Annotated in this window: 53 protein-coding genes and 2 pseudogenes (2 of these 55 running past the window's edge); 31 read left to right on the top strand and 24 right to left on the bottom strand. The window is 72.9% G+C overall.

The window, feature by feature from the left end:
- Window positions 1-756, bottom strand: partial view of a glycoside hydrolase family 26 protein gene (locus ACZ60W_RS01115; RefSeq protein ID WP_469753223.1) — the 5' end (the start) only. 912 nt of this gene lie to the left of the window's left edge; only the first 756 of its 1,668 coding nucleotides appear in the window; the start codon lies at window positions 754-756; its stop codon lies beyond the left edge, outside the window.
- Window positions 757-1,049: 293 nt separating this feature from the next.
- Here ACZ60W_RS01115 and ACZ60W_RS01110 point away from each other — a divergent pair, with 293 nt between their 5' ends.
- From ACZ60W_RS01110 to ACZ60W_RS01090, 5 genes are all read left to right on the top strand, one after another.
- The gene (locus tag ACZ60W_RS01110) at window positions 1,050-2,333 is read left to right on the top strand and encodes an extracellular solute-binding protein (protein WP_469753222.1); all 1,284 of its coding nucleotides are present in this window, start codon (window positions 1,050-1,052) and stop codon (window positions 2,331-2,333) included.
- Window positions 2,334-2,459: 126 nt separating this feature from the next.
- Window positions 2,460-3,407, top strand: a complete 948-nt coding sequence (locus ACZ60W_RS01105) for a carbohydrate ABC transporter permease (RefSeq protein WP_469753221.1) — start codon at window positions 2,460-2,462, stop codon at window positions 3,405-3,407.
- 203 nt (window positions 3,408-3,610) lie between these two features.
- The gene (locus ACZ60W_RS01100) at window positions 3,611-4,540 is read left to right on the top strand and encodes a carbohydrate ABC transporter permease (RefSeq protein WP_469753220.1); all 930 of its coding nucleotides are present in this window, start codon (window positions 3,611-3,613) and stop codon (window positions 4,538-4,540) included.
- A gap of 21 nt (window positions 4,541-4,561) precedes the next feature.
- Entirely contained in the window at window positions 4,562-6,346 is a 1,785-nt protein-coding gene (locus ACZ60W_RS01095; protein WP_469753219.1) for a glycoside hydrolase family 43 protein, read from the top strand.
- Between the two features lie 98 nt (window positions 6,347-6,444).
- Window positions 6,445-7,482, top strand: a complete 1,038-nt coding sequence (locus ACZ60W_RS01090) for a LacI family DNA-binding transcriptional regulator (protein ID WP_469753218.1) — start codon at window positions 6,445-6,447, stop codon at window positions 7,480-7,482.
- A gap of 76 nt (window positions 7,483-7,558) precedes the next feature.
- Here ACZ60W_RS01090 and ACZ60W_RS01085 read toward each other — a convergent pair whose 3' ends face one another.
- Window positions 7,559-8,221 (bottom strand): hypothetical protein, encoded by a 663-nt coding sequence (locus ACZ60W_RS01085; protein ID WP_469753217.1) that lies wholly within the window; start codon window positions 8,219-8,221, stop codon window positions 7,559-7,561.
- Window positions 8,222-8,430: 209 nt separating this feature from the next.
- On the opposite strand from ACZ60W_RS01085, the gene lexA reads away from it, so the two are divergent.
- Window positions 8,431-9,117: a transcriptional repressor LexA gene (gene lexA, locus ACZ60W_RS01080; protein WP_469753216.1), complete on the top strand. Its 687-nt coding sequence runs from the start codon at window positions 8,431-8,433 to the stop codon at window positions 9,115-9,117.
- 66 nt (window positions 9,118-9,183) lie between these two features.
- Here lexA and ACZ60W_RS01075 read toward each other — a convergent pair whose 3' ends face one another.
- Window positions 9,184-10,569, bottom strand: coding sequence for a TerD family protein (locus ACZ60W_RS01075; RefSeq protein WP_469753215.1), 1,386 nt, complete (start codon window positions 10,567-10,569; stop codon window positions 9,184-9,186).
- Window positions 10,570-10,965: 396 nt separating this feature from the next.
- Between ACZ60W_RS01075 and ACZ60W_RS01070 the strand changes: the two genes are divergently transcribed.
- The 3 genes from ACZ60W_RS01070 to ACZ60W_RS01060 are packed head-to-tail and all read left to right on the top strand — an operon-like array spanning window position 10,966 to window position 14,975.
- Window positions 10,966-11,088, top strand: a complete 123-nt coding sequence (locus ACZ60W_RS01070) for a hypothetical protein (protein ID WP_469753214.1) — start codon at window positions 10,966-10,968, stop codon at window positions 11,086-11,088.
- Window positions 11,085-11,840 carry a hypothetical protein gene (locus tag ACZ60W_RS01065; RefSeq protein WP_469753213.1) on the top strand — a complete coding sequence of 252 codons (756 nt, stop codon included), beginning with the start codon at window positions 11,085-11,087 and terminating at the stop codon, window positions 11,838-11,840. Before ACZ60W_RS01070 ends, ACZ60W_RS01065 begins: the two co-directional genes overlap by 4 nt.
- A gap of 42 nt (window positions 11,841-11,882) precedes the next feature.
- Window positions 11,883-14,975 carry a glycoside hydrolase family 3 protein gene (locus ACZ60W_RS01060; RefSeq protein WP_469753212.1) on the top strand — a complete coding sequence of 1,031 codons (3,093 nt, stop codon included), beginning with the start codon at window positions 11,883-11,885 and terminating at the stop codon, window positions 14,973-14,975.
- Between the two features lie 171 nt (window positions 14,976-15,146).
- On the opposite strand, the gene ACZ60W_RS01055 is transcribed toward ACZ60W_RS01060, so the two are convergent.
- Window positions 15,147-15,695 (bottom strand): hypothetical protein, encoded by a 549-nt coding sequence (locus ACZ60W_RS01055; RefSeq protein ID WP_469753211.1) that lies wholly within the window; start codon window positions 15,693-15,695, stop codon window positions 15,147-15,149.
- 234 nt (window positions 15,696-15,929) lie between these two features.
- On the opposite strand from ACZ60W_RS01055, the gene ACZ60W_RS01050 reads away from it, so the two are divergent.
- A complete protein-coding gene (locus ACZ60W_RS01050) occupies window positions 15,930-16,064 on the top strand; it encodes a hypothetical protein (RefSeq protein WP_469753210.1) in 135 nt (44 codons plus the stop codon).
- Window positions 16,065-16,225: 161 nt separating this feature from the next.
- On the opposite strand, the gene ACZ60W_RS01045 is transcribed toward ACZ60W_RS01050, so the two are convergent.
- Together ACZ60W_RS01045 and ACZ60W_RS01040 are read right to left on the bottom strand one after the other, a co-directional pair.
- Window positions 16,226-17,791 (bottom strand): phosphatidylinositol-specific phospholipase C domain-containing protein, encoded by a 1,566-nt coding sequence (locus tag ACZ60W_RS01045; protein WP_469753209.1) that lies wholly within the window; start codon window positions 17,789-17,791, stop codon window positions 16,226-16,228.
- A gap of 124 nt (window positions 17,792-17,915) precedes the next feature.
- On the bottom strand, window positions 17,916-18,983 hold the full coding sequence (locus ACZ60W_RS01040) for a TrmB family transcriptional regulator (protein ID WP_469753208.1): 1,068 nt from the start codon (window positions 18,981-18,983) through the stop codon (window positions 17,916-17,918).
- A gap of 260 nt (window positions 18,984-19,243) precedes the next feature.
- Here ACZ60W_RS01040 and ACZ60W_RS01035 point away from each other — a divergent pair, with 260 nt between their 5' ends.
- Window positions 19,244-22,927, top strand: a complete 3,684-nt coding sequence (locus ACZ60W_RS01035; protein WP_469753207.1) for a S8 family serine peptidase — start codon at window positions 19,244-19,246, stop codon at window positions 22,925-22,927.
- A gap of 565 nt (window positions 22,928-23,492) precedes the next feature.
- Window positions 23,493-23,732 (top strand): chaplin, encoded by a 240-nt coding sequence (locus ACZ60W_RS01030; protein WP_469753206.1) that lies wholly within the window; start codon window positions 23,493-23,495, stop codon window positions 23,730-23,732.
- A 211-nt stretch (window positions 23,733-23,943) separates the two neighbouring features.
- Here the strand turns inward: ACZ60W_RS01030 and ACZ60W_RS01025 are convergent, their stop codons facing one another.
- Both ACZ60W_RS01025 and ACZ60W_RS01020 read right to left on the bottom strand, forming a co-directional pair.
- A complete protein-coding gene (locus tag ACZ60W_RS01025; protein WP_469753205.1) occupies window positions 23,944-25,110 on the bottom strand; it encodes a Rieske 2Fe-2S domain-containing protein in 1,167 nt (388 codons plus the stop codon).
- A 174-nt stretch (window positions 25,111-25,284) separates the two neighbouring features.
- Window positions 25,285-26,172: a LysR family transcriptional regulator gene (locus ACZ60W_RS01020; RefSeq protein ID WP_469753204.1), complete on the bottom strand. Its 888-nt coding sequence runs from the start codon at window positions 26,170-26,172 to the stop codon at window positions 25,285-25,287.
- Window positions 26,173-26,310: 138 nt separating this feature from the next.
- Between ACZ60W_RS01020 and ACZ60W_RS01015 the strand changes: the two genes are divergently transcribed.
- Window positions 26,311-27,303, top strand: a complete 993-nt coding sequence (locus ACZ60W_RS01015) for an aldo/keto reductase (protein WP_469753203.1) — start codon at window positions 26,311-26,313, stop codon at window positions 27,301-27,303.
- 208 nt (window positions 27,304-27,511) lie between these two features.
- Here the strand turns inward: ACZ60W_RS01015 and ACZ60W_RS01010 are convergent, their stop codons facing one another.
- The 3 genes from ACZ60W_RS01010 to ACZ60W_RS01000 form a co-directional block, all read right to left on the bottom strand.
- Window positions 27,512-28,429, bottom strand: a complete 918-nt coding sequence (locus tag ACZ60W_RS01010; protein ID WP_469753202.1) for a hypothetical protein — start codon at window positions 28,427-28,429, stop codon at window positions 27,512-27,514.
- Between the two features lie 148 nt (window positions 28,430-28,577).
- Window positions 28,578-28,958 carry an FKBP-type peptidyl-prolyl cis-trans isomerase gene (locus ACZ60W_RS01005; RefSeq protein WP_469753201.1) on the bottom strand — a complete coding sequence of 127 codons (381 nt, stop codon included), beginning with the start codon at window positions 28,956-28,958 and terminating at the stop codon, window positions 28,578-28,580.
- Window positions 28,959-29,098: 140 nt separating this feature from the next.
- Window positions 29,099-29,353 (bottom strand): hypothetical protein, encoded by a 255-nt coding sequence (locus tag ACZ60W_RS01000; protein WP_469753200.1) that lies wholly within the window; start codon window positions 29,351-29,353, stop codon window positions 29,099-29,101.
- A gap of 378 nt (window positions 29,354-29,731) precedes the next feature.
- Between ACZ60W_RS01000 and ACZ60W_RS00995 the strand changes: the two genes are divergently transcribed.
- From ACZ60W_RS00995 to ACZ60W_RS00980, 4 genes are all read left to right on the top strand, one after another.
- Complete coding sequence (locus ACZ60W_RS00995; protein ID WP_469753199.1) at window positions 29,732-30,046, top strand: hypothetical protein; 315 nt, start codon at window positions 29,732-29,734, stop codon at window positions 30,044-30,046.
- 196 nt (window positions 30,047-30,242) lie between these two features.
- Window positions 30,243-31,181 (top strand): aldo/keto reductase, encoded by a 939-nt coding sequence (locus ACZ60W_RS00990; protein ID WP_469753198.1) that lies wholly within the window; start codon window positions 30,243-30,245, stop codon window positions 31,179-31,181.
- A 19-nt stretch (window positions 31,182-31,200) separates the two neighbouring features.
- Complete coding sequence (locus ACZ60W_RS00985) at window positions 31,201-31,548, top strand: MerR family transcriptional regulator (RefSeq protein ID WP_469753197.1); 348 nt, start codon at window positions 31,201-31,203, stop codon at window positions 31,546-31,548.
- Window positions 31,549-31,684: 136 nt separating this feature from the next.
- Window positions 31,685-32,080: a VOC family protein gene (locus ACZ60W_RS00980; protein ID WP_469753196.1), complete on the top strand. Its 396-nt coding sequence runs from the start codon at window positions 31,685-31,687 to the stop codon at window positions 32,078-32,080.
- A gap of 94 nt (window positions 32,081-32,174) precedes the next feature.
- On the opposite strand, the gene ACZ60W_RS00975 is transcribed toward ACZ60W_RS00980, so the two are convergent.
- From ACZ60W_RS00975 to ACZ60W_RS00965, 3 genes are all read right to left on the bottom strand, one after another.
- Window positions 32,175-32,783, bottom strand: a complete 609-nt coding sequence (locus ACZ60W_RS00975) for a TetR/AcrR family transcriptional regulator (RefSeq protein ID WP_469753195.1) — start codon at window positions 32,781-32,783, stop codon at window positions 32,175-32,177.
- Window positions 32,784-33,101: 318 nt separating this feature from the next.
- A complete protein-coding gene (locus tag ACZ60W_RS00970; protein ID WP_469753194.1) occupies window positions 33,102-33,332 on the bottom strand; it encodes a hypothetical protein in 231 nt (76 codons plus the stop codon).
- 58 nt (window positions 33,333-33,390) lie between these two features.
- Window positions 33,391-34,650: an NADH:flavin oxidoreductase/NADH oxidase family protein gene (locus ACZ60W_RS00965; RefSeq protein ID WP_469753193.1), complete on the bottom strand. Its 1,260-nt coding sequence runs from the start codon at window positions 34,648-34,650 to the stop codon at window positions 33,391-33,393.
- Between the two features lie 228 nt (window positions 34,651-34,878).
- On the opposite strand from ACZ60W_RS00965, the gene ACZ60W_RS00960 reads away from it, so the two are divergent.
- On the top strand, window positions 34,879-35,316 hold the full coding sequence (locus ACZ60W_RS00960; protein ID WP_469753264.1) for an ankyrin repeat domain-containing protein: 438 nt from the start codon (window positions 34,879-34,881) through the stop codon (window positions 35,314-35,316).
- Here the strand turns inward: ACZ60W_RS00960 and ACZ60W_RS00955 are convergent.
- A pseudogene (locus ACZ60W_RS00955) lies at window positions 35,241-35,587 on the bottom strand (transposase); the annotation flags it as partial. The gene ACZ60W_RS00960 and the pseudogene ACZ60W_RS00955 sit on opposite strands and share 76 nt — an antisense overlap.
- Before the next feature lie 191 nt (window positions 35,588-35,778).
- Window positions 35,779-36,753 carry an alpha/beta hydrolase gene (locus ACZ60W_RS00950; RefSeq protein ID WP_469753192.1) on the bottom strand — a complete coding sequence of 325 codons (975 nt, stop codon included), beginning with the start codon at window positions 36,751-36,753 and terminating at the stop codon, window positions 35,779-35,781.
- 287 nt (window positions 36,754-37,040) lie between these two features.
- Between ACZ60W_RS00950 and ACZ60W_RS00945 the strand changes: the two genes are divergently transcribed.
- From ACZ60W_RS00945 to ACZ60W_RS00935, 3 genes are all read left to right on the top strand, one after another.
- Window positions 37,041-37,754, top strand: coding sequence for a type 1 glutamine amidotransferase domain-containing protein (locus tag ACZ60W_RS00945; RefSeq protein ID WP_469753191.1), 714 nt, complete (start codon window positions 37,041-37,043; stop codon window positions 37,752-37,754).
- Window positions 37,755-38,297: 543 nt separating this feature from the next.
- Window positions 38,298-38,462, top strand: a complete 165-nt coding sequence (locus tag ACZ60W_RS00940) for a hypothetical protein (RefSeq protein WP_469753190.1) — start codon at window positions 38,298-38,300, stop codon at window positions 38,460-38,462.
- 303 nt (window positions 38,463-38,765) lie between these two features.
- Complete coding sequence (locus ACZ60W_RS00935; RefSeq protein WP_469753189.1) at window positions 38,766-39,218, top strand: DUF5709 domain-containing protein; 453 nt, start codon at window positions 38,766-38,768, stop codon at window positions 39,216-39,218.
- A gap of 503 nt (window positions 39,219-39,721) precedes the next feature.
- Here ACZ60W_RS00935 and ACZ60W_RS00930 read toward each other — a convergent pair.
- Entirely contained in the window at window positions 39,722-40,909 is a 1,188-nt protein-coding gene (locus ACZ60W_RS00930; protein WP_469753188.1) for a PucR family transcriptional regulator, read from the bottom strand.
- A gap of 146 nt (window positions 40,910-41,055) precedes the next feature.
- Here ACZ60W_RS00930 and ACZ60W_RS00925 point away from each other — a divergent pair, with 146 nt between their 5' ends.
- On the top strand, window positions 41,056-42,543 hold the full coding sequence (locus ACZ60W_RS00925) for a long-chain-fatty-acid--CoA ligase (RefSeq protein WP_469753187.1): 1,488 nt from the start codon (window positions 41,056-41,058) through the stop codon (window positions 42,541-42,543).
- Window positions 42,544-43,039: 496 nt separating this feature from the next.
- Here the strand turns inward: ACZ60W_RS00925 and ACZ60W_RS00920 are convergent, their stop codons facing one another.
- Entirely contained in the window at window positions 43,040-43,483 is a 444-nt protein-coding gene (locus tag ACZ60W_RS00920) for a nuclear transport factor 2 family protein (protein WP_469753186.1), read from the bottom strand.
- 234 nt (window positions 43,484-43,717) lie between these two features.
- Between ACZ60W_RS00920 and ACZ60W_RS00915 the strand changes: the two genes are divergently transcribed.
- Together ACZ60W_RS00915 and ACZ60W_RS00910 are read left to right on the top strand one after the other, a co-directional pair.
- Window positions 43,718-44,608 (top strand): helix-turn-helix domain-containing protein, encoded by an 891-nt coding sequence (locus tag ACZ60W_RS00915; protein ID WP_469753185.1) that lies wholly within the window; start codon window positions 43,718-43,720, stop codon window positions 44,606-44,608.
- A 160-nt stretch (window positions 44,609-44,768) separates the two neighbouring features.
- Window positions 44,769-45,209: a hypothetical protein gene (locus ACZ60W_RS00910; RefSeq protein ID WP_469753184.1), complete on the top strand. Its 441-nt coding sequence runs from the start codon at window positions 44,769-44,771 to the stop codon at window positions 45,207-45,209.
- A gap of 57 nt (window positions 45,210-45,266) precedes the next feature.
- On the opposite strand, the gene ACZ60W_RS00905 is transcribed toward ACZ60W_RS00910, so the two are convergent.
- On the bottom strand, window positions 45,267-45,752 hold the full coding sequence (locus ACZ60W_RS00905) for a DUF427 domain-containing protein (protein WP_469753183.1): 486 nt from the start codon (window positions 45,750-45,752) through the stop codon (window positions 45,267-45,269).
- A gap of 192 nt (window positions 45,753-45,944) precedes the next feature.
- Here ACZ60W_RS00905 and ACZ60W_RS00900 point away from each other — a divergent pair, with 192 nt between their 5' ends.
- Complete coding sequence (locus ACZ60W_RS00900) at window positions 45,945-46,124, top strand: DUF6480 family protein (RefSeq protein WP_469753182.1); 180 nt, start codon at window positions 45,945-45,947, stop codon at window positions 46,122-46,124.
- Between the two features lie 174 nt (window positions 46,125-46,298).
- Here the strand turns inward: ACZ60W_RS00900 and ACZ60W_RS00895 are convergent, their stop codons facing one another.
- Window positions 46,299-46,955 (bottom strand): L-threonylcarbamoyladenylate synthase, encoded by a 657-nt coding sequence (locus ACZ60W_RS00895; protein WP_469753181.1) that lies wholly within the window; start codon window positions 46,953-46,955, stop codon window positions 46,299-46,301.
- On the bottom strand, window positions 46,952-47,569 hold the full coding sequence (locus tag ACZ60W_RS00890) for a carbonic anhydrase (protein WP_469753180.1): 618 nt from the start codon (window positions 47,567-47,569) through the stop codon (window positions 46,952-46,954). Before ACZ60W_RS00890 ends, ACZ60W_RS00895 begins: the two co-directional genes overlap by 4 nt.
- A 198-nt stretch (window positions 47,570-47,767) precedes the next feature.
- Between ACZ60W_RS00890 and ACZ60W_RS00885 the strand changes: the two genes are divergently transcribed.
- From ACZ60W_RS00885 to ACZ60W_RS00875, 3 genes are read left to right on the top strand one after another with little or no spacing between them, the layout of a single operon-like run.
- Complete coding sequence (locus ACZ60W_RS00885) at window positions 47,768-48,361, top strand: TetR/AcrR family transcriptional regulator (protein ID WP_469753179.1); 594 nt, start codon at window positions 47,768-47,770, stop codon at window positions 48,359-48,361.
- A complete protein-coding gene (locus ACZ60W_RS00880) occupies window positions 48,358-50,211 on the top strand; it encodes an alpha/beta fold hydrolase (protein ID WP_469753178.1) in 1,854 nt (617 codons plus the stop codon). The genes ACZ60W_RS00885 and ACZ60W_RS00880 overlap by 4 nt, the downstream gene beginning before the upstream one ends.
- Window positions 50,201-50,497, top strand: a complete 297-nt coding sequence (locus ACZ60W_RS00875; protein WP_469753177.1) for a hypothetical protein — start codon at window positions 50,201-50,203, stop codon at window positions 50,495-50,497. Before ACZ60W_RS00880 ends, ACZ60W_RS00875 begins: the two co-directional genes overlap by 11 nt.
- Before the next feature lie 103 nt (window positions 50,498-50,600).
- Here the strand turns inward: ACZ60W_RS00875 and ACZ60W_RS00870 are convergent, their stop codons facing one another.
- Entirely contained in the window at window positions 50,601-51,233 is a 633-nt protein-coding gene (locus tag ACZ60W_RS00870; RefSeq protein WP_469753176.1) for an SMI1/KNR4 family protein, read from the bottom strand.
- A gap of 254 nt (window positions 51,234-51,487) precedes the next feature.
- Here ACZ60W_RS00870 and ACZ60W_RS00865 point away from each other — a divergent pair, with 254 nt between their 5' ends.
- Window positions 51,488-51,832 carry an SCO0607 family lipoprotein gene (locus tag ACZ60W_RS00865; RefSeq protein ID WP_469753175.1) on the top strand — a complete coding sequence of 115 codons (345 nt, stop codon included), beginning with the start codon at window positions 51,488-51,490 and terminating at the stop codon, window positions 51,830-51,832.
- A gap of 109 nt (window positions 51,833-51,941) precedes the next feature.
- Here ACZ60W_RS00865 and ACZ60W_RS00860 read toward each other — a convergent pair whose 3' ends face one another.
- Window positions 51,942-52,205: a UBP-type zinc finger domain-containing protein gene (locus ACZ60W_RS00860; RefSeq protein WP_469753174.1), complete on the bottom strand. Its 264-nt coding sequence runs from the start codon at window positions 52,203-52,205 to the stop codon at window positions 51,942-51,944.
- Window positions 52,206-52,546: 341 nt separating this feature from the next.
- Between ACZ60W_RS00860 and bla the strand changes: the two genes are divergently transcribed.
- Window positions 52,547-53,464, top strand: coding sequence for a class A beta-lactamase (gene bla / locus ACZ60W_RS00855; RefSeq protein ID WP_469753173.1), 918 nt, complete (start codon window positions 52,547-52,549; stop codon window positions 53,462-53,464).
- Between the two features lie 328 nt (window positions 53,465-53,792).
- On the top strand, window positions 53,793-54,113 hold the full coding sequence (locus tag ACZ60W_RS00850) for a hypothetical protein (protein WP_469753172.1): 321 nt from the start codon (window positions 53,793-53,795) through the stop codon (window positions 54,111-54,113).
- A 269-nt stretch (window positions 54,114-54,382) separates the two neighbouring features.
- On the opposite strand, the pseudogene ACZ60W_RS00845 reads toward ACZ60W_RS00850, so the two are convergent.
- Window positions 54,383-54,509: pseudogene (locus ACZ60W_RS00845) on the bottom strand (acyl-CoA thioesterase) (its annotated part continues 206 nt past the right edge of the window); the annotation flags it as partial.

Below are 54,509 nucleotides of genomic sequence, written 5' to 3'. Positions count from 1 at the left end.
CTCGGGGTGGTCCGGGTGGGTGTTCACCGGCCAGGCGGCGCTCTGCCAGACGGTGGCGACGCGGGTGGCGCCGAGGGCGTCGATGCGGCCCTTGATGTAGCGGAAGGCCTCCTTGTAGAAGTCGGCGCTGTAGCAGTTCCAGGGACCGTCGAACTCGTAGCCGATGCGCAGCAGGACGTCCCGGTCGTACGCCTTGAAGCGGTTGATCATCTCGTCGACCTTGGCGCGGTACTGGGTGATCAGGCTCGGGTTGCCGGCGGTGACGTCGGCGTCCGGGCGGCCGATGATCGCGCGCAGGGGCTGGTTGGAGCATCCGGAGGTGGTGTCGGAGAGGTAGAGGCCGACGGCGAGCGACGAGGTGGGGTAGTCGGCGAGGGTGCGGGCGAAGTCCACGGTGCCGGCGCCCCAGTCGACCGCTCCGTTCATGCCGGCGAGCGGTGCGGGTGAGCCGCCGAGGACGAGGTTGGTGTAGAGCGTCACCGCTCCGGGCGCGGGGGCGCCGAGGGAGGCGTTGCCGAGGACGTCCCGGCGGTAGTCGCCCAGGGTGTCGCTGTCCTGGCCCAGGACGAGGCTGACCTTGCCCGCCTGCGGGAGTCCGGGCGGCGTCGCCGCCGTGGTGGCGGCGTCGGCGGCGGAGGGCAGTGCGGTGAAGGCCAGCAGGGCGGTGAAGGCGGCGGCGCCTGCGGCGAGGGCGCGTCGCAGGGGCCGGGTGCGAGGGGTGTCCGTGGGGTTGTGTGGGGGTGCGGGGCGGGGCATGCGGAAGCCTCCGGCGTCGGGGGAAGGGGAGCTCCGGCGGCAGGAGAGCCGACGGCGGTCGCATGGTGCGGTCCCTGCGGAAGCCGGTCAACGGGCTGCGCGATTTTCGTATGCAGGAGCAGGTCAGGGCCTTGGCGTTACGAAAAGTTTCGCCGCGATGCAGCAGCTCAGATGCAGGCTTGATTGATCATCAAGATCTTGTGCCGGTAGTTTTCGCGAAAACCTTGACAGGGTTTTCGGTCGTCCCCGACCTTGGTGGCACTCACCCGTCGACCTCTCCCCGGAGGATCACCATGGGCCGTACCCGTGCCCGCAGAACCCTCGGCGCGCTCGCCGCCGCCGCGTCGCTCGTCGCCCTCTCCGCCTGTGGCGGCCAGGGCGGCGCCGAGGCGGACGGCAAGATCACCCTGACCGTCGCGACCTTCAGCGACTTCGGCTACAAGCCGCTGATCGAGGAGTACCGGAGCACCCACCCGAACGTGGTGATCAAGGAGCGGATCTCCCAGTTCGACCAGCACCACAACCAGCTGTCGACTCAGATGGCCTCCGGCAGCGGAGCCGCGGACGTCGTGGCGATCGAGGAGGGCTACCTCCCCAAGTTCCGTGCGGTGAAGGACAAGTTCGTCAACCTCGCCGACCACGGCGCCAACGACCGCCGCGCCGAGTACCTCGACTGGAAGTGGCAGCAGGCCACCCTGGGCACCTCCGACTTCGTGATGGGCTACGGCACCGATGTCGGCAGCCTCGCGGTCTGCTACCGCAAGGACCTCTTCGCCAAGGCCGGGCTGCCCACCGACCGTGCGGCGGTCTCCGCCCTGTGGCCGACCTGGGACGCGTACTTCGCCACCGGGGAGAAGTTCCGCGCCAAGGTCAAGGACAAGGCGTGGTTCGACAGTTCGGGCAACATCTTCACCGCGATGATGAACCAGACCGAGTTCGGGTTCTTCGACGGCAAGGACCAGTACATCGGGGACTCCAACCCGAAGGTGAAGGAGTTCTTCACCGCCACGGCCCAGGCCACCGCCGCCGGCCAGTCCGCCAATCTCCAGCCCTTCAGCCAGCAGTGGAACACCGGCATCAAGTTGGGCCGCATGGCGACGATGACCTGCCCCGCCTGGATGACCGGACTCATCAAGACCGCCGCCGGTGACTCCGCCGCCGGTACCTGGGACATCGCCGCCGTCCCGGGCGGCGGCGGCAACTGGGGCGGCTCCTTCCTCACCGTGCCCAAGCAGGGCAAGCACGTGAAGGAGGCCGCCGAACTGGCCGACTTCCTCACCTCCGCCGCCTCCCAGAAAAAGATCTTCACCGGCCCCGTCGGCGCGCTCCCGTCCCTCGTGACCGTCCTGGACGACGCCGACGTCACGGGGGCCCGTCAGGAGTGGTTCGGCGGAGCGCCCACCGGGACGATCTTCGCCTCCTCGGCGAAGTCGCTGAAGCCCAACTACCGGGGCACCAAGGACCAGCAGGCCCGCATTCCGTTCGGCAACGCCCTCCAGCTCGTCGAGCAGGGCAAGGCCGACCCGGCCGCCGCGTGGGACAAGGCGCTCGCCGAAGCCGCCAAGAACCTGCGCTGACCCGCTCGCCGTCCGGTCCGCCGCCCTCCCGGGGCCTCCTCGCCGAGGCCCCGCCCGGCGGACCGGCCCGCGCTCCGGCACCGACCCCACCTCACCGGCTCCCGCCCCTGACCTCCGGAGAACCCCATGGTGGTCCAGACCCGCCCGCTCCCGACCGGCCGCCCCGGCCCGCCGCGCCCGCGCCGACCGCGCCTCGGGCGGAGCCCGCTCCCGTACCTCTTCGTCGCTCCCTTCTTCCTCCTCTTCGCCGTCTTCGGCGCGTACCCCCTGCTCCAGACCTTCTGGGTGTCCCTGCACGACTGGGACCGCCTGTCGGGGCAGGGCTCGTACGTGGGGCTGGAGAACTTCCGGAGGCTCCTCGGCGACACCGACTTCCTGACGGCGCTGTTCAACACCCTCAGCATCTTCGTGCTCTCCACCGTCCCGCAGCTCGTCGCCGCCCTCGGCGTCGCCTGGCTGCTCGACCGGCACCTGCGGGCCCGGACGGTCTGGCGCGCCCTCGTACTCGTGCCCCAGTACGTCTCCGTCGTCGCCGTCGCGCTCGTCTTCTCCCAGCTCTTCGGCCGGGACTACGGCGTGGTGAACTGGGTCCTCGAAGGTCTCGGCCTCATCGACGCGCCCATCGACTGGACCGCCGACACCTGGAGCTCGCACCTGGCCATCAGCTTCATGGTGATGTGGAGGTGGACCGGCTACAACGCCCTCATCTACCTCGCCGCCATGCAGGCCGTCCCCCGGGAGCTGTACGAGTCCGCCGCCATCGACGGCGCCTCCCGGTTCCTGACCTTCCGCAAGGTCACGCTGCCGGCGATCCGGCCGACCCTGCTGTTCACCGTCGTCATCTCGACGATCGGCGGACTCCAGCTCTTCGCCGAGCCCTTCCTCTTCGACCAGCAGGGCAACGCGGAGGGAGGCGCGGAGCACCAGTTCCAGACGCTCACCCTGATGCTCTACAAGTACGGCTTCATCAACAACGACGCCGGTTACGCCTCCGCCGTCTCCTGGGTGCTCTTCCTGGTCATCGCCGCCGTCGCGGCCGTGAACTTCCTGCTCGCCCGCCGCACGCGCCGCTGACCGTCCCCGGCGCCCACGGCAGGCGCCGCTGACCGCACCGGCATCCCGCCCCACGCACCGCTGACCACGTCCGGCGTCCACGGCACGCCCCCGCCGACCGCCCCCGCCGTCGACCTCACCGCCCGCCCGCACCACCCGCGCCCCGGCCCCCACGGCGCCCGCCGGCGGCCCCCGCACCCCCTACACCACTCCGGAGGAATCCCATGGCCGTCACCGCGCCGCCCACCCGGCCCCGATCGCGCCCGCGCCCGTTCCGCGCCGCGGCCGGCCGGGGCGGCGGCCCGTTCCGGACGGTGCCGCGGCGCACGCGGCGGCTCGACTCCGCCGGCCCCGTGGCCTACCTGCTGCTCGCCGCCGTCACCGCGGCGTCCGTCTTCCCGCTCTACTGGAGCTTCGTCGTCGCCTCCCACGACGACAACTCCGTCCTGGCCGGCACCACACCCCCTCTCGTCCCGGGGGGCCACCTGATCGAGAACATCCAGCGCGTCTTCGAACTGTCGGCGTTCTGGCAGGCGTTGGGAAACTCCTTCCTCGTCGCCGGCACCACCGCCGTCTCGAACGTGCTGCTGTCCTCGCTCGCCGGCTTCGCCTTCGCCAAGCTCCGCTTCCGGGGCCGGGACCTCCTGCTGGGCTGCGTCGTGGTCACCCTGATGATCCCGACCCAGCTGGGCGTGATCCCGCTCTACATCCTCGTCACCGACCTGGGCATGTACGGAAGGCTCTCGGCGCTCATCGTGCCCGCGCTGGTCTCCGCGGTCGGCGTCTTCTGGATGCGCCAGGCCATCGAGGAGAACATCCCCGACGAACTGGTCGAGGCCGCCCGCATGGACGGTGCCGGACTGCTGCGCACCTACTGGCACGTCGTCGTCCCCGGCGTCCGCACGACCGCGACCGTACTCGGCCTCTTCACCTTCATGTTCGCCTGGAACGACTACTTCTGGCCGCTGATCGCGCTCCCGCCGGAGAACGGCACCGTGCAGATCGCGCTCAACCAGCTCGCCGCCGGCTACTACACCGACTACACCCTGATGCTCGCCGGTGTCGTCGTCTCGGCCCTCCCCGTCCTCGTCGCCTTCACCGTCCTGGCCCGCCGGATCGTCTCCGGCGTGATGGCCGGCGCCGTCAAGGGCTGACCTCCCGAAAGCAGGCCCACCATGACCTCAGGCCCTCTCCTCGACGACGACTCCGTCCGCGACAGCCCGCTGACCGGGGCTCCGGCCCCGGCCCCGGCCGGCCCGGTCCTCGTGAACCCCGTCCTGCCCGGCTTCCACCCCGATCCCTCGATCCTGCGCGTCGGGGACGACTACTACATCGCCACCTCCACCTTCGAGTGGCTCCCCGGCGTCGCCGTCCACCACTCCCGCGACCTCGTGCACTGGACGCCGATGGGCGGACTGCTCCAGGAGGCGCGGCTGCTGGACCTGACCGGCCGGCCGGACTCCGGCGGTGTGTGGGCGCCCTGCCTGTCGTACACCGACGGGCTGTTCCACCTCGTCTACAGCGATGTCACCAGTCTCGCCGGCGCCTACAAGGACGTGCGCAACCTGGTCACCACGGCCCCGAGCCTCCAGGGCCCCTGGTCCGACCCGGTGTCCTTCCCCTCGCACGGGTTCGACCCCTCCCTCTTCCACGACGACGGGCCGGACGGCGACGGCCGCAGCTGGGCCCTGTGGATGGAGTGGGACCACCGGCCGGGGCGGCACCCCTTCGCGGGCATCCTGCTCCAGGAGTGGGACCGGACCCGCGGCGCGGTCACCGGACCCGTCCACCGCGTCTTCACCGGAACCGAGCTCGCCCACACCGAAGGCCCCCACCTCTACCGCAAGGACGGCTTCCACTACCTCGTGACCGCCGAGGGCGGCACCTCCTGGGACCACGCGGTCACCGTCGCGCGCTCCCGCACGCTCACCGGACCGTACGAGGCCGATCCCGCCGGTCCCCTCCTCACCTCCCGCGACCACCCGGAGGCACCCCTGCAGAAGGCGGGGCACGGCAGCCTCGTCGAGACCCCGGCGGGGGAGTGGTACCTCGCCCACCTGGCCGCCCGTCCCCTGACGCCGCGAGGCGCCTGCGTCCTCGGGCGCGAGACCGCGCTCCAGCGCGTGGTCTGGACGGCCGACGGCTGGCCGAGACTCGCGGGCGAACCGCCGGTCCCGGGCGGCGAGAACCTGCCCCGTACGGTGGTTCCGGCACCGGCACTCGGCCGTGGCCTCCCTTCCCCTTCCGCCTCGGGCGGGTCGGCGGCCGTCGTCTCCCCGGACCCCACCCGGCTCGTCCCCCCGTGGTCGACGCTCCGCCGCCACCCGGACCCCGGTTGGCTCGCCCCGCTGCCCGACGGAGTGCGGCTGTACGGCGGCCAGTCGCTCGGCTCCACGCACGGGCAGAGCCTCGTCGCCCGCCGCCAGCAGGCCGCCGACTTCGACTTCTCCGTCCGCCTGGACGCCCGCCCCGAGTCCCCCCTGACGATGGCGGGACTGGTCCACTGCTACAACACGACGCTCTGGCATTACGCCCACCTGACCTGGGACGACGAGCTCGGCCGGGTCCTCAGACTCGGCGTGTGCGCCCACGGCCGGTACACCGAACCCGTCGAGCCCCTGCCCGTCGGAGACGGGGCGGCGGAGCTGCGCCTCACCGTCCGCGGCACGGAGGGCCGGTTCGCCTGGCGGCGGCCGGGGCGTGCGGACGCATTCCCGGAGAGCGGAGACGACGGCGCCGGCCCGTGGAGCCCGGTGGGCGACGCGCTGGACGTGTCGCTCCTCTCGGACGAGAGCGCGACCCGGGGCGACCCGGCCACCGGCCACTACACGGCGTGGGGTTTCACGGGCGCGTTCGTCGGCATGTGCGTCCAGGACCTCACCGGGGGGCTGATGCCGGCCGACTTCACCCGGCCCGTCTACCGCGAGCGGCCGGGCGGCCGTCCCGCGGGGGGCCCGTGAGCGCGGCGCGGACCACGCGGAGCGGGTGCGGTACCGACCGTTACCCTTCGGAAGGACAGCCGGTGGGCACCCCCACCCCCACGAGCGGAAGGCAGGGCATGACGGACGAGCGGACGGACGGCCCCGGCGGCAGGGTCACCCTGCACATGGTCGCGTCGCGGGCAGGGGTCTCCGTCTCCACCGTCTCCAAGGTCTTCAACGGCCGGTCGGACGTCTCGGCGGACACCAAGGAGCGCGTCGAGGAGGTGGCGGACGCGCTGGGCTACCAGCGCCGCCCGGCCCGCCGCCGGGGCAGCGTCGTCGACCTGGTGCTCAACGAGCTCGACAGTCTCTGGTCGGTCGAGATCGTCCGGGGCGTGGACGAGGTGCTGCACGCCGCCGGCGCGAGCATGGTGCTCTCGGCCGTGCACGGCCGCAGCGCCGACACGCGCGAGTGGATCGAGCAGCTCGCGGCCCGCCGCAGCAGCGGCGCGATCCTCGTCGTCTCCGACCTGACCCCGCAGCAGCGGCGCCGGCTCGCGGCGATGGACGTGCCCTTCGTCCTGCTCGACCCGGTCGGCCAGGCGGACGCCCTGGTGCCCACCGTGGGCGCCACCAACTGGGCCGGTGCCGTCTCCGCGACCGAGCACCTCATCGAGCTCGGCCACACCCGCATCGCCCATCTGGCCGGGCCCCGGCAGCTGTTGTGCAGCCGGGCACGCGCCGACGGCTACCGGGCCACCATGGAGCAGGCCGAACTCGCCGTCCCCGAGGGCTTCGTCCGGTACGGCGACTTCAACGACGTCTCGGGCCGCCGGGAGACCGCCCGGCTGCTGGACTCCCTGGAGGCCGCGGGCGAGGCGCCGCCCACCGCGATCTTCGCGGCCAGCGACCTCCAGGCGCTCGGCGCGTTCGAGGAGCTCCGGAGCCGGGGGCGGCGCATCCCCGAGGACATCAGCATCGTCGGCTTCGACGACCTCCCCGTGGCCCGCTGGACCCATCCACCGCTCACCACCGTCCGCCAGCCCCTCTTCGACATGGCCGCGATGGCGGCCCACACCCTCCTACGGATCGTCGACGGGGAGCACGTGGAGAACCTGCGGGTCGAACTCGCCACCCGTCTGATGGTCAGGGGGAGTGCGGCGCCGCCGCTCTGAGCCGCTTCCTCCGGAGGGGAGCCGTGCAGGTCGACGTGTTCCGGCGAGGGGTGGGCCGGCGGATGCGGGAGCCGCGTCAGCCGGCGGCGGGCTCGCCGACGAGGCCGGACCGTGCCAGGGCGCGGGCCGCGGCGGCGACGTCCGGCCCGTCGCCGTCCGGATCGCGCAGCCGGGCCAGGAGCGCGTCCACGTCGCCGAGCCGTCCGGCCTCCGCCTCGGCGAGGACGGCGTCGGCGTCCGGCCCGCCGTCCAGCGGTGCGAGGCGCTCGGCCAGGAGCCCCAGCGCCTCCGCGCGGTCGGCCAGTTCGCCCATCCCGCAGTCCAGGCCGTCGTCGGCCAGGTCGTCGGGGTAGGGGGCGCGCGCCCAGGCACCGTCCTCGTACCAGTAGACGCAGCCCAGCTCGTTGCCGGACAGCCGGTCGCGGAGTTCGTCCCACGGCAGCCACGCGGGACCGCCGGCGAGCATGTCGACCGGCGGCTCGTGCCACTTGGCCTCGCTGGACTCGTCCTCGCCGTACAGCACGTAACGGCCGTCGCCCAGGGCCGACATCACCCACCATGTGCAGCCGGCGTCGTCCCAGTGCAGCCCCTCGTCGTCGATCCACCGGCCGGTGCGGTGGGCGCTCGGCCGGCTCTCCGCGGCCGTCGTCGCTCCGAGCGCGGCGACCAGGGCCCAGCGGGCCCACAGTGTCTCGGCGGGCGGAAGGTCCTCCGGGCGTCCCGGACGGTTGATCGTCATGACGCCACCGTACGGGTCCGGGCGCGTCGCGCGGGTGTCGGGTCTGCCGACGAGGGCGGGTCCTCCTCCGCATCCCTCACCCCTCGCCCACCTCGCACATGTGACCGTTTCGTGGCGATTTGGAACCGGATATCGAAACAGTGTTCCCTTTGTGCGGCTTGGCGGGTTAGTGTCCCCTCAGGCAAGATCCCGCAGAGGGGGAGCACCACATGCATGCCGCCGCATCCGCAGGCCGGCCCGGACGGCCGCCCGGCGTCCGCGTCGACGCCGACGGCCTCACGCCCCGGCAGGTCGCGATCATCAGGTTCATCGAGCGCGAGGTGAGCCGGCAGGGCTACCCGCCGTCGATGCGGGAGATCGGTGCGGCGGTCGACCTCAGCAGCACGTCGTCCGTCGCGCACCAGCTGATGACGCTGGAGCGCAAGGAGGTGCTGTACCGCGACCCGCACCGCCCCCGTGCCTACCGCGTCCGCCCCCGCTGGGCGGAGGAGTTCTCCGAGGCCCCGACGCCGGCCGGACCCGCCCCGGCCGAGGTGCCCCTGGTCGGACGCATCGCCGCCGGTGCCCCGATCCTGGCCGAGGAGTCCGTGGAGGACGTCCTGTCGCTGCCGCGCCAGGTGGTCGGCGAAGGCCGGCTGTTCGCGCTGAAGGTCGTCGGGGACAGCATGATCGACGCGGCCATCTGCGACGGGGACATCGTCACCGTGCGGCAGGCCGATTCGGCCGACCACGGTGACATCGTCGCCGCCATGCTGGACGGCGAGGCGACGGTCAAGCGCCTGCGCCGCGAGAACGGCCGCGTCTGGCTCATGCCGCACAACTCCGCGTACGAGCCGATCCCCGGCGACGACGCCGTCATCCTCGGCAAGGTCGTCGCCGTCCTGCGCACGCTGTAGGGCGGAGGGGGCGGTACCGGCGGCCCTAGGGGAGGTGCCCGGAGGGTGACGGGCCCCGCGGCCTCGTCAGCGGGGTGCCGGCGGGGCGAGGGTGAACTCCCACTGGTGCCGCCCCTTGTCGATGGAGAGGATCAGCGGACCCTCCGGGATCCGGACCTTCTCCTTGACGCGACGGCCGTTCCAGGCGTGGACGAGCTGCTCGGAGGGGCGCCGCAGTTCGTCGGGGGACTCACCCTGGTACTGGTTCAGCTGGAACCAGCCGTTGTGGCGGTCCGACGCCTTGACCTTCAGTTCGGCGGCGGGCCCCGTGTGGACGAAGATCTCGCGACCGCTGCCCTCGACCGTGCCGGGCCCGATCGGGCGGGCCGCCGTCAGGGGCAGGACGGTGAGCTCCCACTTCCCGGACTGGCGCACCTTCAGTTTCAGCGGGCCGCCCTTGCGGGGCGGGACGAGGAGCGCGCGTCCGTAGAAGTCGGGCAGGTCCTGGCAGAAGACGTCCTCGGACCGGCCGGGTATCTCGACCTGCAGGAAGTGGTACTGGTCCACCCGGGCCTCCAGGATCACGGGCCCGGAGTCCTGTGGGAACGGCAGATCCACCGTGATCGTCTTCTCGCCCTTGCCGCTGAAGGCGAGCGGCTCGAAGGAGAAAAGGCCGGCAGTCCAGGACGGCGATGCGGCGGGCGCGGCGGAGCCGGGCGTTGCCGCAACAAGTGAAGGCGGCGCGACGGTCGCCGGTCCGTAGGGGAGCGGGGCCGAAGGGGCCGCGGCGACCGGCGAGGGCATCAGGGGGATGGGACTCCCCTCAGGCGCGTGCCCCGCCTTGGTGATGCCCGTGAGCGCCACCGGTCCGGAAGCCGGCGTCGTCGGGACGGGCCCCGGCGGGCCCACCGGCGCCGCGGTGTCCGGCACCGCTTCGCGCTCCGATACCACGACGCCGAAGTCGGTCGCCAGCCCTGCCAGTCCCGTGTCGTAGCCCTGGCCCACCGCACGGAACCTCCAGGCCCCGTCACGGCGGTAGAACTCGCCGAGGACGAACGCCGTCTCGGTGGACGCGTCGGTGACGTCGTAGTGGGACACGATCGCGCCGTCGACGGATGCCACCTGGGCGTACAGGCCGGGGACCTGCCCGAACGTGCCCTCGTCGCAGGAGCCCGCGATCAGCACGCGCTGGATGTCCGTCTCGATCCGTACGAGGTCCACTTCCAGCCATTCGGCGACCCGGCCGCCGCCCTCGCCGGTGCCGGCGTGACGGACGGCGCCGGAGGGATGGGCGGGCTGCCCGTGGAAGACGATGTCGGCGTCCCCGCGCACCGCGCCGGTCGCGTCGAGCAGCAGGGCCGAAGCCTCCACGACCGGCACTCCGGGCGCCCGGTCCCGGCCCACGGCGACACGGAAGAGGGCGGTCGGGACAGGGGCGTTGGCGCCCTTGGCGATGTGCGTCATGGGGTCCATGGTCGCAGTGGACAGGGTGTGAAGAAAAGATCTTCGCGAGGGATGGAGGGGCTCCTGCCCCGCCGAGCCGTGGTCTCGCGCCTCCTCGGCGTGGCTCGGCGGCCCTCGCCCGGTGAGGTGCGAGCGGCGGGGTGCGCTGCCGGAACCAGTCCGTCCGCGTCTTGAACCCGGAGGTGATATTCAGGAGTTGAGCGCAGAAGGGGTTGACGGGGCTCTGTTGTCTTCATAACTTCACACCTTGATGCAAGCCTTGCCGCCTCGTGGCGCGGGCGGTCCGGGCTCCCCGGTCCGCTGTGCCGGCGTGGCGGTCCACAGCGAAGGGGCTGTCAGGTGCATTACAGGCGTGGGTGGTTCGCGCGGCGCGGTGTGAGGCGAGAGCGACGGCCGGCCGCGCCCGTGACCCGTGCGCTCCTCACGAGCGGTCCGGCCAGGAACGGCGGCGCCGTCGCCCGGGCCGCGGTCGAGCAGGTCGACGCCTGGCCGAGCACCGCCCTTCCGGCGCCTGAGGCCGTCGCGTGACGTGGAGGCTCGCCCCGCGGGCGCCCCTCACCACCTGGCCGGCCGGAGGCGACGCGGTCGGCACCGTCTCCGTCGACGAGGTGCCCGCCTACCGGCGGTCCGACCGGGCGTCGCGGGTGATGAACGGCCCGTGCAGCGCACCCGGCCGGATGAAAGCCCGCGGCCGGATGGACCAGACGGGCCGGGTGAAGGCGGAGTACCACCTGCCGTACGCCGCACACCTGGTGAAGTACGTCCGGACCTACCAGGCGGCGGGGGTGAAGGTGGACCACCTCTTCGCCCGCCGGTGCGAGGCCCACGCGGTAGTCGTCGCCGACGCCGTCGCCGACGCCAACCCGGTCCGGCTCCCCACGTGCGACGGCGCCCGGTGCTCGACGGGCGGAGACCCCGATACGCACGACGTCGTGAACACGTCCGCGCGCTCGTGCCCGGACCTGACGGGCAGCAGCGCCTCGGACGCGCGCCTGGACGTCATATGCAGCGCCGCCTCGGACACCCGTCTTGACGTCATCGGCAGCGCCGCGTCTGACACGCGCCCGGGCGTCATGGGCAGCACCGTCGCGACGGGACGCCCGGGCGCCGCCGACAGCACTGCCGCCAAGCGGTGCCTGGACACCACTGACACCAGCGGTACCCCCGGCACCATCGGCACCGGCGGTACTACCGGCACCGCCGCCCGCCTGTCCGCCCGGACCCGAGCCTTGACCCGCGCGGGCGCCGCCGACCAGAAGCGGACCGACCCCCTGTCCTGACCCAGCCACCACCTCCGCGTCATCCCCGTCAGAGGAGCCCGCATGCCGCACCCGTACCGCCGAAGAAGGGCGAGCGCAGCCGCGCTGGCCGCCACCGCCGTCCTCGCCGGACTGCTCGCCGGGGCCGTGCCCAGCGCCGCCGCGCCCGGTGCGGAAGGAGACCCGGCGCCCCGGGCCGTCGACCGTTTCGAGGGGGAGGTCCCCTTCACCGGCCCTCCCGCCGAGGGCCTCTTCACCTGGGGCAGCGACGCCGACGACCACCCCGCCCTCACCCTCGCCGAGCGTGCCGACGCCCCGGAGGGATCGAAGGTCCTCGAAGGCACCTACGACATCAGCGGCTGGGGCGGATTCACCCACGACTTCGCCTTCGACGAGCCGGCCCAGGACTGGACCGCCCACAAGGGCATCCGCTTCTGGTGGTACGGCCAGAACACCGCGCCGCTGCCGCCCGGCTCCGGGAAGCGCATCAACTTCGAGCTCAAGGACGGCGGGGCGAACGGCGAGGCGTCCGAACTCTGGACGACCTCCTTCACCGACGACTGGGAGGGCTGGCACCTCGTCGAGATCCCCTTCTCCGAGTTCCAGTACCGCGCCGACTACCAGCCGGTCGGAGGCATCGACCAGATCCTCGGCCTCGACCGCATGTGGGGGTACGCGCTCACCCTGCCGACCGGTGCGCCCGGCCGCTTCGCCCTCGACGGCGTCGAGCTGTACGGCAAGGCCGAGCCCGCGCTGAACACCCGAGTCGTCACCGGCGCCGTGGTCCACCCCGTCGCCGAGGGAGGCACCGCCCGGATCGACATCTCCGTGGCGACCACCGGCTCCACGCCGACCGGCGAGCCCGTCACCGTCACGTACGCGAGCGACGACAGCGGCCCCGCCGAACCCGGCAAGGACTACACGCCGATCTCCGGGACCGTGGAGTTCCCCGCCGGGACGCCGTCCGGGACCACCCGCTCGATCACCCTGACGACCTTGAGGGACAAGGCCGCCGAAGAGGCCGAGACGATCCCCGTCAAGCTGGCCGTCGAGGGTGCCAAGGCGCCCGCCGAGACGCCGGCCGTCGTCGTCAACGCGCACGGACTGCCCTACCTCGACAAGCGCCTGCCGGTGAAGAAGCGCGTCGCGGACCTCCTCTCCCGGATGACGCTCCAGGAGAAGGCCGGCCAGATGACGCAGGCCGAACGCAACGCACTCCGCTCGCCCGGCGACATCGCCGGCTACGCGCTGGGCTCCCTGCTCTCCGGCGGCGGTTCGGTGCCGGCGCCCAACACGCCCGAGGCGTGGGCCCGCATGGTCGACGCGTACCAGCTGCGCGCCCAGGCCACCCGGCTCCAGATCCCCCTCATCTACGGCGTGGACGCCGTCCACGGCCACAACAACGTCGTCGGCTCGACGATCATGCCGCACAACATCGGCATCGGCGCCGGACGCGACCCGGGCCTCGCCGCCCGCACCGGAGCCGTCACCGCCAAGGAGGTCCGGGCCACCGGTGTCCCCTGGGACTTCGCCCCCTGCCTCTGCGTGACCCGCGACGAACGCTGGGGCCGCTCGTACGAGGCCTACGGCGAGGACCCGGCGCTCGTCACCGCGATGGAGACCGTGATCGAGGGGATGCAGGGCCCGCGCGACGGCCGTGACCTCGACCGCAACGACAAGGTGCTCGCCAGCGCCAAGCACTTCGTCGGCGATGGCGGCACCGCCTTCGGCTCCTCGACGACCGGCTCGTACACGATCGACCAGGGCATCACCCGCGTCACCCGCGAGGAACTGGAGGCCGTCCACCTCGCGCCGTTCGCCGACGCCGTGAAGCACGGCGTGGGCACGGTCATGCCCTCGTACTCCTCCCTCGACATCCTCGGCGACGCCCAGGGTCCCGTGAAGATGCACGCGAACGCCGAGATGATCAACGGCGTACTGAAGGACCGCATGGGCTTCGAGGGCTTCGTCATCAGCGACTGGCAGGCCATCGACCAGATCCCCGGCGACTACCCCAGCGACGTCCGCACCTCCGTCAACGCCGGCCTCGACATGATCATGGTGCCGACGAACTACCAGGACTTCACCCGCACCCTGATCGCCGAGACCGAAGCCGGCCGCATCCCCACCGCCCGCGTCGACGACGCCGTCGCCCGCATCCTCACCCAGAAGTTCCGCCTCGGCCTCTTCGAGAAGCCCTACGCGGACACCACCCACCTCGCCTCCGTCGGCTCGCCCGAGCACCGCGCCGTGGCACGCCAGGCCGCGGCCGCCTCCCAGGTCCTGCTGAAGAACGACGGGGGGGTCCTGCCCCTCAAGCCCACCCAGAACGTCTACGTCGCCGGCTCCAACGCCGACGACCTCGGCAACCAGGCCGGCGGTTGGACCGTCACCTGGCAGGGCGCCTCCGGCCGCACCACCACCGGCACCACCATCCTGGAGGCCATGCGGAAGTCCGCCGCGGCCGGCACCACCCTCACCTACTCCCAGGACGCCACCGCACCCACCACGGGACACGACGTCGGCGTCGTCGTGGTCGGCGAGAAGCCGTACGCCGAGGGCATCGGCGACGTCGGCAACGGCCACGACCTCGAACTGACAGCCGCCGACAAGGCCGCCGTCGACCGCGTCTGCGCCGCGATGCCCTGCGCCGTCCTCGTCGTCTCCGGCCGCCCGCAGCTCCTCGGCGACCGCCTCCCCGCCATCGACGCCCTCGTCGCGTCCTGGCTCCCCGGCACCGAGGGCGACGGCGTCGCCGACGTCCTCTACGGCCGCCGCCCCTTCACCGGCCAGCTCCCCGTGACCTGGCCGAAGTCCGAGTCCCAGCTGCCCCTCAACGTGGGCGACACCCGCTACGACCCCCAGTTCCCCTACGGCTGGGGCCTCACGACCCTCCAGCCCACACCCCAGGGAGGCGAACCCGCCCTCCGCGCCCTCGGCCTCGCCGCCCGCGCCCTCCAGACCGCCGGACTCGGCAAGTCCACCGCGGCCCGTCAGCTCGTCACCCGCGCCCGTCTGATCGTCCAGCAGCGCATCGGCCGGCACCTCACCGAACCCGTCTCCAAGCCCTTCGCCGAGGCCGACCACCTCCTCCTCAGCGGCGACCCGACGGGCGCCGTCACCCAGCTCACCGCCGCCTACCGCGCCGCGAGCTGACCGACCCCACCGTCCCGCCGCCCCCGACGGCGGCGGGACACCTCAACCGCCGAGGGCGGAGGGCACGTTCGCCCTCCGCCCTCGGCGGCTCTGTCGGGTTCCCGAACCCTTCAGGCGCCGGTGGCCGTCCGGACCGCAGCTCGCGACTCCCGGGGTGAACGCCCTCGCCGGCTACCCGTCCCGCCGGCGCCATTCCGGCGCAGGAACGGCCATGTCCGGCAGCGCGCAGATCGCCTCGGACACGTGCGCTATCACCGCTTCGCTCACCTCGGCGTCCCCGAACGCCTCCCTCAGCGCATCGAGGCGCGAACGGAGCCGGACCGGTTCGATGGCGAGACGCTGCCGCGGCGCATCGAGCACCGCCCTGTGCGGAGCGGCCGTCCGTGCGGCTCCGGTGGGCTGGGCTTGCGGCGCGGCGGCCGGGGCGGCTGCCCACGAGCGCGCTTCGGCCTCGGCGAGGTACCAGAGGTTGTCGAAGTGGACCGCCACGAAGTCGACCTGCTCCGGCGTCACGTTGCGCACCTGATCGGCCAGGTGGACGACGATCGCGTCGACCGCGCCGGGCATCGGCAGACGCAGGCTGGAGAACGCGTTGTAGATCGTCGTCTTCGAGACCCCTGGCACGCGCTTCTTCTGGAGATCCGACGCCATCCGCGACAAGGACGGCGCCTTGGCGACCAGGTGGAGTTCGTGGAGGGCGTCGTTCAGGGCTCTGTGCATCCTGTGAGGAATGTCGGGCCTGCTCAGACGTCCGGCACGTCCCACTGTCCGCCTCCGTTCGCGGCCGTTCAACGGCGTTCAACGATGTTCTCACGCAGGCGCGGCCCGCTTCATCGTCTGGCGAGATTCCACCGGTCTCGACCCTCGGCGGATTCCTTCCTCCATGGCGGGCTCGGCACCGCGGAGGGTAGTCGGCGGAAACCCGCACCACCCCCGATTCGTGAGGAGCACTCCATGCGCGACGAGCCCATGCGGACCCTGCGACGCCTGACCCGAACCGCCCTGTTCAACGCCGTACGCGGAGCGTCGTACGCCTGCGGAGCGGCGGTGGTCGCGGCCGTCGGCTGGTGGGGAGACAAACTCTTCTAGCGGTGGCCGACAGGCGGAGAGGTGGAGTGCCGCCGCCTATGGCGTTCACTCCACCCCTACGGGGCTGTCGCCGACGCCGGCCCGGTCGCGAAGGGCGCGGCCGGCAGACCGAACAGGCCGCCCCCCTGTGAGGGGGACGGCCTGTCAGGCGCCGGGCCGTCCTACTTCGGGCAGGTCTCCTGGGTGACCTTGCCGCCCGCGGTGGTGGCGGTGGCGGGGTCCATGGAGAGGCAGAGGCCGGTCCAGTTGTTGATGAAGGTGTAGGCGGGGCGGGAGCCGCTGCCGGTGGCGAGCTTGGTGGGGATGATGTTCCACATCTGGCTGCCGGAGAACCAGCGGGTCTCGCAGTCCCACCAGAAGAGCTGGGTGCCGGAGCCGGGCGGGGTGCCGTTGTTGTAGGGGACGGTGAGGCACTTGCCGTTGTTGGCCTTGATCCAGTAGTGGCCCTTGCCGTCGTAGGACGGCTTCTCGGCGCCCCACTGGTGGCTGCTGGGCGGAGTGGACTGGCACTCGCGCTGGGTGACGAGGCCGCCGGTCTTGGAGCTGTCGAACTCGGGGCCGCGGACCATGCAGCGGCCGTAGAGGCTGTTGACGTACGTCTTGTCGTCGTTGACCAGCCAGATCATGCGGTTGCCGCCCTTGACGGCGTTGTCGTCGTTGTGGTCGATGATCGCGTTGACGAGGCCCCAGCCGGGGAAGTCCGTCATGATGATGCCGACGCGGCCCGCGCTGTTGTTCAGGTGCTTCATCAGGTAGTAGTTGACGCCCAGGACCGTCTCGACGGTGCCGTCCTCCCAGGTCACCTTGTACCCGCCGGCGAAGTCGTCCGGCTTGAGGCCGAACGGGGCCTTGGACGACGAGGAGTACGTCACGTAGAACGCGTCGGCGCTGCCGGTGATCGCCTTGTTGACGTTGCCCTTGACGGAGCCCCACTTCTCCGGGATGGTCTCCGCGCCCCAGTGGTCGTCCAGGTGGCCGTTGAAGCCCACGATCCCGTAGCCGTCATCCGCTTCGACGTTGTCGAAGCTGCCCAGGACGAGCTTGCCGCGGACCTCCCCGAGCTTGGGGACGGCCGCCCTGCCGTTCCCGGACGCGGCGGGCGCGTAGAACAGGCCGGAGTACTCGGCACGGTCCCGGTACCCGGCGAAGATCTGCCGGACGCGGGACGCGGTCACCGACGTCGGGTCGTTGGCGCAGTCGGCGATCCCACCGCCCTCGTACGGGCACTCGGCCCGCAGGCGCATCACCACCGTCTCCTGGGTGTGGGTGCCCAGGAAGGTCTGCACCTTCTTCAGGACGTCGTCGAAGTTGGCCTTCTGGTAGAACGCGCTGTGATGCACCGCGAAGTACTTGTTCTCGGTCACGCGGACCCGGATGTCGATGGCCCGGATGCCCCGGTCAAGCTGCGCCGTCAGGGTGTTCGCGCTGTCGCCGTAGTCCTCCTGCGTCTGCACGTCCCGGCCGCCGTGGACGGCGAGGGTGTCGTGCGTGCCGGGGATGGACATGTTCGAGAGCTTGGTGTCGCTCGCGATGCCCCACATCCACTCGGCCCGGTCCGCCTGGCCGATGTTCCGGTAGGCATCCGCGTTGGTCGATCCGGCAGCCCCGGCAGCCGTCGGCGTCAGCAGTGCGGCGCCGAGCGCGACACAGGCCGTCAGCAGACGGGCCAGGGGGCGGGACCGACGGCGCGGTCCGGCGCCGGAGGCGTGGGGGGTGGGGCGGGGCATGGAACTCCTGTCCGAGTGCGAGCGCGTACGCACCCCAGCCTGAACGCCTCCGCTATCGCTTCGCTGACGTTTCGCTTGCGTCCTCAAACGGTGGACGTAAGCGGCGGGTTGGACGCGGCGACGCTCAGGTCAGCCACCCTCGCTGCGCCGCCTGCCACACGAGCTGAGTCCTGGTCAGGGCGCCGGCGCGCTGCATCAGGACCTGGATGCGGCGCTGCACCGTGCGCTGGCTGACCCACAGTTGGGAGGCGATGGCCTTGTCGGCGACGCCGGCGACGATGAGCGAGAGCAGGTAGCGCTCGTCGTCGGCGAGGTGGACGGCGGGCCGTGGGCCGCCGTCGACGTCGGCGAGTTCGCCGGAGTCCGTGACGTGCAGCGGGGTCGCCGCCACCCACTGGCTCTCGAACAGGGCGACGAGCGCGTCGAGCAGGCTGCTGCTGTGCACCACGGCGGCGGTGGGCTCGCCGACGCGCTCGGCCGGACCCGCGGTCCCCTCGGCGTCGAAGCGCATCCCGCCGCTCTCGTAGACGAGGGGGCAGATGGCCATGGAGCTGTCCGCGATCACCAGGCGGACGGGGAGGGTTCCGACGGCGCGGGCCTGCTCGCCCGCGCGGATGCTGCGGGCAACGTTGTCGACCATGCCGGGACCTTCGAGGAGCTCGCGCTCGTAGATGGTCTTGTACCGCACGCCCCGGGCGAGCAGCTCCCACTCCTCGTCGTTCTCCGCCGCGGCCAGGGCGACCGGATGCGCCTTGCAGAGCCAGCGCATCTCCTCGGCGCCGTACGCCATGTGACGCAGCCGCTGCCGGATGACGCTCGCGCCGGTGATCACCTCGACGAGCTGTCCGGCGTCGTGCCGGCGCCCGCCCGCCCGGTACTCCTCGGCGAGCTGCTCCACCCCGCGGCGGGCCCATTCGAGGGCCTCGTGGCCGCGCAGCAGCAGGGGCCGGAGCGCGGCGTCCGGCGCCATCGGCACGTACCGCTCGGGTCCGCCCTCCGGCGGCTGCGCGGCCCTCCCGACCAGGCCCTTGTCGTGCAGGGCTCCCAGGAGACGGTCGACGTGGGGGACGTCGAAGCCCAACTGCGCCGAGATCGTGGGGGCATCGGCCTCCCGCACCCCGACGAGGAAGCGGTACACCGCCTCCTCCGCCGCCCCGACCCCCGCCGCCTCCAGCATGTGTCCGTCACCCACGACGCCCTCACCCCAACCTCGTTGACGTGCCGCCCCCCGCGCTCGGCGTGGCCAAGATCAAACCACACCGGCCCCGTGGGAAACGAGGGTGCACATACCACGCGGTTTTCGAACGGGCACGTCTCGGACGCAAGGTGGCGGCGAGTGGACATGTCGCGTCCTCGTCAGCCGTAACCCGTAGCGAACGTGATCGCTCCTGTTGACTCTTGTTTCCGCCGGACACGGATCCCCCCTCCGCCGGCGGAAGGAGTGCCCTCAGCATGCGCAGCAGACGGAAAACCGCACTGCTCGGCCTGGCCCTGACAGCGACCATGACCGCCGGAGGTCTGGCCTACGGAGCCGCCCCGCTCCCGGCGACCGGACAGGACGCGGTGACCGCCGCGCCCCGCGAGGCCCTCCGCACCGCGACGGTCACCCTCGTGACCGGCGACAAGGTGACGGTGGCCACCCGGTCGGGCAAGACCGTCGGTGTCGACATCACCCCGTTCCGCGGCACCGGCGCCGGACTGAAGACGTACACCGTCGGCACCGACGTGTACGTGATCCCCCGCGAGGCCGAGGCGCTGATCCACAACGGCCAGGTCGACAAGCGCCTGTTCAACGTCACCCAGCTCGTCGCCCAGGGCTTCGACGACGCCCACCGGCCGGTGACCCCGCTGATCGTGCGCTACGACTCCGCCGGCGCAGGCGCCCCCGGCGGGGCCCGCGTCACCCGCAAGCTTCCCGGCGTACGGGGCGCCGCGGTCACCGCCGACAAGGCGAAGGGCGACACCTTCTGGGAGGCCGTCGACGACGACAGCGCCCGCGCCGGAACCCCCGAGGCCCGCCTGTCGGGCGGAGTCCAGCGGCTCTGGCTCGACGGCAAGGTCGACGCCCTCCTGGAGAAGAGCGTCCCGCAGATCGGGGCGCCGGAGGCATGGGCCGCCGGATACGACGGGACCGGCGTCAAGGTCGCCGTACTCGACACCGGCGTCGATGCCACCCACCCCGACCTCGCCGGCCGCATCGCCGACAGCCGCAGCTTCGTCCCCGGCGAGACCGTCCGCGACGGCCACGGGCACGGCACCCACGTCGCCTCCACGATCGCCGGCAGCGGCGCCGGATCCGACGGCAAGTACCGGGGCGTGGCCCCCGGCGCCGAACTGGTCGTGGGCAAGGTCCTCGACGACGGCGGCTCCGGCTCGGAGTCCGGGATCATCGAGGGCATGGACTGGGCGGCGCACTCCGGTGCCAAGGTCGTCTCCATGAGCCTCGGCGGCCAGGAGGGCGCCGACGGCACCGACCCGATGTCGCTCGCGGTCAACGAACTCACCGCCAAGACAGGCGTGTTGTTCACCATCGCGGCCGGCAACAGCGGCCCCGGCGCGAAGACCGTCGGCTCGCCCGGCGCGGCCGCGGCGGCCCTGACGGTCGGAGCCGTGGACTCCTCCGACGCCATCGCGAGCTTCTCCAGCCGGGGCCCGCGCGGCGACGGCGCCCTCAAGCCCGAGATCACCGCACCCGGCGTCCGGATCGTCGCGGCCCGCGCGGCCGGCACCACGATGGGCACGCCGGTCGGCGACCTCTACACCACCGCGAGCGGCACCTCCATGGCGACGCCCCACGTGGCCGGCGCGGCGGCGATCCTCGCCCAGCGCCACCCCGACTGGTCGCCCGCCCGCCTGAAGAGCGGGCTGGTCAGCACCGCCAAGACCACCGCCGACACCTCCGTGTACGCCCAGGGCGCCGGCCGGCTCGACGTGGCCCGCGCGGTCCGCCAGTCGGTGACCTCCTCCGGCACCGTCGACTTCGGCCTGCGGGACTGGGACGACGCGGCGAAGACCGAGAAGAAGATCGCGTACGTCAACGACGGCGACGCCCCGGTCACCCTGGCGCTCTCGCTGGAGAAGGCGGGGGAGACGCTGCCGGCCGGCACGCTGACCCTCGGCGCCGACTCGGTCACCGTCCCCGCGCACGGCTCCGCCGAGGTCGCCGTCACCCTCGACAGCGCCGGCCTCGCCACCGGCACGCACGGCGCGCACGTCACCGCGCGGGCCGCGGACGGCACGACCGCGGTCACCGCGGTCGGCTTCGGCCGGGACGTCCAGCGCTTCGACGTCACGCTCAAGGTCCTCGACCGCGACGGCAAGCCCACCCGCGGCATGGCCGCCGTCACCGACACCACCCTCGACCAGGGGATGATCCCGGACACCTACCCGGTCGGCGAGGACGGCACGGTCGTCCTGCGGCTGCCCCGTGGCGAGCACTCCTTCATCGCCGAGATCTACCACTACAGCCCCGACCGGACCATGCTCCACGAGTACACCTACGCGGCCCAGCCGGGCACGCTCATCGCCTCCGACCGGACCTTCACCTTCGACGGCTCCCGGGCCGGCCGGGTCACCATGACCACCCCGCGGCCCTCCGAGACGAATCGCGTCCGCGTCGGGATCGCCGTCAGCCCCACGTCCCGGGTCCTCCTCCACAACCGCGAGGTCTGGCTGGGCGGCGAGACGGACGTCTACTCCGTGCCGTCCGCCACCGCCGACCCCACGCTCTTCGAGTCGCGCGTCGGCTGGGCCCTCAGCGCCCCCGCCCTGTCGGCCCGGCTCGCCGGTCACGGCGGCCGCACCCTCGACGTCTCGTACTTCCAGGGCTGGACGGGCTCGGCGCGCTTCGACGGCACCCGCACCCTGCGCGTCGCCAGGCCCGGCGAGGACGTCCGGGGCAGGATCGCCCTGGTGAGGCGGGACGCCGGGACCACCACGTACGCACAGGTCGACGCGGCGGCCGACGCCGGAGCGGCCGCGATCCTCGTCTACAACGACACCGCCGGTCCCTGGCTGGCCGGCAACTGGAGCCCGAAGGAGACCCGCATCCCCGCGATGACGGTCTCCGGCACCGAGGGCGAGCGCCTCCTCGGCCTCGCGGGCGCCCGGATCACCTTCTCCGGCACGGCCGTCAGCCCGTACTCCTACGAACTGCTCGAGTACCGCGCCGGTGGCATCCCCGCCGACCAGCGTTACCGTGTCAAGACCGCCGAACTGGCCACGGTCGACACCCGGTTCCACGGCGCCACCGCCGGAGCCGAGGCCGGATACAGCCGCCTGATGCACTCGCCGATGCAGACCGTTGCCAACTTCGCCTTCGGACGGGTGACGCTCCAGCGGACCCTGACCGAGTACGTCACCCCCGGCCTGCGGACCTACGAGGCCATGAAGCTCGGCCCCGTGTGGACGTCGGCCGGCACCTGGCAGCTCACGGCCGCCACGAAGTTCACCCCCGGCCAGCAGGTGCGCCGGGACTGGAACAAGGCCGTGGTCCGCACCGCACTGCCGAGCGACCTCGACTCCGCCGCGGTCCGCGCCGACGCCGTGGGAGTGATCGCCGCCGCCGGACTGCTCGACAGCGGCGCCGGGCAGTGGGCCGTCATGCGCAACGGCACCGACAAGGAACTCGCCACGGTCTACCGGGACGGCGTGCTGCTCGGCACGGCACCCGCCACCACCGTCGCCTTCCCGATGGTCCCGGAACGGGCCGAGTACCGCGTGGTGACCGACGTCGAGCGCAACGAGGCCGGCTGGAACACCTCCACCAAGGTCCGCACCGACTGGCGCTTCCACTCCGCCCAGGGCGAAGGACGGACCCTGCTGCCCGTCCTCTCCGTCGACTACCGCCTCGGCACCGACCTCGCCAACAGCGCCCGCGCCCACTCCCGTACGCGGGTCGGCCTCGGTGTGCGCCACCCCAAGGGTCTCTCCGGACCGGCGATCACCGGCGTCAAGCTGTGGGCCTCGACCGACGACGGCGCCACCTGGCGCCAGGTCCGCCTGGACGGCAAGCTCGACGGAACCATCGACAACCCCGCCTCCGCCGGCTTCGTCTCCCTGCGGGTCACCGCCAGCGACGCCGACGGCAACTCCGTCGACCAGACCGTGACCAGGGCCTACCAGGTCCGCCGCTGACGCACCACCGCACCACGGCCGGGGCCCGCTTGCGGGGCCCCGGCCTTCGGCGTCCGCCGGGGCAGCGGCTCTCCCCGTCGTCCCGGCGCAGCGCCCGCGTGCCCGCACCCCACTCACCGGGCCGCCCCGGCAAGGCCCCTCGCCGGCGGCGACGGCGCCGGAGGCCGCGGCCGCACCACCGCGACCTGCTGCGCGCCGACCCCGACGGCCTCTTCGCCGGGGCCTTCGCCCACGCGGTGCGGCGCTTCTGCCCCTTCGCCCCCTTCATGGGCGGTCTCGCGGCCCGGGACCTGACCATTCCCCTGAACCGCGTCCTCACCCTCCCGCGCAGCCGCTTCGAGACCGCCCGGCGTGACCGCACGAACAGGTGTGCGGCCGCCAGGGCGCGGCGTCACCCTCGGGGCCCGGATCTACTCCGATAGGGGGAATGTCCCCCTTCGGCCCCATCCGTATCCGCGGCGAACACGAAGAGCAGGTCAGAGAGGCGGGCCTGCGGGACGGGTCCGTCCTCCCGCCGCACGTGGGACATCCCCACGGCGGATCGGTCTTCTTCGGAGGTAGTGCGATGACTCGTGTGCGCGGCAGTCTGACGGTGGCCCTGGCGGCCGGCGCCGTGGTGCTGGGCGGGGCGTCGATGGCGTCCGCCGACGCGGGGGCGGAGGGGCTGGCGGCCCATTCTCCCGGGGTCGCGTCCGGCAACCTGATCCAGGTCCCCGTCCACGTTCCCGTCAACGCCTGCGGCAACACCGTCAGCGTGATCGGCCTGCTGAACCCCGCGTTCGGCAACACCTGCGTGAACGCCTGACCGAAGGCGGTGAGACTCCGGCCTGCGGTCCATGAGGGTGGTGGCAGGCCGGCGACCCGGGACCGGGCACGGGCAGGAACCGTCGAGGGGCTGTCCTGCACAGGGCCGTGACCCGGCGCGGGTCGGACGGCGGGTGGCCGGCGCAGAAGCGCCGACCACCCGCCCGTTCCTCAGGCGACGCCGCCCGGTGCCCGGCCGCACCGCCCGCCGGTCAGCGAGGTGTGTTCCCGTGGTCCTCGGCGCACGGTCCGGCGTCCGGGCAGATTCCCGGGGCGCCCGCCGGGGGGAGGGGGACGCCGTTGGTGCGCAGCACCTTCCGCACGTCGAGGATGAGCGGGAAGACCTCCTGGTTCCAGTCGGCCCCCTGCTCGTCCCAGGCTCGCTGCTCGGCCTCCACGGCCATGCGGTCCTGGGCGAAGACCCGCTCGGTGAAGCGCCGGATGAGGGGCCAGGCCAGGTGGAGGGCGCCGGGGATCGGAGGCTTCGCGATCATGAGCAGGCCGAAGACGCGGCTGACCCGCTGCTCGACGTCCTCCGGGACGTAGGCGACCCAGAGGGAGAAGGCGGCGGCCTCCGACGCCTCCGGGACCGTCTGGAGGGTCTGGTACGGGTACCCGGTGCGGATGGTCACCACATCGGGACGGGAGGCCCCGCCCACGCCCTCGGCCGACAGCAGGCCCGCTCCCCGGTCCTTCTTCCCGCCGGAGGGGACGAAGAGGTACCTGGCCTCCACGGAGCTCGGGCCCGTGTCGTACCCCAGCAGCTCCGGCTGGATCCGGCCGAGCACGCCCCGGTGCAGGAACTGGTGGTTCATGTCGAGCAGGTTCTCGTGCAGGAACGAGTAGTGGCAGCGCACCGTCCGCGTGAACATCATGGTCCGGTGGCGCGGCGAGTCCGCCTCCGGGAGCACCGGCAGCGCCCGGTCCTCGGCCTTGGCGGGGTCGCCGGGGAAGACGAAGACGAGCCCGTACTTCTCCCGCACCGGATAGGAACGGACGCCGCGGGGCGGCCGGGGAGCGCCCTTGGGCAGGTACGGGATCTGCGAGATGCGCCCGTTCCCGCGGTAGGCCCACGCGTGGTAGCAGCAGCGCAGGATCTCGCCCTCCACCACGCCGAGGCTGAGCGGCACCTGCCGGTGGGCGCACCGGTCCTCCAGGGCGTACACGGTCCCGCTGCCGCCCCGGTAGAGGGCGATGCGCTGACCCGCGAAGGAGACCCCGCGGACCTTGCCCCTGCGCACGGCCGTGGACCGGGCGACGGGATACCAGAAGTCCGGATCGATCCCCACGCGGCGCAGTTCGGCCTCGGGCGCCCCGTGCGCCTCGCCCTCCGGACCGTACCGGCCCTTCGCACCTGTGGCCTGAGCCTCCTCGGTCATGCGCATCCCTCTCGCTCGGGGCGTGGCGCCCCACGGGCATACCAGGACCAGCCGAACACGGTCTGCCCGCGCGCGCGATTCGTCGGCCCCGCCGACGGCCTCCGTCCGCTCAGCCGACACCGCCCCGCGCGGCCGAGGCCGACGGGCGGGTCCGCCGTGGGCCCCTCCGGGGTCTCAGCGGGCGATCCCCTGCTCCAGCAGGGTCATCAGCGCGCGGGCCGCGGGACTGGTCGCCTGGGGCGGCGGGAGCAGGGCCACCGTCTCGTAGACCGCGTCACCGGTGTCCGCGAGCGGGACGGCGTACAGGGAGTCCCGCTTGTGCCGGAAGTGGCGGGGCACGGCCGCGACCCCGAGGTCCTCCTCCACCAGGTCCAGCAGGCTGTGCACGTCGTTCACCTCCAGGCTCACGGTGCGGGGTACGCCCGCGGAGGCGAACGTCGCGTCCGTGGCCCGGCGCGGGCCCCAGCCCGGGTGGAAGTCGACGAAGACCTCCTCGGCGAGGTCACGCAGCGCCAGGGCCCGCCCCGCCGCGGCGACCGGGTGACCGGGGTGGCACAGCAGGGTCATCGGCTCCGCGGCCAGAGGGACCGAGCGCAGCTGGTCCGAGTCCTCCCGGCTGCGGTAGGCGAAGGCCAGGTCGAGCCGGCCGGCAGCGACGTCCTCGGCCAGGGCGAGCCCGCCCTCCTGCCGGAGCCGTATCTCCACGTCCGGATGCCGCCGCCGGAACGCGGCGAGCAGCCCGGCCACGTGCACACCCGCGACGCACTGCTCCGTCCCGAGCGTCAGCGTCCCGCGGACCACGCCCTGCACGGCCGCCACCGCCTCGTGCGCCGCCCGCACCTGCGCCAGGATGCGCTCGGCCTCGACCAGCAGCGCCCGCCCGGCCTCTGTCAGCGTCACCCGGCGGGTGCTCCGCACGAACAAGGGCGCCCGCAGATCACGCTCCAGCGCACGGATCGACGCCGACAGACCGGACTGCGACACCATGAGCCGCTCGGCCGCCCGCGTGAAGTGCCGGTCCTCGGCGACGGCGACGAAGTGCTGGAGATGACGCAGTTCCATGATTCAGAACCATACGCGCTGAATCCCATCGGATTCTCCTGTTGGATTCATGCCCCCAGGTCGAGGCAGATTGGAGGTGCCACGACAGCCCCTGCCGCACCCCGATGACCGGGTGCCGTCCCCTGCCCTGGAGCCGCGTTGTACACCGCATCTTCCGACCGCTACGCCGACATGCCCTACCGCCGCTCGGGGCGCAGCGGCCTGCGGCTGCCCGCGCTCTCCCTGGGCCTCTGGCACAACTTCGGCCCGGACCGCCCGGCCGAGACCCAGCGCTCCATCCTGCGCCGCGCCTTCGACCTCGGGATCACCCACTTCGACCTCGCCAACAACTACGGCCCGCCGCCCGGCGCGGCGGAGAGCGCCCTCGGCGACTTCCTGCGGACCGACTTCGCGCCCTACCGCGACGAACTCGTCGTCTCCACCAAGGCCGGATACCTGATGTGGCCCGGCCCGTACGGCGAATGGGGCTCCCGCAAGTCCCTGCTCGCGTCGCTCGACCGGAGCCTCGGCCGGCTCGGCCTCGACTACGTCGACGTCTTCTACTCGCACCGCTTCGACCCGGACACGCCCCTGGAGGAGACCATGGGCGCCCTCCACTCCGCGGTCCAGCAGGGCAAGGCGCTCTACGTCGGCGTCTCCAACTACTCGGCCGAGCAGACCCGCGAGGCCGCCCGCATCCTCGGCGAGCTCGGCACACCGCTCACCCTCCACCAGCCGCGGTACTCGATGCTCGACCGCCGCCCCGAGGACGAGGGCCTCCTCGACGCCCTCGACGACCTGCGGGTGGGCTCCATCGCCTACTCCCCGCTGGAGCAGGGCCTGCTCACCGGACGGTACCTCGACGGCATCCCCGAGGACTCGCGCGCCGCGAGCGATAGCCCCTTCCTGAACCGCGACGCCGTCACCGACGACCTCGTCACCCGGCTCCGCGCGCTGAACGACATCGCCGCCTCCCGCGGCCAGACCCTGGCCCAGCTCGCCCTCGCCTGGGTCCTGCGCGGCGGTCGCGTCACCTCCGCCCTCGTCGGGGCCAGCAGCGCACGCCAGGTCGAGGACAGCGTGGCCGCCCTCGGCAACCTCGACTTCGACGTCGAGGAACTGTCGCTGATCGACTCGGTGGTCCGCCCCTGATTCCGAGACGTTCGGTCGGTGCGCCGGGCCGGCCTCCGGTGTCGGTTTGCCACGGCCGGCCGACGGGCGGCGGGTGCGGCGAGGGCGGGGGTGAGGCGGCCGACGCGGTGCGCCGTCCGGTGCCGGTGCGCGGTAGGGCTGCCCTCACCCCCGTCCCGGAAATCCCCGAGGTCGCGCTCGGGCGGGATTCCGGGACGGCGGGAGGAACTCAGACTCCGGCCGTGACCGCTTCCGCCCGCTCAGCGGCCGGTGCCTCGGTTCCGCCGGCGGCGGGCGCGTCGGCGCCGGGCCAGGTGTAGAGGACGACACCCTGCCGGGTGTCCTTCTCCAGCCCGTCCTTCGCCACGAGCTTCTCCAGCGCGTTGCGGACCACCTGGTGCGAGGTGGCGCGGTCCGGGTGCGCCGTCTCCAGCTCGGCGTAGATCTCGCTCACCTTCTTCGGCTCGCCGGGCTGCCGGGACAGCAGGCCCCCGAGGAGCTCACCGAGCGTGGGCGCCGCCGTCTTCGGTGCCTTCGTCGCGCGCGCCGCTCCCTTCTTCGCCGCGGCGGTCGACGACTTCCGCGCGGTCGTCGCCTTCGGGCGCGATGCCTGCGGGGCCGTGGCCTTCTTCGCCCCGGCGGCGGTCGCCTTCCTGGTGGCCTTCGCCGGGGTCGCCCGCACGGTGGCCGGTTCCGCCGCGGGCGCCTCCGCCGCCGTCTCCACCGCCGCCGTCTCGGCCGGAGCCTGCTTCGTCGCGGCAGCCTTGGCCGGAGCCGCCTTCGTCGCGGCCGCCTTGGCCGGAGTGACCTTCGCGGACGTCGACTTCACGGCCTTCCTGGCCGCCGGCTTCCTCGCCGGCGCCTTCTTCGCGGGCTGGGTGCCGCCGGCCTCCCGCGGCTGCGGCACCACGGCCGCCGCCTCCGCCTCCTCGGTCGCCACCGGGGCGGCGCTCACCGGCCCGTCGTCCTTCTCCGGCGCGATCACCGGCATCGACTCCAGCGTCGCGGTGAGCCACTTCTCCTCCGCCTTCAACCGGTCCAGGCGCGCGCTCACCTCCGCCTGCTCGGCGAGGTTCGCCGCGAGGTCCGCGGCCAGCTGCTCCGCGTACTTCGTCTGGATCGGGGTGTTGACCGGCTCGTCCGCCATGGCGGTTCACGCTCCTTACGAGGGATGGGCGTTGTGGCCGGATGCTACTTGCCACAGGCCAGAATCCGCCGGTGGTTCACCACTCCACCACTCTGCAGGGCGACACCGCCAACGGCTCCTCGCCGCTTTCGCGTCTCCGGAGACCGCCTCAGACCGCCACGGAGAGCAGGTCGACCACGAAGACCAGAGTCGAACCAGCCGGAATCAGCGGCGAGGGCGACTGCGTGCCGTACCCGAGCCGCGGAGGCACGACGATCTCGCGTCGCCCACCGACCCGCATGCCCCGGATTCCCCGGTCCCAGCCCTTGATGACCCTGCCCCCGCCCACCGCGAACTTGAACGGTTCGCCCCGGTCCCACGACGCGTCGAACTCCCTCCCCGACGCGAACGTCACCCCGACGTAGTGAACCCGCACGACATTGCCCGGCTTCGCCTCCGCCCCGTCCCCCACGACGATGTCCCGTACGGTCAGCTCCGCGGGAGCCTCCCCCTCCGGAACCGTGACCACGGGCTTCGTCACTTCACTCATACCGGCCTCGCTCCTCTCCACCGGAAGCCCGAGTACGGGCTCGCCGCACGGATGGACCCTCCATGCCGTGGACGATCACGCTACCCAGAACGGCGCATGCCGCGAGCGTGGTGAACGGTGCGGCCCGGCCCCGGCCCTGCTCAGCCGATCCGCTTCCAGGCCTGACAGCCGGAGGTCTGGAAGGCGGCGTCGGTGTCGAGCACGGTGACGGTCGCCTGGCCCTTGCCGGAGCCGTTGGCGATGATCTCGCCGACATCGCCCGAGGTGCCTTTGAGCCGCGCCCAGTAGCAGTCCGGCAGGGCGGGATCGGAGGGCCCGCCACTGCGGTAGGTCCCCGGCCGGACCTCCTCCCCGACCAGGAACGTGCCGTCGCCGGGGATCTCCTGCGCGGTCACCTGCGCCGTACCCTCGCCCTCCACCGCAGGGGACGAGCGTGCCGGGGACGGGACCGTCGCAGAACTGCGGGCTTCGGTCGTCACGGTGGACGGAGACGTGGGCGGTTGCCCGGCACCGCCTCCGTCGTCGCTCCTGGCCCCCACCACTCCGATGAGCACCCCGGCGAATACCCCGCCGAGCGCCGCCAGGGAGTGGGTCAGCACGGCACGCCGGCCGCGTCCCGGAGCCGGCTGCTGCTGCCCCCACTGCGGTCCTCGGGGCGGGCCCGAGGGAGTGCTGCGGTCGCTCATGGCATCAGGGTGCAGCGGGGAGAGGCGGGCCGCACCTCGACGCTCGGGACACGCATCCGCAGCACGTCCGCCGCGGCCGATTAGCTGGTGGCCGTCGCGACCGGGGGCTTCCACGAGATGCGCGAGTCGTACGTGGACGGCGAGAGCGTCTTCCCCGTCCGGACGGGAGGTGCGGGCGTCGTCCACGACACCTGGGAGGCCGGAGCCGGGCCGTACGGCGGCTGGATGCGGTGCCTTCGCTACACCGAGACGGCCACCGGCACCCTGCGGGCCATGTGTCTGTGGGGCGGCAAGGGAAGCATGAGCCTGGTCCTCTTCACGGCGTCGGACCAGAGCCGCGACGAGGTCGGGGCGACGGCCCGCTCGGTCGGCGCCGGCTTCCTGCGGCCCTCCGGGCACTGATGGCGACGCGGGGCAGGAGGTGGGGGCGCCCGCCCCGACCGGGGTGGCGGGCCCGGTCGCACCTCACCGCGTCCCCGCATCAACGGGCCCTGCGTTGCTGCCGGATACTCATCCGCGGGCTGCGATCTGCCGGAGCGGACGTTCTTTTCCCGTAGCACTTGACCTGGAGCGCGCTCCAGATCCGAGCATGAACGACATGAACGAAACCAACTCCCAGATCGTGCTCGGAACGATGGGCTTCGGCACCCAGGTGGCCCCCGAGCGTGCCTTCGAGATCCTCGACGCCTTCGTCGAGGGCGGCGGTATATGGCTGGACACCGCGAACTGCTACTCCTTCTGGGCCGACCCCACCGGTGTCGGCGGCGCAAGCGAGCGGGTCATCGGGGCGTGGCTGAAGGCCCGCCCGGGCGCACGTGACGCGGTGCGGATCGCGACGAAGGTCCGGCAGAACCCGCTCGTCCCGCACTCGTGGCCGGACAGCGCCGAGGGACTGTCCGCCCGCGCCGTCCGCGCCGGAGTGGAGGAGAGCCTCGGGCGGCTGGGAGTCGACCACGTCGACCTGCTCTGGGCCCATGCCGAGGACCGTGACGTGCCGCTGGAGGAGACGGTGGGCGCGTTCGGGGAGCTGGTCGGCAAGGGAGTGGCCCTGCGGGTGGGGGCGGCGAACCATCCCGCGTGGCGCGTCGAGCGCGCCCGGTCGCTGGCGCGGGAGCAGGGGGTGGAACCGTGGACGGCGATCCAGCTCCGGCACACCCTGGTGCAGCCGCGGCCGCTCACCCCGCTCGCGGAGGCCGGCCACCGGATGCTCACGGCGGAGGACCTGGACCACGCCAGGGCGGAGGGGCTGACGGTGTGGGCGTACAGCACGCTGATGTGGGGCGCGTACACACGTGCGGACAAAACCTTCGTCGAAACCTATGATCATCCCGGAACGGCACGGGTGCTCGCGGTCCTGGACGACATCGCCGGCGAGCTCTCGGCCACGAGGAACGAGGTCGTCCTCGCCTGGCTGCTGCGGCAGGGGATCGACCCCATCGTCGGCGTCAGCCGCGTGGAGCAGATCGAGGAGGCGCTGGCCGCACGCCGTGTGCGGCTCGCCGACGAGCACATGACGCGCTTCGCCGAAGCGCGGTAGCGCGGACACGAGGAGTTCCATGACCACCCTCGCCCCGGCGGCAGCGGCCGACCGCACCGGCGTCTCCATCGACACCCTGCGGTACTACGAGCGGGAAGGGCTGATCGGCCCGATCCGGCGCTCCGCCGGCGGGCGCAGGGAGTACACCGACGACGACGTGTTCTGGATCGGTCTGGTGACCTGCTTCCGCGAGGCGGGACTCGGCATCGCGGACCTCAGGGAGTTCGTCGCCATCCTGCGCGCCGAACACTCCGCACAGGACCGCGTGTCCTTCCTCCGTGAGCGCCGAACCGCCCTGGAGGAACGGGCGGCGGCCCTCCACCGGGCCATGGAGGTCCTGGACGAGAAGATCGCCTACTACAGCTGAGGGCTCGTCGGGCGCGACGAGGTGACGGCCGCTTCGGGCCGCGGTGCAATGAGGACGGTAACTGGCCTAATTGGCACCTACGGTGAAGGCATCGGCCGGGACGCGGTGTCCGCGGCACCGAGAAGAGGGGCATGCCATGCTGCGAGGGCTCACCACGGTCAGCTTCTGGGCCGACGACCTGACGGCGGCGAAGGACTGGTACACCGAACTGCTCGGTGTGGAGCCCTACTTCGAGCGGCCGGGGTATGCGGAGTTCCGGCTCGGCGACCACCTGCACGAGCTGGGCCTCATCGACCGTCGCCACGCGCCCGCGGGCTCGGCGGACGGCCCGGGCGGAGCGGTCGTCTACTGGCACGTGGACGACGTCGCCGCCGCGCTGGAGCGGCTCCTGGCCCTCGGGGCCGAGGAGTACGAGCCGCTCACCGAACGCGGGGCGGGCTTCGTCACCGCCTCCGTGACCGACCCGTTCGGGAACGTCCTCGGGGTGATGTACAACCAGCACTACCTGGACGTCCTCGCCTCTCGCCGTTGACCGTTGACGGGCGAAGGGGGGCGTGGAAGCGTCAGGGGCCGTCCACGGCCACCCTGTGGGCGGGGGCCGTGACCACCGGACGCCTCCGCGCGTGTCAGCCCGCCGGGGCCGCCTGCCGGTAGGCGGGGGAGACGGCGAACAGCGCGAACACGGAGGAGCGGACCTGGTCGGTGACGACCTCCGGCGTGGAGGCGTCGAGCTTGCCGTCGAGGTGCAGGAACGCCAGGCCGTGCACGAGGGCCCAGACCGTGGTCGACAGCGCGGTGGTGTCGCCGGCGCCGGGGAAGGCGTCGCGGACGATGCCCTGGACGTACTGGGAGATCGCCTCGGTGGCCGCGACGCGCTCCTCGCTCGTCGGGTCGCAGGGCTCGGCGAACATGGCGCGGAAGAGTGCGGGGTGGTCGAGGGCGAACCGGACGTAGGCCACCGCCACGGCGGCCAGGTCGTCCGGGGTCGACGGGGCGGGGTGCGCCGCCGTGAGGTGTTCGGCGAGTTCGCGGTAGCCCTCGGCCGCGACGGCCGAGACGAGCGCCTCGCGGTCCGCGTAGTGGCGGTAGGGGGCCGTGGCCGAGACCCCCGCGCGCCGCGCGACCGCACGCAGGGAGAGCCCCGCGCTGCCGTCCTCCTCCAGCAGCTCCCGCGCGGCGCGCAGGCAGGCGGCACGGAGATCGCCGTGGTGGTACGTGCTGCTGCTCTGCGACATGGAGCCCACGCGTCCTTCTCTTGGTTCACACCGCTCCCATTTCCCTCCGCATGTGAACGGTGCATACATCATAAGCGATCGGAAGGGAAGAGGGAACCGCGATGATCTGCGGACCCTTTCCGCCTTCTTCCCCCGCGCGTCGCCCGGTCCTTCGGCGCTGAGACGCTGCGACGGACCGGGCGATGCGCTGCGGTGAGCCGTCATACGGTGAGGCGCGGATGGCGTGAGGCGTCAGCCATGAGACGTGAGACGTGACGCGGGGGCGAGTGATGGGGGGAGGGGCGGTGGCGAGGAGCATGCCCCGGTGGCTCAGCGCACTCAGCGCACCCCCACGGCCTTCATGACCTTCAGCGCGCCGGTCAGCCGCGTGGCCCCATTCTCGCTCGGGTGGGACCGCTGCGGCGGGGTGTTCGCCCGCAGGGACAGGTCGACGCCGCCGTCGTCGTTCGCCACGCGGGCGGTCGAGAGGGCGTGGGAGACGTTCCAGGTCAGTGTCGGTCCGACGGGCCGGTCGACCCGGGTTTTGGGGAGGTGCCGGAAGAAGTCCACGCCGCTGACGCCAGGAGCCGGTAGGGGGTTCCGCCCCCTGGCGTCGTCGGGGTCGGTCTCAGACCGAGGGTCCGGACCGACTGGCCCGCGCCGTGGTCAGCCAGGCGCGGTAGCCGCGCAGTGCGGTCCGCTGCTTGCGGTGTTCGGAGATCAGGGCGAATGCCGGGTGGGTGCCGGGCCTGGGGGTGCGGCCGCGCGCGAGCCGGCGCATCTGGTGACGGACCTGTGCCATGCCGGCGGCGGAGGCGAGGGCCTTGTCGGACCAGGTCACCGGGCGGAGGGTGCGCTCGGCTTCCCGGCCCTGGCGCCAGCGCTCGGGGAGGTCCGGAGTGACGGCCAGCGCGGTGCCCATGCCGACGACCGCGACGCCGCTGTCGAGGACCCTGTCCGCGGTGACGCGCCGGGTGATGCCGCCGGTGAGCATGAGGGGGAGGGGGCTGGTCTTGACGAGGTCCGCGGCGAGGTCGAGGAAGTAGGCCTCGCGGGCCCGGGTGCGGTCGTCGGCGGACCGTCCCGTCATCGCGGGGCTTTCGTAGCTTCCGCCGGACAGTTCGACCAGGTCTACGCCGAGGGGTTCCAGCATGGCGATCACCCGCCGTGCGTCGTCGGCGTCGAAGCCGCCGCGCTGGAAGTCGGCGGAGTTGAGCTTCACCGCCACGGCGAAGGACGCCGAGACCTCCGCGCGGACCGCGCGGACGACGTCCAGCAGCATCCGGGCGCGGTTCTCCAGCGATCCTCCCCACGGGTCGGTGCGCCGGTTGACGAGGGGCGACAGGAACTGCGAGAGAAGGTAGCCGTGCGCGGCGTGGATCTCCACACCGTCGAAGCCGGCCTCCTCGGCGCGGCGCGCGGTCACCGCGTACCGCGCCACGGTGTCGGTGATCTGCCGGGCCGTCATGGCCGTCGGCCGGCCGAACCGACTGCTGTGCCGGCCCAGGCTGACGCCGATGTCCGTGGGCCCCCAGACGACTCCGGGCATGTCGGAACCCACCTGCCGGCCGGGGTGGTTGATCTGCATCCAGACCGCTCCGCCGCCGGACCTGGCGGCCTTCGCCCATGCGGCGAACGGCTCCAGCGGGGCGTGCTCGTCGAGTACGACTCCGCCCGGACCCGTCAGTGCCTCGGCGTGCACCATCACGTTTCCGGTGATCAGCAGCCCGGTGCCGCCCGCGGCCCAGCGCTCGTACAGCGACAGCAACTGCCCTCCGGGGAGCTGGCCTTCACCGGCCATGTTCTCCTCCATGGCCGCCTTCGCGATCCGGTTCCGCAGCACCTGCCCTGAGCGCAGGGGCAGCGGCGAGAACAGCTCGTCGGTCATCCGGTCCCTCTTCCTCTCGACTACCTACGATGTTTACGCCCCTCACATTAAGGCAAGAATGTAATCACCGTAAACATCGAGCGGTGTGGGCTACGTCGCAGGGGCCCGTGAACTCGGCCGGGCCGGGTACACGGCCCGGCCCACCTGGAGGTGGACGGCGAATCGGGCCCGCCGATACCGGGGGGTGCCCCTTTCTCTTTGGCCACGGTCGTGGGTCAGGATGTCGGCATGGTGGGTCGGGATAGGTGGGAACGGACGGTGGTGCACTATGCGGCTGTCGACGGAGACGTGGAAGGTCTGAGGGTGCTGCTGGCCGGAGGCGTCGACCCCGAGGCGGCCGATGCGGCGGGTTGGACGCCGCTGCATTTTGCGGCTCAGGCCCAGGCGGCATCGGCCATCGAGGTTCTCTTGGCCGCGGGCGCGTCGGTCGATGCCGTGGATGGTCACGGCAATACGCCCTTGTGGCGGGCGGTGTTCTGTTCGCAGGGCGATGGGGCGGCGATCCGGTCGCTGCTGGAAGCCGGTGCCGACCCCGACCGGGTCAACGCTCACGGTGTGAGTCCACGGGCACTGGCGGCACGGACCGCCAACTATGCCGTTGCTGCCCACCTTCCGGGCGCAGACGGGACTTCCTCCTGGCCGCCGCCGACCGGCCCGGGCTCGTAGAACGTGCCGTCGCGGAGCGTGGCGAAGAGGACGTCGGCCCGGCTTCTGGCGAGGCAGAGCAAGGCCAGGGTGTGGTGCTTTCCCTGGGCGAACTTCTTGTCGTAGGAGGTGCGTGATACCGGGTCGGCCAGGGCGGCGAACGCGGAGAGGAAAAGGCCCGTTTGAGCTGCTTGTTCCCTCTCCGGGGCTGTTCGCTGCGGATCGAGGACCCTGAACTGCGGGTCGCGGGGGCGAGGCATGCGTAGGCAGCGAGGTGGCCGGCGGTGGGGAAGATGCTGCCGTCGCCGACGGTCCGTCGATGCCTCCAGGCCCGGTGACACCCCCCGGATCATGAACAACATGGGGGAAGTCATGCCGGGCCCGAAGGCCGGAGGCCTCATTGCGGAGCCACGAAAAAGGTAACGGGGGCTCAGGCGGGCCCGCTCGTGAGCGTCGGGGGAGTCGCGCGGGCGGAGACGCCGGTCAGGTGTCGTGGAGGGCGGTCCTGAGGGCGTCGACGGCGAGGCGGCGGGCGACGTTGGCGGCGCGGGTGTCGCGGAGGCTGTCGAGGAGGAGGAAGTCGTGGACCATCGCCTGGACGCGGACCGAGGTGACGTCGACGCCGGCCTCGCGGAGCTTGTCGGCGTACCGCTCGCCCTCGTCGCGCAGCACGTCCGCCTCGTCGGTGATCACCAGGGTCGTGGGGAGGCCCTTCAGCTGGTCGAGCGTGGCCCGGAGCGGCGAGGCGTGGTGCTCGGCGCGCTGGGCGGGATCGGTGGTGTACGCGTCCCAGAACCACTTCATGCCGTCGCGGGTGAGGTAGTAACCCTCCGCGAACTGCAGGTACGACGGCGTGTCGAAGGCGGCGTCGGTCACCGGGTAGAGCAGGACCTGCGCCTTGAGGTCGAGGCCGCCGCGCTCCTTGTTCATCAGCGCGAAGACCGTCGACATGCAGCCCCCGACGGACTCGCCGGTCACCGCCACCCGGGAGGTGTCGAGGCCGTGCTCGGCGCCGTGCTCCTTGACCCACCGGCCCACGGCGTAGTTCTGTTCGACCTGGGTGGGGTACTTCGCCTCCGGGGCGCGGTCGTAGACGGGGAAGACGCCCGCGGCGCCCGCTCCCACCGTGAGCTCGCGGAAGAGCCGGTCGTGGGTCCTGTCATCGCCGAAGACCCAGCCGGCCCCGTGGATGTAGAAGACGACGGGGAGGGGGCCGGTGGCTCCCTTGGGCCGGATGATGCGCGTGCGGACGGTCCCCCACTCGCCCGCGTCGACGTCCACCCACTCCTCGTCGACCTCGGGCCGCGGCACGCTCGGGTCGACCTGCAGGCCGAGGAGGATCTCCCGGCCCTTCTCGGGCGGGACCTCGTAGATCCGCGGGTGCGGGTCGGTGGCGTCGCACAGCTCTTGCGCCGCCGGTTCGAGGTAAGGCGTGGTCGGAGGAGGAAGGTCGGTCATGTTCACTCCATGTCACGGGCACGTATGTGCCCTGTCGTCGCGGCCCTGCCGACCGCGCGCGGTGAGCCCCCACCCCGGGCGTCGATGCCCGACTCCATCGTTTGTGCGCCACCTGCCTGCCGCAACCCGGCCGTGGACGGGGCCCGGACGCCTGCCTCCTCGGGACGGCCCGGCGAGCGGTCGCCCCGCCCCTTCACAGGACAGATGATGATTCCGGGGCCCCCGCCGCAGGTCGGCCGGTGCGTCCGGCCGGCGCGTCCGCGGAGCCGTTCAGGAGGAAGGTCGTCATGACCAGGGTGTTGTTCGTGGTGTCCGCGGCCGATCGCTGGACGTTGCGGGACGGCGAGGTGCATCCGTCGGGTTTCTGGGGGGAGGAGCTGGCGACGCCGCACAAGATCTTCTCCGCGGCGGGGTGGGACATCACGATCGCCACCCCCGGCGGAAAGGTGCCGACGCTGGACGAGCTGAGCATGTCGCGGACGGCGGGCTGGCCGTCGAAGCTGCGGGAGGTGGCCGCGTATCTGGACTCCGTCAAGGCGGAGTTGAACGACCCACGGGTCCTGGCCGAGATCGATCCGGACGCCTACGACGTGGTCTTCTACCCCGGAGGGCACGGCCCGATGGAGGACCTGTCGGTCGACCCGGTCTCGGGGGCACTGATCACGCGGGTGCTGCGTTCCGGCAAGCCCCTGGCCCTGCTGTGCCACGCGCCGGCCGCGGCCTTCGCCGCGCGGAACGAGGACGGGTCGTGGCCCTTCACCGGATACCGGATGACGGGGCTGTCCAACCTGGAGGAGAAGTTCAACAGCTTCGGCCGCAAGGCCGTCTGGCTGCTGGAGGACCGGCTCCGGGAGAGCGGCGCGGTGTACTCCAAGGCCCGCCTGCCCATGCGTGCGTACGTCGTGGTGGACCGCAACCTGTACACGGGGCAGAACCCGCCGTCCTCCGAACGTCTCGCCGAACGGATCGTCGCCGACGTGAACGCGGCGGCGGCACGCTAGGCCTCGGCATCCCGTCCCACCGCCTGAACGCTCGCGCCCCGGCACCGGCACCGGAACCCTGGCTGCCGGGGTACGCCGGGACGAGGGCATCCCGCAAACCCCTGCGCGACCGTGGGGCGCCTGCGGCTCCGGCCTCACGCGATCATGCCGGCAGTGCCCTGCTCGCCGAGCTCCTGCCCCGGTGCCTTGACCGTCGCCGTCGGCGCCCACGAGGAGACCGCCCTCTTCGCCGCCCGGTCCCGGTCCCGGTCCCGGTCCCCGTCCTCACGCGTACGCGCGTCACCCGGTCCTCACGCATACGTGTGTCGCCCGGTCCCGGTCCTCGCGCGTACGCCGGTGGGGGAGGGCGCGCGGACGGCGCGGGCGGGGTCACGTCGGGTTGCGTGCGCACGGCAGGAGGGGATCATGGACTGGAGAGGGACACGGGGTGCTGTGTCCCCACAGCGGGATTCCGAAGCCGCCGTGCGCGCGGCCGTCGCGACCCCGACCCGCAGCCTGCCGCCGACAGACGGCCGATGACCTCCCAGCCCTCAGGAGGTTCCCGTGACGGAACCCGATCCCCTGGCCTCGTGGGCTGGCCGCCTCCTGCGGCTCGGTGTCGGCATCTCGCCCGACGACGCCCGGCGGTTCGTGCACGACCTGTACGCCCAGGCTCAGGCCGACCTCGACGACGAGAGGGCGGAGGCCGATTTCGAGCGGGAGGAGTGAACCCATGGGCAGCTCGTCACCAGGTTTCCGCGGGACGACTCTTGCGTTCGAAAGCCGCCTGCCGCCGGTAGGGAGCCGCGCGGAGCCGCTCCCCGTCCTGTCCGCCGGACCCGTCCCGCATGTCCCGGCGGACCGCCCGCACACCCCCGCGCACCGGTGGCCGTGCGCCGTGACCCGGGAAGTGGGTGAGACCCCGTCCCGGTGCCTCAGGCCCCAGCCGGGCGGTGGAACGGGCGGCTTCCCCGTCCCCCTTCCCCCGCCCCCCACCACGCCATGACAGCCGTGGAGCGAACGGAGTTCCCCATGACCGAGCCCGAGGCATGGGGCGATGAGGTCTATCAGCCCGATGGCAGCGAGGTCCAGGACGACGCGGGCGTCCTGGACTACGAGGACACGCTCGTCGGCCCCGCCGGCGATCCGCTCGACGAGGGGTACTCACCACCCGAGCGCCCCCTCGGCGCCGAGCACGTCGGGGTGACCGCGGCGGAGCGGGTACGCGGGGAATCCCTCGACGAACGGCTCGCGGAGGAGGTCCCCGACGTGGCCGTACCCGAGGGCGACGGCATCGGCGACACGACGGACACCGACGGCGAGCTCCTCGACGACCAGGTCGGAGGCCCCCGAGCGGGGCGACTGCTCGCCGAGGACCAGGGCACCGGTCCCGTCGTCGCGGAACTGAACGCCCGTGACCTCGGCCTCGACGGCGGCGCGGCCTCCGCGGAGGAGGCCGCGATGCACGTCGTCGAGGAGGAGTGACGTCCGCGGGGACCCTGCCGGGGATGTCGTGCGGCCGAGGGTCAGCTTCCCGGGACAGGGGCGGTCGCGCCGGCGGAGACGGCACCATGGCGATCCGGAGGGAGACCGGCGGCCACCTCGGCAAGATCCTCCTCGTGAGCGACGAGGGCGCGTGACGGCAGGGCGCTGAAGGGGCGCGGTACCTGACGGCGCGTCGGCGGGCCCGGTACCGGCGTCCGGCCGCGTCGAGGCGTCCGCGCGCGGCCCCGCGGCGCAGCCGTGGCGGTGGAGGAGGCTCGTGGCTCCTCGCGGCGACGCCTCTCCGCGCACACCCGCCGCCGCGCTGCCCGCAGGCCGCGTCGAGGTTCCGCGAACGCCGCTGCCGTGAGCGACCGACCGGCCGCAGCCGCCGCGTCCCTGATCGACGCGGGCCGGGACGCGCCGGGGATCGGTACGGCGATCGGCGACGCCGACTCCGGTGCCCGACAGACCTGCCGGGACATCACCGTGGTCGGGCCCGCCCGCTACGAGGTACGGCGGGAGTTCTCGGCCCGACCCGGCGCGCGCACCGCCAGGAGCGCGGCGCCGATGTCGGCCGCGGCCCGGGGATCGGAGAGGGAGCGGCCGGTCAACTCCTCCACGCGGCGCAGACGGTAGCGCACGGTGTTGGGGTGGACGAACAGGCTGCGGGCCGCGGCGCCGGCTGAGCCCGCGGCGGCGAACCAGTGCTCCAGGGTGCGCAGGAGCCGGGACCGTTCGGCCGCCGGCAGATCGAGCAGCGGCCGCAGGACCAGCTCCCTGAGGTGCGCGGCCTCCACCGGCGCCGCGGCGACGACCATGGCCAGCGGAGCGTCGTCGAAGCGTGCGACACCGGGGCCGGCGGCCCGCAGCCCCGCCAGGGCGAGACGGGCGAAGCGCAGGGCCTGAGGCGTGTCGCGGAGCGAGGCGAAGCGCGGGCTGAAGCCGACGCGGGCGCGCGTCCGGCGCAGCACCCGCAGGCAGGTGTCCTCGGCCGCCGGCGTGGGGAGCGCGATCAGCGCCAGCTGCTCGTCCGGCAGAAGTCTCCAGACGGAGGGCAGGTGCGCCTGGCGCAGTGCCGCCTCCGCGCCCACGAGCGGCTCCTCGCCCAGTGTGCCCACCTCCGCGGCGGCGACCGCGTAAGGCCCCTGCTCCGGCAGGTGCAGTTCCCGCGCTGCCTCCCACAGCGTGCGGTCCGTGACGATCCCGGTGAACAACGCCTCGACCAGGGCGGACCGCCTCGCCTGACCCTGGGAGGTGAGCTGCGCGGCCGTCTCCCGGTAGGCCACCGCCACGGCTTCCGCGTACAGGCCGGACAGCGACCAGAACTCCGCCGACTCCGTCAGCAGCAGGTCGTCGGAGACCTCGGGACGCGTACGGGCCTCGGCGAGGATCTCCGTCCACAGGAGCTGCGACCCGATCCGGTACGCGTGCAGCGTGTCCGCCAGCGGAACCCCCTGCTCGGCACGGAGCCGGCCCGTCTCGCGGGCCGAGCTGGCGTCCGGTGCGCCTCCGAGCCGGAGGTGGCTGAGGATGAGGTCCGCGTTCGCGGCGCAGGAGCCGCGCAGCGACTCCAGGGTGATCAGCGCTTCGTCCTCGTACGCCTCGACGTCGCCACGGATGCGCAGCGCCATGCGCTCACTCAGCTCCGGAAGGCGTTCCTGGAGGGTCGCGGCGACACCCGAGAGGATCATCCGCGCAGCTTAACGCCGCCCTCTTGTCGCCGTGAACAATCGCCGGGCCCTTGCGTTGTCCCGTCGGCCATAGGACGCGGCCGCGCACGGCTGCAAGATGTCGACGATGTAAACATCCGGTGATTCCGGGTAACGGGAGGCGGGTCATGGCCAATCTGACAGGGTTCCTCGTGGAGACGGCTCGGCGGCAGCCCGAGCGCCCCGCGCTCCGATTGGGACGGCAGGTGCTCACGTACGAGGAACTGGACGAGCGCAGTGCCCGCGCCGCCGCCCTGCTCCGGTCCGAAGGGGTGCGGCCCGGCGACCGCGTCGCGCTGATGCTGCCCAACGTTCCCGAGTTCGTCGTCCTGTACTACGGCATCCTCCGGGCCGGAGCGGTCGTCGTCCCCATGAACCCGCTCCTGAAGGCCCGGGAGAGCGAGTTCCACCTCGCCGACTCCGGTGCGGTGCGGCTCTTCGAATGGCACCAGGCCCCCGGAGAGGGCGCCCAGGGCGCGGCCGCCGCGGGAGTGCCGCACACCGCCGTCGATCCCGAGGAGTTCGCCGTCCGGCTGGGCGCGCACGAGCCGCTGGCCGAGGTCGCCGCGACGGACGACGAGGACATGGCCGTCCTCCTCTACACCTCCGGCACGACCGGCCGTCCCAAGGGCGCCGTGCTCTCCCACGCCGGACTGCGGCACAACACCGAGGTGAACGGCGTCCACATCCAGGGGATGACGCCGGACGACGTCGTGGTCGGCTGCCTGCCGCTCTTCCACATCTTCGGCCAGATCTGCACGATGAGCGCGGCCGTCCGCAGCGGTGCCTCGCTCGTCCTCATCCCGCGCTTCGACGCCGGAGCGGTCCTCGACGCCATCGCCCGTGAACGCGCGACCTTCTTCGAAGGCGTCCCCACCATGTACGCCGCGCTGCTGCAGCACCCCTCCGAGGCGGACGTGTCGACGCTGCGCATGTGCATCTCCGGCGGAGCCTCGCTCCCGGTGGAGATCCTCCACGGATTCGAGCGCCGCTTCGGCTGTCCGGTCCTCGAAGGCTTCGGCATGTCCGAGACCAGCCCCGTCGTCACCTTCAACCACCCCGACCGCCCCCGCAAGGCGGGCTCCATCGGCACCCCCATCCGGGACGTCGAGGTACGGCTCCTCGACGAGAAGGGCCAGGACGTGACGCCCGGCGAGATCGGCGAACTCGCCGTCCGCGGCCCCAACCTGATGAAGGGCTACTGGAACCGCCCCGAGGAGACCCTGGCCGCCATGCCCGACGGCTGGCTGCGCACCGGCGACCTCGCCCGCGCCGACGAGGACGGCTACCTGTACGTCGTCGACCGCAAGAAAGACATGATCATCCGCGGCGGCTACAACGTCTACCCGCGCGAGATCGAGGAGGTCCTCCACGAGCACCCGGCCGTGGCCCTCGCCGCCGTCGTCGGCATCCCCCATCCCGAACTGGGCGAAGAGGTCGCGGCCGCCGTCGTGCTCCGCCCCGACGCCCTGACCACCCCCGCCGAACTCCGCACGTACGTCAAGGACCGGATGGCCGCCTACAAGTACCCGCGCGAGGTGTGGTTCGTCGACGCCCTCCCGCTGGGGCCGAGCGGCAAGATCCTCAAGCGGGAGATCACCTTGCCGACGGCCTGAGCCCGCCCCGGCGTCCCGCGGGGGAGTTGCCTCCCGGGGAAGCGGGACGCCGCTTCCGCCTCCCGCGTACCGGCCGTCCGTCCGTGCCCGGGCCGGTGCTCGGGGGCCTGCGCACCCTCCGCGAACCCCTCGGCAACAACCTCGACGCCACCTGCGCCAAGGCCCAGCACGTCCTGGGCCGGACGCCGCGCCCCGTCGAGGACACCGTCACCGAGACCGCCGAGAGCCTGCTCGCGCTGCGTGCCTCAGGGCCGGACCGAGCTACGGTCCGACCCGCTGGCGACCGCCGGTGGACGCACCCCCCTCAGGCGACGGTGGAGCGAACCCTCACCCTCGTCCGGAGGTTCACACCCGCCTCGCTCGCCGGGTGTCCGGTCCCGGGGCGGGGAGGCGGACGGAGGGCGACGGCGGGAGGACCGGCAGCCCCCGGCTCCACGGAACCCGGCCCGCCGACCGTGGCCGTCGGCGTCCTCCCTCGCACGTCACCCGTCGGCCGTCACGACGTCGGAGGGGCGAAGCCCTCCGGGGCGCGGTCCAGGAAGGCGGTGACGGCGGTGATGCGGCCGCGGTCGTCGATGTCGAGGACATCGGTGCCGGTGGCGAACGACGTGCCCTCGCTCCCCGCCACGATCTCCCACTGGAGCCGCGCGCGGTCGTGGTGATGGCGGGGCGGCGTGCGCATGCGGAGGGAGGCGGTGCCCACGTGCTCCAGGAACCGGTCGCGGAAGTCGATCAGGGCCTCGGGGCCCGTGAGGATGCCGATCTCCGCGCGGTAGGTGACGTCGTCGGCGAGCGTCGTGGCGGCGAGGGCCCGCTGCTCGTCAGGGGTGGCGGCGTTCCAGAAGCGGACGTAGCGCTCGACGACCGCCTCCGGCGCAGGGGATGCGGCGGCGGGTCGGGGGAGTCCCGGGTCGGTGGTCCGTCCGGTCGTCTCGGTCATGACGGGAGCCTTTCAGGAGAAGGAGCGGCGGCGCCCGCCCGAGCCGATGTCCGCGCCCGGGTACGGCGTCCGCCGTGGGGGCCGATCCGCACGTCCTGTGACAGTGGCGAGGGAGCGTGGCCGCTCCGTCGACCACGGCGGCCCCGGTCCTCCGAGAGTGCGCGGCCGGCGACGGCGTGTCGATGACCTCGGAGGTCATTGCCGGTCCGACGGGGCGGCGGGCAGGCTGGGGGCATGACGACGACCACGGAGCCGGTGGGGCAGCTCGTACGGCGCTGGCGCGAGCGACGACGCCGCTCCCAACTCGACGTGTCCCTGGCCGCCGAGGTGTCCGCCCGCCATCTCAGCTGCATCGAGACCGGGCGGGCGAGTCCGAGCCGTGACATGCTCCGGCGCCTCTGCGACGAGCTGGACGTACCCCTCCGGGAGCGCAACGCGCTCTATCTCGCCGCGGGTTTCGCACCGGCCCACCCCGAACGGGCGTTGGCGGACCTGGGCGCCGCACGGGCCGCTGTCGAAGCGGTGCTGGCCGGCAGCGAGCCGAACCCCGCGCTCGCGGTGAACGTGCGCTGGGAGCTGCTCGCCGCGAACCGCGCCATGGACGTGTTCCTCGGTGACGCGGCGGTGGCTCCCGGCCCCGGACCGTTCAACGTCCTCCGGGCCACGCTGCATCCGGACGGACTCGCCGGACGCATCCTCAACCTGGCGCAGTGGCGTGCGCACGTGCTGCGCCGAGTCCGCCGGCAACACGAGCGGACGGCTGCCGAGGGCCTGGCCGAACTGCTCGCGGAGCTGGAGGGCCTTGCCTGCCCGGACGCCTCCGCCGGGCAGCCCGTGCCGCCGAGCGCCGCGGTGCCCGGTGCCCCCGGGGCGACGGCGCGGCCGAGACGAGGCGTCGGCGGGCCGGCGCACCGCGCGGGCGGCGCGCCGGCCGTGGACGACCTCGTCGTGCCCCTTCTCCTGTCCACGGCACACGGCGACCTGTCCTTCCTCTACACCACCACGGTGTTCGGGTCCCCCCGCGACGTCACCCTCGACGAGATCGCCATCGAGACCTTCTACCCGGCCGACCGGTCCACGGCGGAGGTTCTCCGCTCCCTGTCCGCCGCGCCTCCCGCCCCCTAGCGGAGCGCCTGCACGAGGGCGGCCCCGTGCACCGGCCGTCCCCGGGGCGCGGTGCGGCGGTCCGCCCGGACCGGGAGCTCCGCCACGGCCTTCTGGTTCCTTCGGGGGAGTGCGCGGCGCGGTGCGATTGCCCTCCGGCAGATCAGGGCAGGGGGCGAACATGACGCGCAGCGAAGGCGGCCCCGACCCTGCCCACCGGCGACCGGAGGGCGTCGGTGATCTCACGGTGGAGGCGCTGGGGTCGCTCTCGAAGGCCCTGGAGACGGTCGAGCGGGCGCGTGGCCAGCTCTACGGCTTCCACCAGCTGACCGGAACCGCCGACCTGGAGCTGGACCGCGCCGTCGGGCTGCTGCGGCGCGCCGGTCACGACGACTGGGCGGACCGGGTCGAGGGGGAGGTCCTGGGGCGCAACGTCATCCCCGACCACTGGACCTTCCAGATCGTCGAGTCGTACAACCGCACCTATTACGAGCCCTTCCGCGACCTCGAACGGCAGGCGCGTGAGGACCTGGCCGCGGGCAGGGACCACCTGTACGAGGCGGAGATGAAGGAGGCCCGTCGCACCGAGGGACATCCCGACCACACCTCGCACCCCTCCTGACCGAGGTCTTCCGGCGGGCAGGACCGTCGTCGCGGAGGAGCACCGTCGGGCGGACCGTCACCAGCCCCAGGTGCCCGCGCCGCCCTTGAACGGTCCCTTGATCTCTCCGGTGATCCACCCGCCGTAGAAGTCGCCCTCCTGCGCGGCCACCGCCTCGCCGTCCACGGAGCAGGCGGCCAGGGTGGGGTAGAAGGCCAGGTGCCCGGCGAGGGACGCGTACGGCGCGCGGGGCCGCTCGTAGCTCCACGCCGCCCGGAGCACCTCGTCGTCCCCCACGACGATGTCCCAGTACGAGGCGCTGCCCTTCCATTCGCAGGCACTCCCGCCGGGGGCCGGCCGCAGCAGGTCCATCCGGACGTCGGGCCGCGGGAAGTAGAAGACCGGCGGGTGGCTCGTCTCCAGCATCCGCAGGCCCGCGCGCGTCTCGGCGACGACGGTGCCTCCCACCCGTACGGACAGGAGCCGTCGGTCCGCCTCCAGGCGGGGTGGCCGGGGGTAGTCCCACACGGACTCCTCGCCCGGCCCTGTCGGTTCCCTGTCCATCGCGATGCCCCTTCCCGAGACCGACGTCGATGCCGTCGTACGGGGCATTCGGCGCGAGCCCGGCCGGCGGATGCGGTGCGCGGCTCCCCTCCGGGCTTCGACGCACGATCGACGCACCTGGCGGGGCGGAGCGAAGCGAGGGACGGTGGAGACTCGGCGACACGACGCCGTCCCGCACCCCAGGGAGAGGCTATGACCCAGCCGCTCGTACCCCCTCAAGAGACCCCGCCCGTGGAAGGCTCCACGTCCTCGGCCCATCAGGAACGGCCGGACGGCGGCATCTGGGAACACCCGATGTTCTGGCTTTCCCTGATCGTCCTCGGCGCCGTGCTCGTAGGACTCTTCTTCGTCTTCCGGATCTTCGGGTTCTGACGCCGTCGGGAACGCCCCGAGCAGGACGAGCCTCCGTACGCGGGAGCGCCGACGATTCGGTGGCGACCCGAACCCGACGCGGGGAGGCGGTCCGTCCTGCCCGCCTCCACGCCGGGCGACGGGCAGGAACCCCGCGGAGCGACGACGCCGACCGTCCGCGGGGCGGACTACGGGTCAGCGCGTGACGAGGTCCGGCACGACCGACCGCAGCTCGGCCGCGGACAGTACGCCCTCGCGGACGAGGACCGGCGCTTCGCCGGTCAGGTCGACGATCGACGACGACAGCGGTCCGGCGGTCCGACCGCCGTCGAGGTACACCGAGACCGCGTCTCCCAGCATGCGGAACGCCGCGTCGCAGTCTTCGGGCGACGGCTGCTCCGTGAGGTTCGCGCTGGAGACGGCCAGGGGGCCGGCCGCGGCCAGCAGGTCCAGGGCGAGCGGGTGGTCGGGCATGCGCACGGCCACGGTGCCCCCGGTCTCGCCGAGGTCCCAGGCGAGCGAGGGACGGTGGTGGAGGACCAGCGTCAGACCGCCGGGCCAGTACGCCTCGATGAGCCGCTCGGCCGCGGGCGGCAGCTCCGCGACCAGGTCCGCGAGGGCGTCCCTCGAACCGACGAGGACGGGGGAGGGCTTGTGACGGCCCCGACCCTTCGCCGCCAGGAGGCGGGCGACGGCCTTCGGGTCGAAGGCGTCGGCCCCGACCCCGTACACGGTGTCCGTCGGCAGGACCACGAGGTGACCCTGCCGGAGCACCTCGGCGGCCGTCTCGATGCCGGACGCACGGGACGACGCCTCGGAGCAGGCGAAGCGCTGCGGCGCGGGGCCCCTCATTCGGCGTCGGCGCCGTGCGCCGTCACCAGCCGCGCGCTGCCCTCGGCCAGCTGGTAGGCCAGGCCGACGACCGCGACCTCACCCGACTCCACCTGGTCCGACACGACGCGGGAACGGTCCATGAGCAGCTTCACCGTGTGCCTTATGTGCTCGTCGATGATGTCGCTGTCCTCGGTCAGACCGGCCGCGCGGGCCGCCAGGACGCTCGGCGTGACGCGCTCGACGACGTCCCGGACGAAACCGACGGCCGGCAGGCCGTCCTCGACGGCGTTACGGGCCGCCGCGACGGCTCCGCACGAGTCGTGACCGAGCACGACGACGAGCCGGCAGCCGAGGACGCTGGTCGCGTACTCGACGCTTCCCAGCACCTCCGCCCCCAGGACGTGACCCGCGGTCCGCACCACGAACAGGTCGCCGAGCCCCTGATCGAAGATGATCTCGGCCGCGAGCCGCGAGTCGGAGCATCCCAGGATGACCGCGAAGGGCTCCTGCCCGGGAGCGAGTTGCGCACGACGGGCGGCGTCCTGGTTCGGGTGGTCCTGCTCCCCCGCGACGAAGCGGCGGTTGCCGGCGAGCAGGGAGTCGAGGGCCACCGAGGGCGAAGTTCTAGGCATGGCACCCACTCTATCGAGCCGGTTTCCGCCGCTGCCGCCCGGAACCGCCTAGTGAGACCGCCTGCCCGGGCGCGCAGCGCCGCGACTCCGGCCCTCCCCGTCCTCGGCCCGGGTCCCGCCCCCTCGGCACCAGTCCCGCCTTCGGGCGGGGGCGCCCGGCCTCTTGCAAAATATATAGACCGGTCTATTATCTGGATCATGGTGGAAACCAAGGGAGCGAAGACCAGCCTGCGGCTGGCGGAATCGATGCTCGAACTCATCCAGCGGCACGGCTACAGCGGCACCGGACTCGCCACGGTGGTGGAGCACGCGGGCGCCCCCAAGGGGTCCCTCTACTTCCACTACCCCGAGGGCAAGCAGGCCCTCGGCGAGAGGGCGGTCGAGCTCGCGGCCGCGCACTTCGGCGCCCTCGTGGCCGGCGCGGCCCAAGAGCGCGCGACGCCCGGTGAGGTGCTGCGACGGGTCATCGACGCACTGGCCGGGATGCTCGAAGGCAGCGGCTTCGAGCTGGGATGCCCGGTCTCGGTGGTGACACTGGAGATGGGGACGCAGAGCGAGCGGCTGCGCGAGGCGTGCACCCGGGCCTTCGAGTCGTGGATCGGGCCCGTCACCGAACTGCTCGTCGCCCACGGCCGTCCGCACCCCGCCGCCCGCGCGCTGGCGACCGCCATGGTCAGCATGGTGGAGGGAGCGGTGATCGTGTCGCGCGCCCAGCGGTCCACGGAACCCCTCCACTGCGCCGCCCAGGCGATCGACGTCCTGCTGGCGCCGGTCGGGGAGGCGTCGGCATGACCACGGACGGCAGACACGCGCTGGTGCTGGGCGCGAGCGGCTTCATCGGGCGCCACCTGGTGCTCGCCCTCGGCGAGGCCGGCGTACGGGTGAGCACGGCGAACCGGAGCGAGGCGTCGTACCAGCGGCTGGCCCGATGGCTCGCGGCACGCGGGCACGAGCAGGTCCCCGCCGACCTGAGAGTCGACTTCACCACGGCGTCACTGGTCGACGGCCCCTGTGACGACGTCACGGAGATCTACAACTGCGCCGGGGCCTTCCGGTTCGGCATGTCCGTGGACGAGGCGCGCCACGCCAACGTCGACAGTGTCCGCACCGTCGTCGCGTTCGCCGCCCGGCTGCCGCACCTGCGCCGCCTGGTCCAGATCTCCGGATACCGCGTCGGGGGACAGGATGCCGAACCCTGGAACGAAGCCCGCCGGGGCGAGACCTACCGCAGACTCGGCGCCTACGAGGCGTCCAGGGTCGAGGCCGACGCGGTCTTCCGCGAGCTGGCGACCCGGCTGGACGTCCCCTGGTCCATCGTCAACCCCGCCAGCGTCATCGGGGACAGCGCCACCGGCGCATCCGACCAGTACATCGGGCTCGCCTCCCAGCTGAAGGACCTCTGGCACGGTGCGCTCCCCGCCCTGCCCGGCGACGGACGCACCTTCGTCCCCGTGGTCGCCGCCGACCACCTCGCCCGCTTCATGGCCCTGCTGCCGACGGACCCGGCCACGGAACGCTCCGCGTACTGGCTCCTCGACGACGACACTCCCGCCCTGCCCGACCTGCTCACCCGCGCGGCCGAGCACTACGGCGTCAAGGCGCCCCGGATGCGGGTCCCGGCACCCCTGCTCAAGCGTCTTCCCCAGCGGCTCACCAAGGCCGATCCCGAGACCCTGACCTTCCTCTCCGCCGACCGCTACCCCACCGCTCCGGCCCACGCGCTCGCCGCCCGGCACGGCCTGACCATGCCGGACACCACCACGACCCTCCACCGCTGGGCCGATCACCTCGCGGCCCACCGCTTCGGCGACGCCCCCGCGGCCGACCGGCGGTTCACCGCGCCCGGTGGCATCCGCACGTTCGAACTGGGCGAGCCCGACGCGCCCACGCTGGTACTCCCCGGCCTGCCCGTCAATGCCGACACCTGGGCTCCGGTCGTCGCGGCGATCGGCCACGCCCGCGCCGCCGACCTGCCCGGCCTGGGCATGAGCAACGGTCACCCCGACGACTGGCCGTCCTGGCTGAGCGCGCTGCTGACCGACACCGGCGCCCGTCACCTGGTCGGCCACTCCATCGGCGCCGCAGCGGCTGTCGAAGCCGCCGCCGACCACCCCGACACCGTCGGCCGGCTCACGCTCGTCTCCCCGTTCTTCCTCCAGGCCCACCCACCCCGCCTCACCCGGGCATCCCTCCTCACCCGCCTGCACCTGAGACGTACGACCCCCACGGCCCTGGCCACGCGCCTGACGGGCGACCCGCGCCACGCGGCCGCACTCCGGTCCTCCGTGGCGGACCTCCGCCGCGGCACCGTCGGCACCACCGTGTCCCGCCTCCTGAGCGCCGCCGGGAACCCGCAGCGGCGCGCCGACCTGCGCTCCCGGCTCCGGGAGTACCCGGGCCACGTCCATGTCGTCGTCGGCTCCCGCGATCCCCTCACGCCGGAGGGCCACTTGCTCCTGAACGCCCTGCCCCGCGCCACGGTGACGGTCATCGCCGGCGCCGGCCACCATCCGCACCTGACCCATCCGGACGATGTCGCGCGAGCTGTCGGCGACGCCCCATCGGCTCGTGGACCGGAAGCCGGGGCCGCGTCCGAGGGTGTTGTCAGTGGTGACTGGAAGACTTGTTCGGGTGAACGGTGACGAGCAGTTGCTACGCGGCCGGGTGTACGGCCATGACCACGAGGACCCCGATCCGGGCCCGCTTCCGGACCGGTCCTACGCCGAGTTGGTCGGCGGCCCGCTCGACGGCCTCCTCCTCGACGTCCACGGCTGGCGGACCGAGGAGATCGACGACGGCGTGGCCCTGCCCACCGAGCTCTCACGCTGGCCCGGCGGACGCGCGCTCTACGACCCGCGCCCGGGCGAACCCCGCACACCGGGACCGGGCGTGAGCTGCCGCCTGTACTACTCGGGCGACACCCCCTGATCCGGGGGCGGCCACCGCCCGGCCCGGACGGCCGCCGCGACGACGGGGAGGGAAAGCACCGCGCGTCCTCGTTCTCCCCGCCGCGCACGGCCACGGCTCGGAGTCACCGCGCCAGGTGAGGCGCGCGGCCGGTGTGGCCCGGCGCCCGGCAGAGCGTGACGCGGGGGCCGCCGGGGGAGTGGGCGACGGTCGGGGGTGAGGTGAGGCCGAGGGCGCGGTTGTCCTTGCCGTCGAGCATGTGGTCGAGCCAGCGTTCGTACCAGCCGAGGAAGTCGGTGGCCGAGGAGACGTTCGGACGCCAGAAGCCGTCGGAGTTGCCGGTGAGGACGCGGCCCGTGAGGGGGCCGGTCACGGCGATGAGGCAGAGGTCGGTGCAGCCCATCTCGACGATGTGGAGGAACAGGTCCCCCTGCGCCGCATCGGGGTGGCGCGCGTGGTGGAAGCCGCGCGGGGCGCCGTCCGGTGGCCGGGGGTCCATGGTGAACAGGCGGCACTCGTCGAGGGGGAGCAGGCCGTAGAAGGGCCCGGCGCCACTGCCCCCGAGGCCGGTCAGGAAAGTGCGGTAGGCCGGTGGCAACGCGATGTGATGGTCGTGTTCGAACGCGTCCGCCTCCGCGGCCGTGACGCGCGGGCCGAGGCGGAACCGGTGGCGCTCGGCACCCATGGAGTGGCTGCGGTGAGGCTGGTAGGGCGTCTTCGCCAGCTTGGTGCGTATGCGCGCGATGCGTGAGTCCATCGGAGGATCTCTTCTCTCGTCCCACGGCACTCTACCGGCGGTCGGTCAGCGCGCCTCCGGGCGGCCGCCCCCCGGCCCTGGCCCTGGACCCGGCCCCGACCCTGACCCCGCCCCGGGGAGCCGAGCCCCCCTCACATCCCGGCGGGACCAACGGGGTTGAGGTGATCGCGCAGGTGTTCTTGAGTACGCGTACTCAGGAGCCGGGCCCCCGGGCCGGGTGAGGGTGGAGGCGTACTCGACCTCTGGAGAAGACCATGACTGCGATCCACCGCGTCCACCGCACCGTCACCGCCCTCCGGCCCCGCCCCCTCCGCATCGCCGCCGCCGCGCTCGTGGGTGCGGTCGCCGCGGTGGCGCTGAGCGGGTGCGCGGGGTGGGAGTACAAGGAGGACGTCTGCGGCGGAGGCGAGTACCCGGTGCTGTCCGTCGGAGGAACCGGCTCGGCGTGCGTGCCGGACGCGGAGGAGCCGCCCGCCGGGTACGTGCGGTACCCGGAGGGCAAGGTGCCGGAGCAGGTCGGCGACGAGTGGGACCTGTACTGGGACACCCACACGATCGACAAGGACGGAAAGATCGTCGACGCACCCGACGCGAGCTGACCCGGCGCCGGCGCGGAGGAGACCGGGCCCGCGCCGGGGACGACCCCGAGGCACCGCCGCCCAGCCCCGCCCGGCCTCCGCGGGGCATCGGGGCATCGGGTCGTCGGCGTCAGACTTCGATGAGGAACACCTCGTCCACGTGGCACCACGCCCAGGACTCGTCGGCGGCCAGCGAGACCACCACCGGATGGCCGGTCTCCGCGTAGTGGGCGTGGGCGTGCCGGCCGCGGGAGCTGTCGCAGCACCCGATGTGCCCGCAGGTCGCGCACCGGCGAAGACGGACCCAGCCGTGCCCGAGGGCCTCGCACTCCGCGCAGACCGGGGAGGCGGGGAGGTCCTGCGGTCGCGTGAGGGTCGTGACGTGCGTGCACACCGCCCCCTGGGGGCGTCCCCCGTCGGGGGCGACGCTCCACGACCCTCCCGATCGCTCCGTGGCCCCGGCGCCCGGTGTCTCCGGTCCAGCGGGCACACCGTCACTCATGATCATGATTCGTCCGCCTCCGCGCCGCCCGTCTCCGTACCCCTCACTTCACGCGCAGGCCCGGACGTGGATGCGCCCGGCCGACGGATGCGGCAAGCACCACCCACGTGTCCGTCCCTTCGCGGGTGCCACGACCGCACCCGTAGGCGGCTTGAGTGGCCCCGCGTCGAAACCGGCCGGGGGCCGGGGCGCGTGTTTCTCTGTGCAGTGATCACTCAGGAAAGGTACGAACCGTGTCGTTCGCAGGCTCTCACCCGTCCCGCCGCACCGCCCTCGCCCTCGGTGCGGGCGCCTCGCTCGCCGTCGTGTTACCGCTCGCCGGAACAGCCGGCGCCGCCCCGTCCGCGGGTCGCGGCATCACCGGCAGGCTCCGGCGCCTGGAGCGGCAGCACGCCGCGCGGCTCGGCGTCTTCGCCCACGACGTCCGTACCGGGCGCCAGGTGGCGTACCGCGCCGACGAGCGCTTCCCCATGTGTTCGGTCTTCAAGACCCTCGCCGTCGCCGCCGTGCTGCGCGACCTCGACCACGACGGCAGCTTCCTCGACCGCCGCATCCGGTACACGGCGGCCGAGGTCGAGCGCTCCGGCTGGTCGCCCGTCACGGAACTGTCCGGGAACCTGGCCCACGGCATGACCGTGGCCGAACTCTGCGACGCGACCCTGCGCTTCAGCGACAACACCGCGGCCAACCTGCTGCTGCGCGAGCTCGGCGGCCCCACCGCCGTCACCCGCTTCGCCCGCTCGATCGGGGACCGTACGACCCGCCTGGACCGGTGGGAGCCGGAACTGAACTCGGCGGAACCGTGGCGCCACACCGACACCACCACGCCCCACTCCATCGGGCGCACCTACGGCCGCCTCCTGCTGGGGGACGCGCTCCCGAGCGACGACCGGCGGCTGCTCACCGACTGGATGCTCGGCAACACCACCAGCAAGGAGCGCTTCCGCAAGGGCCTCCCCGCCGACTGGCTGCTGGCCGACAAGACCGGCGGCGGCCGCTACGGCGGCAACAACGACGCCGGTGTCACCTGGCCGCCCCACGGCGGCCCGATCGTGCTCACCGTGATGACCACCCGATTCACCGAGGACGCGGCCCCCGTCGACGCCCTGGTCGCCGACGCGGCCACCCTGGTGGCTGCCGAACTCGGCTGATCGATAGGGCGGTTCACCCTCCCCACGGATGCGCCCCCTTCGGTCCCGTCGTCGGAGATCCGGCCGGCCCGAAGGGGGCGGCTGCCGCTGCCGTGCGCGGCCCGCCCGACCCCGGGTGGCTGCTGCCGGGCGCCCGGAAGACCCGACGGCCAGGGCCGGTACGCGGATCGGCCAAGACCTCCTGCTGTGCTTGAGTGTGAGACGGCGGTGCGGGAGCAGGTTGCGAACGGGTGAGGTGTCGGTGGTGCAGGTCGTGTTCGTATGCCGGTCGTGCGCGGCTCCCTTGTCGCGGCCGCTGGTGGAGCGGGCCTGGAGGCCGCTGCCGCGGGTGAAGGGTAGGGAGCACTACACCTACGGCCCGTCGACCGTCCCCGTCGGCGCGTTCTCCGCCGACCCGGAGCCGTACGCCCCGGCCGGTTCCGCTCCCACCTGGGTGATCAATCCGCTGGACGGCGTGCTGCTGCGGCCGCACACGGACACCTCCCGGCTGTACGGATGCTGCCGTCGGGACGGGCTCGACGGGCCGAACCTGGTGTGCGGCCGGTGCGGGAGCGAGGTCGGCGTCGAGATCTCCGACTGCTGGACCGAGTACGACGTCCGGCTGCTGAGCACGGCGGTGACGCGGGGTCCGGACGGCAGGCCCTCCTGAGGCACGCGGTCCGGCACGTACGCTGAGCTCACGGACGCCCCGTCCTCACCGCTCGCGCCCTCGTGGACGATCGACACCCGGCCGGTGGAGCTGTTCGTGCAGACGGAGACGGAGACGGACACCCGATACCGAGGGTGTCCACCCAGGGGCGGACGGGCTGGTGTGATCACGGCCCCCAGCCGGTCGCCGGTGTCGGACGCCGTCGCGGGACCCGGCCGGGACCGGTCGCCCGTTCCTCAGGAGGAGCCGGGCAGGGACGCCGCGAGGGCGGGCACGGGCCGCGGATCGCCGTCGGCGTCGACGGCGACGAAGGTGAGGAACGCGGTGGCGACCTCGGTCGCGGGGCCGGAGTGGTTCCAGCGCTCGGCGGTGACCCGTACGCCGACGGTCATGGAG

This window comes from Streptomyces sp. NPDC104202 (assembly GCF_055584185.1).
Note: the sequence above shows the minus strand (reverse complement) of the source record. Positions and strands in the feature narration are given on the sequence as shown.

Excerpts from the sequence above, each read along its gene's own strand:
- ACZ60W_RS01095 (WP_469753219.1), top strand. The coding sequence starts at position 4,562 with ATGACCTCAGGCCCTCTCCTCGACGACGACTCCGTCCGCGACAGCCCG.
- ACZ60W_RS01055 (WP_469753211.1), bottom strand. The coding sequence starts at position 15,695 with ATGCACAGAGCCCTGAACGACGCCCTCCACGAACTCCACCTGGTCGCC.
- ACZ60W_RS01050 (WP_469753210.1), top strand. The coding sequence starts at position 15,930 with ATGCGCGACGAGCCCATGCGGACCCTGCGACGCCTGACCCGAACCGCC.
- ACZ60W_RS01110 (WP_469753222.1), top strand. The coding sequence starts at position 1,050 with ATGGGCCGTACCCGTGCCCGCAGAACCCTCGGCGCGCTCGCCGCCGCC.
- ACZ60W_RS00920 (WP_469753186.1), bottom strand. The coding sequence starts at position 43,483 with ATGACCGAGACGACCGGACGGACCACCGACCCGGGACTCCCCCGACCC.
- ACZ60W_RS00985 (WP_469753197.1), top strand. The coding sequence starts at position 31,201 with ATGACCACCCTCGCCCCGGCGGCAGCGGCCGACCGCACCGGCGTCTCC.
- ACZ60W_RS01100 (WP_469753220.1), top strand. The coding sequence starts at position 3,611 with ATGGCCGTCACCGCGCCGCCCACCCGGCCCCGATCGCGCCCGCGCCCG.
- ACZ60W_RS01105 (WP_469753221.1), top strand. The coding sequence starts at position 2,460 with ATGGTGGTCCAGACCCGCCCGCTCCCGACCGGCCGCCCCGGCCCGCCG.
- ACZ60W_RS00930 (WP_469753188.1), bottom strand. The coding sequence starts at position 40,909 with ATGATCCTCTCGGGTGTCGCCGCGACCCTCCAGGAACGCCTTCCGGAG.
- ACZ60W_RS00880 (WP_469753178.1), top strand. The coding sequence starts at position 48,358 with ATGACCACGGACGGCAGACACGCGCTGGTGCTGGGCGCGAGCGGCTTC.
- ACZ60W_RS01045 (WP_469753209.1), bottom strand. The coding sequence starts at position 17,791 with ATGCCCCGCCCCACCCCCCACGCCTCCGGCGCCGGACCGCGCCGTCGG.
- ACZ60W_RS01075 (WP_469753215.1), bottom strand. The coding sequence starts at position 10,569 with ATGGACCCCATGACGCACATCGCCAAGGGCGCCAACGCCCCTGTCCCG.
- ACZ60W_RS00945 (WP_469753191.1), top strand. The coding sequence starts at position 37,041 with ATGACCAGGGTGTTGTTCGTGGTGTCCGCGGCCGATCGCTGGACGTTG.
- ACZ60W_RS01090 (WP_469753218.1), top strand. The coding sequence starts at position 6,445 with ATGACGGACGAGCGGACGGACGGCCCCGGCGGCAGGGTCACCCTGCAC.
- ACZ60W_RS00960 (WP_469753264.1), top strand. The coding sequence starts at position 34,879 with ATGGTGGGTCGGGATAGGTGGGAACGGACGGTGGTGCACTATGCGGCT.
- ACZ60W_RS01035 (WP_469753207.1), top strand. The coding sequence starts at position 19,244 with ATGCGCAGCAGACGGAAAACCGCACTGCTCGGCCTGGCCCTGACAGCG.
- ACZ60W_RS00910 (WP_469753184.1), top strand. The coding sequence starts at position 44,769 with ATGACGCGCAGCGAAGGCGGCCCCGACCCTGCCCACCGGCGACCGGAG.
- ACZ60W_RS00870 (WP_469753176.1), bottom strand. The coding sequence starts at position 51,233 with ATGGACTCACGCATCGCGCGCATACGCACCAAGCTGGCGAAGACGCCC.
- ACZ60W_RS00865 (WP_469753175.1), top strand. The coding sequence starts at position 51,488 with ATGACTGCGATCCACCGCGTCCACCGCACCGTCACCGCCCTCCGGCCC.
- ACZ60W_RS00935 (WP_469753189.1), top strand. The coding sequence starts at position 38,766 with ATGACCGAGCCCGAGGCATGGGGCGATGAGGTCTATCAGCCCGATGGC.
- ACZ60W_RS00950 (WP_469753192.1), bottom strand. The coding sequence starts at position 36,753 with ATGACCGACCTTCCTCCTCCGACCACGCCTTACCTCGAACCGGCGGCG.
- ACZ60W_RS01025 (WP_469753205.1), bottom strand. The coding sequence starts at position 25,110 with ATGACCGAGGAGGCTCAGGCCACAGGTGCGAAGGGCCGGTACGGTCCG.
- lexA (WP_469753216.1), top strand. The coding sequence starts at position 8,431 with ATGCATGCCGCCGCATCCGCAGGCCGGCCCGGACGGCCGCCCGGCGTC.
- ACZ60W_RS01030 (WP_469753206.1), top strand. The coding sequence starts at position 23,493 with ATGACTCGTGTGCGCGGCAGTCTGACGGTGGCCCTGGCGGCCGGCGCC.
- ACZ60W_RS00980 (WP_469753196.1), top strand. The coding sequence starts at position 31,685 with ATGCTGCGAGGGCTCACCACGGTCAGCTTCTGGGCCGACGACCTGACG.
- ACZ60W_RS01060 (WP_469753212.1), top strand. The coding sequence starts at position 11,883 with ATGCCGCACCCGTACCGCCGAAGAAGGGCGAGCGCAGCCGCGCTGGCC.
- ACZ60W_RS01005 (WP_469753201.1), bottom strand. The coding sequence starts at position 28,958 with ATGAGTGAAGTGACGAAGCCCGTGGTCACGGTTCCGGAGGGGGAGGCT.
- ACZ60W_RS01010 (WP_469753202.1), bottom strand. The coding sequence starts at position 28,429 with ATGGCGGACGAGCCGGTCAACACCCCGATCCAGACGAAGTACGCGGAG.
- ACZ60W_RS00900 (WP_469753182.1), top strand. The coding sequence starts at position 45,945 with ATGACCCAGCCGCTCGTACCCCCTCAAGAGACCCCGCCCGTGGAAGGC.
- ACZ60W_RS00990 (WP_469753198.1), top strand. The coding sequence starts at position 30,243 with ATGAACGAAACCAACTCCCAGATCGTGCTCGGAACGATGGGCTTCGGC.
- ACZ60W_RS00915 (WP_469753185.1), top strand. The coding sequence starts at position 43,718 with ATGACGACGACCACGGAGCCGGTGGGGCAGCTCGTACGGCGCTGGCGC.
- ACZ60W_RS00890 (WP_469753180.1), bottom strand. The coding sequence starts at position 47,569 with ATGCCTAGAACTTCGCCCTCGGTGGCCCTCGACTCCCTGCTCGCCGGC.
- ACZ60W_RS01020 (WP_469753204.1), bottom strand. The coding sequence starts at position 26,172 with ATGGAACTGCGTCATCTCCAGCACTTCGTCGCCGTCGCCGAGGACCGG.
- ACZ60W_RS00905 (WP_469753183.1), bottom strand. The coding sequence starts at position 45,752 with ATGGACAGGGAACCGACAGGGCCGGGCGAGGAGTCCGTGTGGGACTAC.
- ACZ60W_RS00975 (WP_469753195.1), bottom strand. The coding sequence starts at position 32,783 with ATGTCGCAGAGCAGCAGCACGTACCACCACGGCGATCTCCGTGCCGCC.
- ACZ60W_RS00895 (WP_469753181.1), bottom strand. The coding sequence starts at position 46,955 with ATGAGGGGCCCCGCGCCGCAGCGCTTCGCCTGCTCCGAGGCGTCGTCC.
- ACZ60W_RS00885 (WP_469753179.1), top strand. The coding sequence starts at position 47,768 with ATGGTGGAAACCAAGGGAGCGAAGACCAGCCTGCGGCTGGCGGAATCG.
- ACZ60W_RS00925 (WP_469753187.1), top strand. The coding sequence starts at position 41,056 with ATGGCCAATCTGACAGGGTTCCTCGTGGAGACGGCTCGGCGGCAGCCC.
- ACZ60W_RS00965 (WP_469753193.1), bottom strand. The coding sequence starts at position 34,650 with ATGACCGACGAGCTGTTCTCGCCGCTGCCCCTGCGCTCAGGGCAGGTG.
- ACZ60W_RS01085 (WP_469753217.1), bottom strand. The coding sequence starts at position 8,221 with ATGACGATCAACCGTCCGGGACGCCCGGAGGACCTTCCGCCCGCCGAG.